We start from the raw sequence: 57,671 nt of genomic DNA on the forward strand, positions 1-57,671 counted from the left end.
CAATGAAGTCCAACAATATTTTCGAGATAAACAAGTCAAACAAGAATTCACAAAACCTGCAACACCCCAACAAGATGCGCACATCGAAGCCTACCATTCCATCATGGAAAGCTCTGTATGTCAGAGGTTTGAATTTGACGATTTGAAGCAAGCTCGAGAAACATTGGAGGAATTTAGAAGTTTTTATAATTTCGAGAGAATACATGGAGGAATCAACTTTCAAAGCCCTTACAAGTATTTGCTCAAACATAACATTGACATGAAAAATTTAACTCAAAATAAGACAAAAATCTGTGCTTGAAGTCTCTAACTTTCTATCATTTACGTGTCCAATAATTAGCGGTTAGCACAGAATCCCTGCATATACTACTTAATTTTTGAATGATAGCTTCTGCACTCTGTTGAGTCACTCCAACCAAATTTGCTGTTTTATCCTCCAATCCAAAAACCATGTACCCTCCCCCTGGCTGATTTGCAAAGGCAGAAAGATGTTGGCTGAGTTTTTTATTGTTAGGTGATAAATTTTCTTTCCAATCCAATTCGTTTATTTCATGAGGCATAGGATTAAGAGTGTATTCCAATAGTTCAAATGCCTTTGTTATCCAATTTTTTATCATTGTCTTTTTTCTAATTAAGCAAAAACCAGCTGATTATCAATATTTTAACAAAATGTCTCTTATTTCAATTAAGCAAAACACAAGTACTCTTACGTAATGTACGATACATCAATAAAAAGTCAAATATTTCGTTTCATCACCTCCACGCACCTCACTAATTCTTCTTCGCTCGACGAAGCAAACCCCAAACGCGTCCCGTTGAGGGTCGGATGTAGATGTTTGCCGTTAGAAAAAAATAGGTCGTGTTTGAGACAACGTTCGGCCAGCCTTTCTAAATCAACGCTTTTATCAAACAGCGCCCAAATCGCCATGCCACCGTCGGGAAGTTGGAACTTCAGATATTTACTCAGTTCATTTTGAAGCAACTCAGCAAAAACATCCCGTCGCCGTCGGTATTCTTTCAGCGATTTCCGAAGGTGTCGTTCAATTACACCGCTTTGTAGAAGCTCGGCCACGGTATTTTCCAACATCAAATCCCCCTGTCGGTCGATAATGCGCCGCAAGCGTGCCAAATGTGAAATGACGTCTTCGGGTCCCACCAAATACCCCACCCGAAAGGCGGGCGAAATGGCTTTGGTAAACGACCCACAATAAAGCACCATCCCTGACCTGTCGGCACTTGCCAGCGGCAGCAATGGTTTGCTTAAATAGTGAAAATCGTAATCATAATCATCTTCAAAAACAATAAAACCGTATTTTTCGGCTAATTTCAACAAACTAAGTCGGCGGTCGGCGCGCAGGGTGACGGTCGTTGGGTAATCGTGGTGGGAGGTCACATAAACTAGGCGAACCGTTTTTCGTTGACATAATTTTTCAAGTTCTTCGACTACGAGGCCGTATTCATCTACTTCAATTTGCTCAATGTTCGCCCCTGCTTGTACAAAATTGGTCGTGGCCGTTCCCCAGCTCATTTTTCCCGTCACGACCACATCGCCACGCTGTACCAAACCCGTACTCGCAAGGTGAATGCCCATCACCGTTCCACGGGTAATTAGTATATTTTCAGGCGTAATTTTTAGGCCACGGGTTTCATTGAGGTAACTCGACAATTCTTGCCGAAGCCAGCCCGAGCCCTTGGTATCGCCGTAACCCAATTTGACGTACTGGTTTCCCAGCAACAACTGACTGCGATAGACGCGGCTAAGTTCCGAAAGAGGCGCTAACCGAGGATCAGGAAACCCATCGTCTAAATGCAAAGCGTAGCCTGAAGTCAGCACGTCGCGGCGCAAATGCGGCGGTTGAATAAAAGTGAACCCTGCTTTTTTGGCAGGATTCACCTTTTCGAGCGTCTGTTTGCTCAGTTTTTGAGGTTCAACTTCGGGCAAAGTGTCTGCCACATAGGTGCCACTCCCTGTTTTACTTTCTAACCAACCTTGCACCAACAATTCGTCGTAGGCTTGCACAACCGTTTTGCGATGAATATCAAGCAGTTCTGCCAATGAGCGAGTACCTATCAATTTTTGTCCCGCCCGTAACTCCCCCGTCCGAATCAACTGAATCAGCTGATTGGCCAATTGCAAATACGCTGGCTGCTTGGCGTTTTTGTCGATGGATAATTGTAACTGATAAGCAAGCATCGTGGTTAGTCTCGATAATTAAGGGCTGGTTTTCGGTCTCCGACCAAGGCTTTATAGGTAAAATCAGCCCCACGGCGTTTTTCAAATTCGGCTTTGGCTTCCGAGATAATTTTCTCGTTTTGGAACAAATCAATGGCGGTCGTTGCCAATGCTTTGGCCGCAATCACCATTCCTTTTCGCCCAATACTCGTGCCGCCCGCCGCTACCGCTTGCCAACTGTGGGCAGGTGTACCTGGCACCCACGTAGCCGTGCGTAAACCAACGGTTGGAACCGCCCAACTCACGTCACCTACATCTGTCGAAGCGCTACTCAAGCCCTCGTTGGCCAATGGCTCAATCGTTTCTACTGAACTCAACTCACGAATGCCCATCCCCTGCGTTTTGCTGATTTCTTCAGCATATTTCAATTCCTCGGGCGTATATTTCATTCCCCCAATACCCTTTAAATTTTCGTGCATCAATTGCGACAACACATCGTTGGGCAAAATTTCGTGTACACCGCCAATGATTTCCTCCTCTACCGTTGTGCCCGTTGCCAATGCCGCGCCTTGGGCCGCTTTTTGTACGCGCTCCCAAATCGAGGCCACGTATTGGCGACTTGGATGACGAACATAGTAATACACTTCGGCAAAATCTGGAACAACGTTGGGCGCTTTGCCTCCATTCGTAATCACGTAGTGGATTCGGGTAGCGGACGGAATATGCTCACGCATCATATTGACGGCATAGTTCATCACCTCTACGCCATCCAAAGCCGAACGACCACGGTCTGGCGCAGCAGCAGCGTGCGAAGAAATTCCCTTGAAACGAAACTTTGCCGATTTATTGGCCAACGACGACGACGAACTTGCGCTATTGCTATCGCCTGGGTGCCAGTGTAGCACTACATCCACGTCTTTAAACAAACCATCGCGCACCATATATACTTTTCCCGAACCACCTTCTTCGGCGGGTGTGCCGTAAAAACGAATCGTTCCTTTGTGCCCTGATTGAACCAGCCAATTTTTAACGGCAATCACCGACGCCAACGACCCTACGCCAAACAAGTGGTGACCACAGGCATGACCTGCAATGCCTCCAATTGATTTTTTGACGGGAATAGAGTCTTGCGAAAGCCCAGGGAGCGCATCAAATTCACCCAGAATACCAATCACAGGTTTGCCTTCCCCAAAACTAGCCACAAAGGCCGTGGGCATATCTGCCACCGCCGACTGCACCTTAAAGCCTTCTTTGCGAAGCTGATCTTGTAAGATGGCCGAGCTTCTAACTTCTTGGTAGCCGACCTCCGCCAATGTCCAAATTTGCTTAGAAAGTACGCCGTACTGCTTTTCTTTTTGGTTAATTTCTTTGATAACACTTTCGTGAGCTTTGTTGGGAGCTTGGGCAAAAGCCGTAGTCATTCCCGCTAAAAACACCCATAGGTTTTTGGTTTTCATCGTTTGTTTAGGTTAAAAAGTGGACTACTTACTTTATTAAAAGTGGATACGTATAGCAATCCAGTAAAGATATACTTTTGTCAAAAAAAAACCAATCAACCCATGCAGCCAACTCCACGCACCACCCCGAGCCGTTTAGCCAAACGCGCTCAGTACGACGAAGAAACCGTTTATTCGATTTTGGACGAATCGATGTTTTGTACCGTAAGTTTTAACATTGATGGCCAGCCCTTTGCCCTCCCCACGGCATTTGCTCGCTACGAAGACCGTATTTACCTTCACGGATCGGTGGGGAGTCATTTTATTCGTGAACTCGAAAAAGGGAATCCCGTTTGTATTTCGGTCATGTTGACTGATGCTTTGGTGGTGGCCAAATCCGCCTTTCATCATTCGGTCAATTATCGTTCGGTGGTTATTTTTTCCAGCGCCGAAAAAGTAGAAGATTCTACCCTTAAATGGGACGCACTCCGCTGGATTACGGAGAAAATCGTCCCCAATAGCTGGGACTATTTGCGCCCCATGACGGAGAGCGAAGTGCGCAAAACAACAGTTTTGTCATTCCCCATCGTAGAAGCTTCGGCCAAATCGCGTACAGGAATGCCCAAAGACGACGAAGAAGACCAAGAACTGCCAATTTGGTCGGGGCTGATTCCTCTTCGTACCATTCGTGAGACACCTTTGGGGGATGAATTCAGTAAAAATGTATCTTTACCCGAACATTTAACTCACCTACCTTCATGAAACGTTCTGACATCCAACACATGCCTCAGTTTTTTGATCGTTACATTTTACTGGTTGACGACATTGACATCATCGACGGTCTAGAAGCTACGGCTCACCTTTATCACACGCCCGAAATCAAAGAAAAACTGGAAGCACTCGGCGACCAAGTCTATGCACCTGGCAAGTGGAGTGCCAAGGACATCATTCAACATTTGATTGATAACGAGCGCATTATGTCTTATCGAGCCATGCGTTTTGCCCGAAACGACAAAACCAGCCTTCCAGGATACGACGAAGAGTTGTTTGGGGCTAACACCACCGCCAACCAACGCACGTTGGATGAATTATTGGATGAATTTGCCGTAGTTCGTCAATCCACCATAGCGCTTTTTAAAAGTTTTAGCGACGAAATGTTTCATCGTTCGGGAGTTAGTTTTAACCAGCAAATTTCGCCTTTGGCGCTCGGGTTCGTATTGATTGGCCATCCCATTCACCACTTGCGGGTGTTGCAAGAGCGTTATTTTCCTTTGATTTAAGCCTAATTTGATTCACGACTTTTCTGTTTTCAATAAAATTCGGGCAGGTTAAAGGCATAAAAAAAAGTAGCCTCAGAGAGGCTAAATCTTAGTAGAAAAAAGGGGGTAAAGGCCATCCCAAAGCCCCATCGGGGTGACATCTTTCACCGAACGTCGGCCGCCCCGATGGGGCTTTGGGGGTGGATTTGATTCATTTTTCTACTAAGATGCAGCTCCTCTGGAGCAATCAATAGCTGCTCTATATTTTAATGCGTTCAACCTGAAATTCGGGAGACTTTTCCACTTGGACACTTTTTTTTAAAAACTTTGAAAAAAAATAAAAAAAAATTGTGACCTTGTATTCGACCTATAGTCTAAGCTATAGAGTTTTTCATAACGTTGAGTAAAGGTTAAAAATCCGAGTGGGCTTCCCGCTCGGATTTTTTTTTGCCCTACAAACTGGTATTATTGCTTTATCAAAAGCATTTTTCATCCCAAACTGGATTCTCAAGCAAACTACAAGCACTCTTCTACTATGAAAATTTTTCGTCTAGCTCTGCTATTTTCGATTGTTCACTTCACCCTTTTCGCCCAAAAATACACCTTTACCCACGACGATACACTGCGGGGTAGTATTACCAAAGAACGTGCTTGGTGGGATTTGCAATTTTATCACCTCAACACCCGTATCAATCCCGCTGATAGTACCATTGGCGGCCATGTGGTTGTCCGTTATAAAGTATTACAGCCCGCCCAAATGCTTCAAATCGACCTCCAACGCCCTCTGACGATTTCAAAAATCACCCAAGACGGCCAAGAACTTTCATTCAGACGCGACGGTGACGCTTTTTTTGTTTCATTGGTAAAACCCCAAAAAACCGATGCACAAGAAGAAATCACGGTACATTATGGTGGCCGACCTCGCATCGCTAAACGCGCCCCTTGGGATGGTGGTTTTTCTTGGAAACGTGACCAAAACGGCCAGCCTTTCGTCGCGACCTCTTGCCAAGGTTTGGGAGCGAGTGTGTGGTGGCCTTGCAAAGACCACATGTACGATGAGCCCGACAGCATGAAAATCAGTATTACGGTGCCGCCAGGTCTGACGGATGTTTCCAACGGACGTTTAAGTAGTATTTCTAACAACGCCGACGGGTGGCGTACTTTTCATTGGTATGTTCAAAACCCTATCAATAACTACGGCGTAAACGTAAACATCGGCAACTACGTCAGCTGGACTGAAACCTTTGAAGGCGAAAAAGGCAAGCTCGACCTATCGTTTTATGCACTACCCGAAAACGCAGAAAAAGCCAAAGCACAGTTTCAACAAGTCAGACCCATGCTCAAAGCCTTCGAACATTGGTTTGGGCCGTATCCCTTTTACGAAGATGGGTTTAAGTTGGTAGAAGTACCTTATTTGGGCATGGAGCACCAAAGCTCAGTGACGTACGGCAACGGCTACCAAAACGGCTACCTTGGCCGCGATCTTTCGGCTACGGGTTGGGGATTAAAATGGGACTTTATCATCATTCACGAGTCGGGGCACGAGTGGTTTGCCAATAATATCACCTACAAAGACGTTGCCGACATGTGGATTCATGAAAGTTTCACAAATTATTCAGAAAACTTATACACTGAGTATCACCACGGTAAGCAAGCAGGAGCAGAATATGTGATTGGTTGTCGAAAATTAATTCGCAACGACAAACCGATTATCGGCGTATATGGTGTTAACCACAGTGGCTCGGGCGATATGTACTACAAAGGCGGAAATATGCTCCATACCATTCGACAAATTGTGAACGACGACGAGAAGTGGCGCGGCATCTTGCGCGGATTGAATAAGACGTTTTACCACCAGACCGTTACGTCACCACAAATTGAAGATTATATGAGCGCACAAGCGGGCGTAAACCTGTCAAAAGTGTTTGACCAGTACCTCCGCGATGTGCGCATTCCAACGTTAGAGTACAAACTCGAAGGTAAACAGCTTTCGTATCGCTGGAGCAATTGCGTAGCAGGTTTTGAGATGCCAGTAAAATTAAAAATTGGCGACAATTGGAAGACACTACAGCCGACTTCTGATTGGAAAACACTCAAAGTCTCTAAGGCAAGCGCTGTGATGATAGACCCTAATTTTTACGTAGAAATAAGAAAATTAGAATAAATCATTACACCATTCTTACGACGTATGCACATCCATTATGAACAACACTCGGATGGGGAAAAACCACTTTTCTCCATCCTCATTCCTACTTGGAATAATCTTTCACTGGTCAAACTTTGCGTTGAGAGCATCCGCAAAAACTCCACTTACAACCACCAGATTATTCTCCACATCAACGACGGCTCCGATGGCACTGTGGCCTGGGCCAAACAGCAACAGCTTGACTTCACCCATACGGCCGAAAATGTCGGAATTTGCGTTGCTTGCAATGCTGCTTTTACGCTTTCCAAAGCCGATTACATCGTTTATATCAACGACGATATGTACGTGTGCCCCGAATGGGATAAGCGGCTTTTTCGGGCAGTGACGGATTATGGAAGCGATGATTTTTACTTTTCATCGACCATGATTGAACGGGTAGCGGCCAACAGCGGCAATGTATCGTCGCCGCACAACTATGGCGATAGCGTCGAAAATTTCAAGGAAGAACAATTGCTAAAAGAATGGTCGAGTTTGATTATTCCCGACTGGCAGGGTGCCAATTACCCACCTAGCATCATGCACCGACGGATGTGGAATTTGATTGGCGGCTTTAGCGTCGAATTTAGTCCTGGGATGTATTCTGACCCTGATATTTGTAGAAAATTGTGGGCCGTAGGCGTTCGTAACTTTAGAGGAATTGGCGATAGCCTCGTGTATCACTTTATGTCGAAAAGCGTTTCTCGCATCAAAAAAAACGATGGTAGCAAGCAATTTTACCAAAAGTGGCGAATTTCCGCCCGTACCTTTTTTGATTATTATCTTCAATTTCAAAGGTCAACCCAAAACGCTTATTACAAAGGTATTCTAAGCGAACCCGCCGAAAGTACCGCGCTTCGTTTTAAACGTACCCGCGACAAAATAAAGTACTGGTTTTAGTGCAACGGGGTACTCATACCCCGATGGATAACCTGCGTGGATTATGTGCATCGGGGTACTTATACCCCGATGGATAATCGTATGTAAATAGGTCGTCGGGGTATGAGTACCCCGACGCACAGTTGAGTACCCCGACTCACACTATACCCTGACGCACGCACTAAAAACTAGGCGTTTTATCGTTGAGGAGCGTTGTATCCACCACGCTTCCAGTACGGGGCGCGCCCGCTTCGATCCACCGCCGCACAAACTCAATTTGTCCTTTATAAAGCGCCTTGCCATTGAGCGGCATGGGATTTCCGTAGCTCAATCCACTGTGGTGACCACCATCGCCCCAAACCAGTTTATGATAAAAAAGACTTTGCAGCGAAAAATAAGGCGTCACTAGCTTTAATTTATCAGTACGGGCATTGGCGTTCTTAGGGTCTTTGTTTACCAAAAAATCATACGTTTTCCCTTTGGCCAATACCAAACCGTGCTGTGCAAACGTGCTTTCTTGCTCCGACGCATGACAGCCCGCAGTGGCGCAAGTGGGCGTCAAAATACGGTCTTGAAGCAAATCAAACGACGCTGCTTGAGGTACGGAAACGGGCGTTTCTTTGGGCGTGCAGCCCTCCAGCGCGATTCCTAACGCCAACATACTTCCTGCCCAGTACAACTGTTGTATTAAATTTTTCATGGTTAACTCAAAATTGGCACTGCATCAAAGTTAAACAATTCTCCATTCCCACGCTATTTTACTATTTTTGCAGCCTCAAATTTGATTTATTATCCCATGAGTAAGAAATACACCGTTACGGCGGCCCTCATTTACGCCAACGGCCCTATCCATATTGGTCACTTGGCAGGTTGTTATGTCCCTGCCGATATTTACGTGCGTTACTTACGTGCCAAAGGTGCCAACGTAGCTTTTGTAAGCGGCACCGACGAACACGGCGTACCCATCACCATCCGTGCAAAAAAAGAGGGAATTACGCCCCAAGAAGTAGTCGATAAGTATTATGCCCAAATCAAGCAGTCGTTTGCTGATTTTGGGATTTCGTTCGATGTTTACTCTCGCACGAGCCTGCCTGTTCACCACAGCACGTCGCAAGAGTTTTTTAAGACCATTTACGACAAAGACGGTTTCGTTGAAGAGACCAGCGAGCAGTATTACGACGAAGTAGCGCAGCAGTTTTTGGCCGACCGATACATCGTTGGAACTTGTCCCGTTTGTGCCAATCCCAACGCCTACGGCGACCAATGCGAGCGCTGCGGAACGGCCCTCAGTCCGATGGAGTTAAAAGAACCACATTCGACACTTTCGGGCTCAAAACCTGTCTTAAAATCGACCAAAAACTGGTACTTACCTTTGGACAAAATGCAACCCGACGTGGAAAAATACGTCGGTAGCCATACCGAATGGAAAACCAACGTGTTTGGTCAGTGTCAGTCGTGGTTGAAAGAAGGGCTTCGGCCGCGCGCCATGACCCGCGACTTAGACTGGGGCATCAAAGTACCCATTGCCGATACCGACGGAAAAGTGCTTTACGTGTGGTTTGAAGCGCCAATTGGGTACATTTCAGCCACCAAAGATTGGTTGATTCAGCAGAACGGCACCGACGCTGGCTGGGAGTCGTGGTGGAAAAAGTCGGACAACGAAGATACTAAGCTGATTCACTTTATTGGCAAAGATAACATCGTGTTTCACTGCATCATTTTCCCCGCTACGCTCATGGCGATGGGAGGAGAGTATTTGTTGCCCGACAATGTTCCTGCCAATGAATTTATGAATTTGGAAGGTGATAAAATCTCGACGTCTCGTAACTGGGCAGTTTGGTTGCATGAATATTTAGAAGAACTTCCTGACAAACAAGACGTGCTTCGCTACGTGTTGACGGCCAATGCGCCCGAAACCAAAGACAGCGAGTTTACGTGGAAAGACTTCCAAACCCGCAACAATAGCGAGTTGGTAGCGATTTATGGCAATTTTGTCAACCGTGCCGTTGTCTTAACCCACAAATACTGCAACGGTAGCGTTCCTGCCTTGGGTGAGTTAACGGATTTTGACCGCGATACCCTCGCTTCTTTGGCCGAACTCCCCGTTAAAATTGGGGAAGCACTCGAAAACTATCGTTTCCGCGAAGGCTTGGCGTTGTTGATGGATTTGGCGCGTTTGGGCAACAAATATTTGGCCGAAACCCAGCCTTGGCAGGTCATTAAAACCGATGCCGAACGCGTAAACACCATCATGCACATTGCGCTTCAGATTGCCGCCAACTTGGCCATCGTGAGCGAGCCATTCTTGCCATTTACGGCCCAAAAACTACGTAATCAGCTATCGCTCACCCATCAGCAATGGTCCGATGCAGGCAGAAGCGACCTTCTGTCGGTAGGACAAGCCATTGGGGAAGCTTTCTTATTGTTTGAAAAAATCGAAGACTCGGTCATCGAAAAACAAGTTCAAAAACTGCACGACGCCAAGAAAATGAACGAATTAGCCACTAAAACTGTCCCTGAACTCAAGCCAACGATTCAGTTCGACGATTTTGCCAAATTAGACCTTCGCATTGGTACAATTTTGGAAGCCGAGCGCGTTCCAAAAAGTGATAAATTATTGAAGTTTTTGGTGGACGATGGCTTTGAAAAACGCACGATTTTGAGCGGCATCGCCAAACATTTTTCACCCGAAGAAATGATTGGTCGTCAGGTGACTTTTATCGCCAACCTTGCCCCGCGCAAAATCATGGGACAAGAATCTAACGGGATGATTCTCATGGCCGAAGACCGCGACGGCAGCCTGTCACTGCTCCAACCGCACAAAGAAGTCTGGGCGGGCGCATCGATTTCGTAACTTGCTTGGAACCTGATTATAAAAAGTGAGCGGATGTCCCAAAAGGGCATCCGCTCGACTATAATTCCAAAAGAAAAAGGTTTGGTGAGCATTCACCGCTAGGATTACTACACGCCCAAGCCACTCACGAAGGGTTAGTTTTGTACGCTACAATTTATTGATTTCGCTTTCAGAAAGTCCTGTAAGCTTCATTATGTCTCCTATCGAAAGTCCAATTTTCTTGGCAGATTTAGCAACCTCAATATTTCTTTCTAGTTTTCCTTCTAGTTTTCCCTCGTCAAAAGCAGTGTCTATAACACCTTTTAAGTCTCGGTAAACTTTCAAACTATTTTCATAATTATCCAAATCCTCCTGTCCGTATTTTGCCAATTCCGCTTTTTCAAAAGCTTGGGTAAATACTTCGTCTCTAAATATTGTCGGGATTGTTTGAAAGTCTTCCAGATGTTTGATGAAATACAACCATTTGTCCAAACGGGTTGCCAAGTCTGATTCGTTCAGATTAAAATTTGGCATTTCAAGATAAATGTAAGTCAGTTTCTCATAAAAAACTTTGCCATTTTGGTTTTTAAGTTTGATACTATGAACAAATTCACTCTTTTCGGATTCGCTCTCATAGTCGCCAAACCTAAAATCTAAAATTCCAACGCAATAAACTGCTTTCAAATTATAGTTCCACTCTCCTTTTTCGGCTTGTTCACGAATAGGAAAAGTCGAATAGTAAATAGTCCTTTCTTTGAAATAATTTTGTTTAGCTTTCTGAAGTTCTACAATAAATTTTTCACCATTTTCATTTTCACAATAGATGTCATAAATAGCTTTTCGGTCGGAATCGGTTTGCCCTAATTGCTCAGTATTTTTAAAATTTAAGTCAACAATTTTGTTGGTTTGAGGTAAAAGTGCATTTAAGAAGTCAATAAGCAAAGGCTTACTGGCTTCCTCCCCAAAGATTTTTTTAAATCCAAAGTCTGTAAAGGGGTTTATGTATTTTGCTTTCATCGTTTTGTCTAAATGCGCTAGACAAATTTAAACAAATTTAGGTTTCTCAAGCACAAAACTACTTCACAACCTCCTAAAAATTAGCCAAAAAAATCGAGGCTATCCTTCTGGGACAGCCTCGATTTTTATAAACACCAATCAACGTTACGCCAAAGGAAAACCTTCGAGTTCTTTCAAGCCCGATTTCAATTCGTCGTCGGTCAGGAAGTGGTCAGAGAGTTTGCCATCGAAGTAATCCATGTAAGCCTGCATATCCAAGAAACCGTGACCGCAAAGGTTAAACAAAATTGTTTCTGATTTTCCTTCTTCTTTGCAACGCTGCGCTTCTCTAAATACCTGCGCGATGCCGTGCGTCGCTTCGGGCGCGGGAATAATTCCTTCTGCTTTGGCGAAAGCGACACCCGCTTCAAAACACTCTAATTGCTGAATCGCATTGGCTTCGATGAGGCCGTCTTTCAACAACTGCGAACACAATACCGACGCCCCATGGTAACGCAAACCTCCCGCGTGAATGGCCGCAGGACGGAAATTGTGCCCTAGCGTGTACATCGGCAACAACGGCGTAAACCCAACCGAGTCACCAAAATCATAGCGAAATTCGCCCTTCGTAAGTTTAGGACACGAAGCTGGTTCTACGGCAATGGCGCGTACGTTTTTGCCTTCGGTAATGTTTTTGTGTAAGAATGGGAAAGAAATCCCTGCGAAGTTGGAACCTCCCCCGAGCGGTGCAATGACAATGTCAGGATAATCACCTGCTTTTTCCATCTGTACCAAACACTCCTGACCGATAATCGTCTGGTGCATCAGTACGTGGTTAAGTACACTTCCGAGGGCATATTTGCAGTTTTCGTCTTGAACGGCACACTCAATTGCCTCCGAAATCGCAATTCCTAAGCTCCCTGGCGTATCGGGATATTGTTCCAAAATCTTACGTCCCGACTGCGTCAATTCTGAAGGGGATGGGAAAATTTTAGCGCCAAACGATTCGATAAGGGCTTTACGGTACGGCTTTTGGTTGTAGCTGATACGCACCTGAAACACTTCACACTCAATGTCAAACATTTGGCACGCAATGGCCAAGGCCGTTCCCCATTGTCCCGCTCCCGTTTCGGTAGTGATGCGTTTCACCCCTTCCATTTTATTGTAGTACGCCTGTGCTACCGCAGTGTTGGTTTTATGGCTACCCGATGGGCTTACGCCTTCGTACTTGTAGTAGATTTTGGCGGGGGTATCCAACATCTTTTCTAAACGGTGCGCGCGAAACATCGGGGTTGGACGCCACAGTTTATAAATCTCCCGTACTTCTTCTGGAATTTCGATGTATCTTTCTTGAGATACTTCTTGCTTAATCAGCTCCATCGGGAACAACGGCGCCAAGTCGCCAGGGCCTACGGGCTGCTTGGTAGCAGGGTGCAAAGGCGGCAGCGGCTTGTTGGGCATATCTGCCTGAATGTTATACCAATGTCTTGGAATTTCGTCTTCCGTGAGTAAGATTTTGTGTTGTTTTTCCGACATGATTTAAGGAATTAACGTGATTAGGAATATTTGCCTTTAAACTTAAAAAGGATTTTCCCGACCTGCAATGACCTTTGTCGAAAAGTTTTTTTATAAGCCTCCCGAAAGTTTCCAACTTTCGGGAGGCTTATGTTTTACTTCTTCAAATTCGTCAAATACTCGACCAAATCGCGAATTTCGCGTTTTGACAGAATGCTACCCATCGGCGGCATCCCCGATGGTATGTTTTCGCGCTTGCCGATACGTGCCACAGGAATCACCAACGGCTCGGCGTCAGAGGTATTGATAGTGAGTGTTTCGGCCGTTTCTTTGGCCAACGTTCCGTTTACCACTTGACCGTCTTTCAGCGTGAGCGATACCATGCCAAACCCAGGTGCCAAACGGGCACTTGGTTCTACAAGCGCCTGCAACAATTGCTCGCGGGTAAGTTCATCACCAATGTGCGTCAATGATGGCCCAACGGCTCCTCCTGTACCACCAACGGCGTGACAACGTACGCACTGCGCCGCTGAGTTGTTGTTGAATATGTTGCGACCCGAAAAGCGATTTCCGCCAAAAAGTGCCTCCGCATATTCATCCACAAGCGAAGCACCTGGCTTCACCGTTGCCATTTTTTCTTTCAACTCCGCTACACCCGAGGCTTCTACGGCTTCTTTCAATTCCAATGACAAATTGGGAGACAGTTTTTTATCCTTCAACTGGTCTATCAAGCCACCCAAGATTACCTGCGTTTTGTCGGCGTCCATTTTCCCCAACACTTCAAGCATTTTTTGTTGCTCCCGCGTTGTGCCTTTGGTAAAGATAGAATTGACAATCAATGGCAAACTTGCTTTGGTGACATTATTATTATTCAATAGCCCCAATGCCACCGTACGCACACTTTCTTCTTTGTCGTCCATCCCTTTCTTCACAATGGCATCAATCTGCGCATAACCCAACTGATTGAGGGTAGTCAAAATAGCACTTTTCACCCGAGGACTTTCGCTGGCGTCAAAAATCGAAACCAGTTGTTCGTTGGCTTCGGTGATTTTTACATCTGCAATCAAGCCCACAATGGCCGCCAGAGGTTCGGCATTTTTCTCCTTCAAAAACTCATTGATGTAGGGCAACACTTTGGCTTTTACTGCCGCAGGGTCACGCTCAATCTTGCCACGATAACGGCCATCAACACGGTCGGTATAGGACGGATTTGCCCACGTTCCGAGGGCGGCTAATGCTTCTGCTTTTATGTCTTCTTTGAGGTCGGTGCGGCGGGCAAAATCAAGTAACAATTGTAGTTCTTTGTCGCCGCCCACGCGCAATGCCGCGTTGATGGCACGGCGTACAATCACCTCCGACGTAAAGCGGTTTTCTTTCAAAGTAGCAGCCAAGGCAGGCAAGGCTCCCACAATCGACAGGTCGTCGTTGATAGCGCGGGCTGCTTCGGCTACAATGTATTCGTCTTTGTCATTCAAGAAAACGGCAACATTTTCATTGCGTAAACGTCTCAATACCACCACCGCTGCTGTCCGCAAAGCTTTGCTTGGATTGTTGACCAAGGCTACCATTGGTTCTACTTTTCCAATCCGCGACAAGGCCAAAACGCCCGCGTGACGCAGGTAAAGATCTTCGTCGTTGTTGGCACCAATCATTTCAATCAGCGGCGTTACGGCATCTGCATAAGCAATACGCCCCAATGCTTCGGCAGCGTAAAAACGAACACGTGGGTTGGTGTTTTTCAACAAAGGCACCAGCGCACTTCCTGCATTGGCAATGCGTGCATCTCCGAGCATTTTGGCCGCTTGGGTCATAATCTCAGGATCTTTGTCATTCAACAACGACATTAACGTTCCAGCGTTGGCTTGGTCGATGCGCGTCAACTGTCCAATTCCCCAAATTCCGTGAATACGCGCCAATTGGTTCTGCGTTTGGTCCGCTGCTTTTATCAACTGCGGAAGTCCTTTTTTGCCGCGATTCACCAACTCGAATTGGGCTTTTTGACGAACCCGCATATCGCCGTACGAAAGCAGGGAATACAGTTTTTCTTCGGTTTGCGCAGGGTAACTCAACTGAATCATCCGCTTGGTTTCTTCGCGTACGGCGGCTAAATCATTTTTATCTTTGGTAACGTCCAATTTCCAGACGCGACCGTAATTTTTGGTTCCCCAGCCATTGATCCAGTCAGCCACATAGAGCGCGCCATCAGGGCCAAATTTGATACCCGTTGGCAAAATCCCACTTACTATGTCTTTTTCACCGTCGAGGTCAAACGTCGCTCCTTTTGGTTTAAGCCCAAATGACCAAATGTGTGACCGTGAGGGTGTTCCGACAAATTCTACCAAGAAAAACTTGTTTTTCCACTCCGACCCTAGCGCCGTACCTGGGTTGTATTCCATCCCCGTTGGGCCGTTGTGGTAGTTCATGATTGGAGGCAAAATATAGGCCGCTTGCCCCTCCCAACGTGGTTTAAACAATTTCTCGTTCATCCACACATTGTATTTATTGTTGCGCGGATCGGTATATTTTCCGTATTGCCAGTTCGAGCGCCAGCCTGCATCATGCCCTTGTACCACGTGTACCAAACGCTCACTTTCGCCTGGATGGTCGCCATCGTTGTCGGACGAAATGAGGTTGCCATATTCATCAAAAACAAACTCGTGGGTATTACGAAGTCCCGAGGCAAAAATCTCAAAATCAGAGCCATCTGGATTAGAACGAGCAATAATTCCTGAATTAGGGTTTTCCCATTTTTTGCCGTCGGGCGCGGTAATGTTGGCTCCAATGTCTCCAATATTCCAATAAATACGTCCGTCAGGGCCTTCGGTTACGCCCGACATACCGTGTCCGCTAAACCCAATGTGTACGCCGTAACCGTGGCTGATGGATGTTTTTTTATCCATGATACCGTCGCCGTTGGTGTCTTTCAAACGCCAAAGGTCAGGAGCAATTGCCACAAAAATTTCGCCCGCCCGCACGAGCATTCCACCCGCTACGTCGGTTACTTCATCGAAAAAGTCTTCTAGCACCCGCAGCGAAACGTCGGCGATACCGTCGTTGTTGGTATCTTCTAACCGCCAAATTTCGTCTTTTTCGACGGCCAAGTCTTTCCAGTCATGCACACCATCTTCGTTGAGGTCGCGCAACCACTCGTTGGCTTTACTTTTCTCAGCGGAAAATGTTTTGCGCAAAAACGCCCGACGGTCTTCCACCGTTTGTAGTCCAATCGACTCTGTCATCCAATCGCGGTGCCCGCGAATATCAAATTCTGAGTTTTTTTGGCGATGGGTACGGTTGATATAGACCCGCCCTTGGTCGTCGATGGCCATAGCCACGGGGTCGGGAGCAAGTGAATCCGACGCCCAAAGGGTCATTTGTAGCCCTTCGGCAAGCTTTACGGGCGTCTTTTCACGGATTTCCTTAGCCCTAGCAATGGCCTTGGTAGGATCTTCTTTGATGACAACGGGCTGGCTAGTACGTGGTGTTTTCATACACGACACCACCAAACAAGCCGTCCCGATTGCCGCCGAAAGTTGCAATTTTGACTGTCTTTTAAAACGCATGGGTTAATCAAACTTTTGTGAGAGAGATACTTAAAACTAAATAAAACGACCAAGTTCTGCTTTTTACTTATTTTATCCTTGTTTTTTAGAAACGAATCTATTTTCCAGGTTGAAAGCATTAAAATATAGAGTGGCGGTTCATTGCTCCAGAGGCTACTTTTTTTAATGTGTTTAACCTGTCTATCCTCCCCTTTATCTTTCAACCCAAAAAGTCATTTTCTACCATAAAATCTTAGACAAAGTAGTGTTGAAGAGGTACAAAAACCTCCTTTTTTATGTCAAATTAAAAAAGAAACTATGGGAGAATTAAAATGAAAAAAGGATTAAAATCGCTTCACAAGGGTTGCTTACATGACTACCCAATCAAGTCGGTGTATATATTTGCAGCAACAGCATTACTCCTAAAGGGGTGAAAACGAACACTTTCACACATCAGCAACCCACATCGTTTGTATGAAAATCTTATTAGTTGAAGACGAGGATAGACTCGCCTCTTTTATTCGTAAAGGGATTTCGGCCGAAGGCTATGAAGTAGAAGTTGCCTACGACGGGCGCATGGGCCTGTCGCTATTTCGCAAAAACAGTTATGACATCATTTTATTGGATGTCAACCTTCCCCACATCAATGGCTTTGAATTATGTCAATTAATTCGGGCTGACAATGAAACTGTTCCCGTACTAATGCTTACCGCCCTCGATAGCCTCGCCGACAAGGCCGATGGCTTCAACGCGGGCGCTGATGATTATCTAGCCAAACCTTTTGAATTTCAAGAACTTCTGCTGCGCCTTCGGGCTTTGACGCGACGAAACGGCACTAAGCCAAAACAAGTGTTGCAATTGGCGGATTTAGAACTAAACCTCGACCACAAAACCGTGACTCGTGCTGGCCAACGCATCGACCTAACGACCCGCGAATACTCTTTGATGGAATATTTGATGCTCAACAAAGGGAAAATTATTTCGCGGGTGGACATTAGCGAACGCGTTTGGAGTTTGGATTTTGACAGCAGCACCAACGTCATCGACGTCTATATCAGCTATTTGCGCAAAAAAATAGACAAAGGCTTTTCTACCAAATTGTTACACACCATCGTTGGGATGGGCTATGTGCTGCGCGAAGGATAATCGTTTTCCCAATATGCTCATTCGTAATCGACTTACCATTATTTTTACCCTGCTTGCCACGGCCATTCAGGTGACGTTGTCATTGTTGGTTTGGTATTTTTATTCGCTATACCGCCAAGAAGAATTTTATAGCCGATTGGAGGGGAAAGCGCGAGTCGCAGGAAGGGTATTGATTTCGAGACGGCATTTACACGATGATTTTTTCAAAAACATGGTACGTACCGATTTACTCACCATTGTGGAGGAACAAATCAGTATTTTTGACCAACAACATAAGTTGGTTTTTACCAACCGTACCCTCAAAGAATCGGATTATTACAAAGAAAAAATCCCGCATCTCCCCTCTTCTGACGCTATTTTTGAGTTTCGTACGGGGCACCTTGAATCCATTTTAATTCCTTTCAATGACCAAGGGCAGCGCTTTTTCATTTTCGCCTCGGGCTACGACCGCATAGGTTTTGCCAAACTTGGCACGTTACAACAAATCCTACTGTTAGCCAACATGTTGGGCTTTGCGTTAATTGTACTGGCGGGTTGGTATTTTTCGGGAAGGGTGTTGAAACCCATTTCGCAAATTGTGGACGAAGTCGAGCAAATTACGGCCAAAGACTTGCACAAACGCGTCAATGAAGGCAACCGCCGCGACGAGATTGCCCAACTCGCCATGACCTTCAATCAAATGCTCTTTCGGCTCGAAGATGCGTTTGTCTCCCAACGGAGTTTTGTGGCCCACGCCTCTCACGAGCTTCGTACTCCGCTCACCAATACCTTGGGTACTTTGGAAACTTCGCTCCGCTACGACCAAAACCCCAACGACTGGCGCGACAGCATGGAAGTAGCCGTGGAAGAATTAAAAAAGGTCATTTCGCTCACCAATAGCTTGCTAGGATTGGCGCGCGTCACCGATGGTGCTCTTACCCTCCAAAGTGTACAAGTGGACGATTGTTTACTTACGGCTTTGGGACAAATTCATGCCAAATATCCGCACCGAAGTTTGCCCATTCAGTTTGCAACCAACGACGACCACTCGCTGACCGTCAAAGGCAACGCAACGCTGCTGACCACGGCCTTTTTGAACATTATTGACAACGCTTGTAAGTACTCCTCCGAAGCGGTTTCGGTACAGCTCCAAACCACTGCCGACAAAATTATTGTCGTTGTCTCTGACCACGGACGGGGCATTTCGGAGGCTGATGTGGCCCACATTTTTGACCCGCTCTACCGTGGCAAAAACGTAGATGGCGTTCCTGGGTTTGGCATTGGCTTGGCCATGACGCAAAAAATCATTGAGCTGCACCAAGGTTTTCTTCATTTGAATTCTAAAATCAACGAAGGCACCACCGTGTCGGTTTCTTTCTCTAATGTTTTCTAATTTCCTTCTCACATCGTTTTAATGTATTGGTGGTTGCTTTGTTTCGTCAAACTACAAAGACGATGCGACGCCATTATTTTCCATCCATTTTGCTTTACGGTCTGGGGCTCACATTGGCGCTCTCTCTGGCCTTCAATGGCTTTCTGCTTTATCAACAAACCCGCCCACGACGACTCTATGAATTTGAGTTATCCAATGCTGCTACCAACATGGACGCCATGAGTTGTCAGCAGCAACTTTCGGAATGTATTCGTAACAATCAACAAAAAGATAGCCTATTACAAAAATATGAATAAGACCCTCATGCTCGCAAGTTTCTGTGCTTTGTTGTGGTGTACAAGTTGCTCAGAAAAAGAAGAAGAGAAGGAAGAAATTACCAAGTTTTTGGTAACTACCCCTCTCAAAAAAGACACTACCATTACGAAAGACTACGTCTGCCAGATTCACGCTTTTCGTCATATTGAGCTGCGCGCCCAGCAGCGAGGCTACCTCCAAAACATCTACGTGGACGAAGGGCAGTTTATCAAAGAAGGCCAAATGATGTTTCAAATCATGCCCAAACTGTACGAAGCCGAGGTACAAAAAGCCGAAGCCGAAGCTAAGTTTGTCAGCATCGAATACCGAAACACCAAACGCCTCGCCGATAGCAACATCGTAGCCCCCAACGAATTAGCAATGGTCAATGCCAAATGGGACAAAGCCAAAGCCGAACTTGCCTTGGCCCAAGTACACTTAGGGTTTACCAAAATCAAAGCGCCATTTTCGGGCATCATGGACCATTTTCAAGTACGTCCAGGAAGTTTGGTGGACGAAGGTGATTTGCTCACTACGCTCTCAGACAACAGCAAAATGTGGGTATATTTCAACGTACCCGAAGCCGAATACCTCGATTTTAAAAGCAAGGCACAAGACGGCAAAAAGATGTCGGTTAACTTGGTAATGGCTAACAATCAGCTTTTTGGCCATTCGGGCATTGTTGAAACGATTGAAGCCGACTTCAACAACGAAACGGGTAACATTGCCTTTCGGGCTACTTTCCCTAACCCTAAAGGGCTGCTTCGTCACGGTGAAACGGGCAATATTCAGATGGTCGTACCGCTTCGCAACGCCATCATCATTCCTCAAAAAGCCACATTCGAGATTCTTGAGAAAAAGTACGTTTATGTGGTAGGTAAAGACAACGTCGTGCGATCACGTGAGATTAATATTGCGGCCGAAATGCCCGATTTGTACGTGGTAAAAGATGGTTTGGCCGCCGACGAACGCATTCTACTCGAAGGTATCCGTAAAGTACACGACAACGAGAAAATTCACTTTGACTACCAAGATCCGCACAAAGTGTTGGCCAATCTTAAAGTATATACTGAGTAATAGCTGTTCTCCCCAAAACATCGCACGAATATGTTTAGTAAATTCATACATCGGCCAGTACTTGCTATCGTCATCTCGCTGGTCATCATTTTTATGGGGATATTGGCTATCACTAGCTTACCCATTTCACAGTTTCCCGAAATTTCGCCCCCAATGGTTATCGTAAGGGCTTCGTACCCTGGAGCCAGTGCCAAGGTACTTACTGAATCGGTGCTGATTCCGATGGAACAGGCCATCAACGGGGTGCCAGGCATGAAATACATGACTTCTGACGCCACCAGTGCGGGGGAAGCCAACATTCAGATTGTCTTTAACCTCGGTACTGACCCCGACCAAGCCGTCGTCAACGTCAATACGCGTATTGCGCAGGTTCTCAACCGTTTGCCCATCTTAGTACAGCGCGAAGGGGTCATCGTAAACCGTATCGTTCCTAACATGTTGATGTACGTCAACTTGTACAGCAAAGACCCCAAAGCCAACATGAAGTTCCTCTTCAACTTTGCGGGGGTAAACATGCTACCTGAACTTCAGCGGATTACGGGGATTGGGCAGGCCAGCATCTTGGGTAGCCGCCAGTATGCCATGCGGATTTGGCTCAAACCCGACCGTATGCGGGCCTACAACATCTCCGCCGACGAAGTCATGGAAGCGTTGAACGACCAAAGTGTGATTGGGTCGCCTGGACGGATTGGCCGAAGCGACGGAAAACGCGCCGAAGCCTTGGAATATGTACTGACTTACCAAGGGCGTTTCAACGACGTTGAACAGTATAAAAATGTAATTGTAAAGGCCAACTCTAACGGTGAGTTGCTCAAACTGAAAGACATTGCTGAGGTTGAGCTCGGAAGCGAATATTATGACATTTATTCCAACCTCAACGGCTATCCCTCGGCGGCGATTATGCTCAAGCAGACGTACGGAAGTAACGCCAGCGATGTTATCAAGAGCGTAAAAGCCAAACTGGACGAAATGAAGAAAACGTCGTTTCCTCCAGGGATGGACTATGAAATTAGCTACGACGTTTCGCACTTCTTGGATGCCTCCATCGAAAACGTAATTCACACCCTGCGCGATGCCTTTATTTTGGTGGCCTTGGTGGTGTTTATCTTCTTGGGCGACTGGCGCTCTACGCTTATCCCTACGCTGGCGGTGCCTGTTTCGCTGATTGGGGCGTTCATTTTCATGCAGTTGTTTGGGCTAACCATCAACATGATTACGCTCTTTGCGTTGGTACTTGCGATTGGTATCGTGGTGGATGACGCCATTGTGGTCGTCGAGGCCGTCCATGCCAAAATGGAAGAAGAGCCTCACCTCACGCCTTACAAAGCCGTCAAGAAAGTACTTCGCGAAATCAGCGGTGCCGTTATTGCCATTACGTTGTTGATGACCGCCGTGTTTGTGCCTGTGGCCTTTATGACAGGCCCCGTGGGGATTTTCTACCGCCAGTTTTCCATCACAATGGCTACGTCTATTGTCATTTCGGGGCTGGTCGCACTTACCCTAACTCCCGTACTTTGTGCGATGATTTTGAAAAATCACCACGGCCACAAACGCAAGAAAACCATCATCGACCGCTTCATTGATGCCTTCAACCGAGGTTTTGAAAAACTAACGGGTCGGTACGTGGGGCTTTTGCGCCTTATCGTCAACCGCCGCGTGGTGACTTGGGGAATCTTGTTGGCTTTTGGCGTCGGAATTTTCGGAATTACGGCCAAACTCCCTTCGGGCTTTATTCCAAGTGAAGACCAAGGGATGATTTACGCCATCGTACAAACGCCTCCAGGCTCGACCTTGGAACGTACCAACGACATTACCCGCAAGCTCCAAGCAATTGCCGAAAAAGTAGAGGGTATTCAGTCGGTTTCAGCCCTTGCGGGGTACGAAGTACTTACCGAAGGGCGGGGTTCAAACGCAGGTACGTGTTTGATTAACCTTAAACCTTGGGACGAACGTAAACACACCGTCAACGAGATTATTTATGAATTAGAAGAAAGAGCCAAAGTTATCCCAGGGGCAACCATCGAATTTTTTGACCCACCAGCCGTACCAGGGTACGGAGCTGCGGGTGGTTTCGCGCTGCAATTGTTGGACAAAACCAACACGGGTGATTACAAACAACTCGAAAAAGTCAGCTCTGATTTTATGAATGAACTCAAAAAACGGAAAGAACTGACGGGTTTATTTACCTTTTACAGTGCCAATTACCCCCAATACGAACTCGAAATCGACAATAAATTGGCCATGCAAAAGGGTGTTTCAATCGGCAACGCCATGAATACACTCTCAATTTTGATTGGTAGTACGTACGAACTCGGTTTTATTAAGTTCCAGCGATTCTTTAAGGTGTTTGTGCAAGCATCGCCCGAATACCGCCGACTTCCTGATGACGTCATGAACTTGTACGTCAAGAACAAGTACGACGAAATGGTGCCTTTCTCGGCCTTTATGCGCATCAAAAAATCGCAGGGCGCCAACGAAATCAACCGCTATAACATGTACACCACCGCGGCTTTCCGTGGGGCACCTGCCAAAGGGTACAGTAGTGGGGAAGCCATCAAGGTGATCCAAGAAGTAGCCAAGAAAACGCTCCCAAGAGGCTACGACATCGACTGGGGCGGGTTATCGAAAGACGAAGTAATGCGCGGCAACGAAGCCCTTTACATCTTCCTCATTGTATTGGCCTTTGTGTATTTTGTGCTTGCTGCCCAGTACGAGAGCTTTATTCTACCGTTGGCGGTGGTGTTCTCGCTGCCTGCGGGGGTCTTTGGTTCGTTCTTACTCATCAAAGTGATGGGCTTGGCCAACGACATTTATGCCCAAGTCGGGTTAGTCATGTTGGTCGGGTTGCTGGGGAAAAACGCCGTTTTGATTGTGGAATTTGCCGTTCAGAAACACAAAGAAGGCTTCACCGTTTTAAACGCGGCCATCGAAGGGGCCAAGGTACGTTTCCGCCCTATCCTCATGACATCTTTTGCCTTCATTGCGGGGTTGATTCCGCTCGTACTTGCCACAGGCGCAGGAGCCATTGGCAACCGTACGATTGGTTCGTCGGCTTTAGGAGGAATGCTTTTCGGGACTGTATTCGGAGTCATTATCGTCCCAGGGCTGTACTTTATTTTCGGAAAAATCGCCGAAGGTCGTCAGTTGATTAAAGGTGAAAAAGAGAATCCGTTAACCGAAGAAATTGAGCACTAATGTTTAAGAAAATCATCACACTCGGTATAGGAGTCGTGGGGTTAACGCTAGCCATTTCGGGCTGTAAAACCCCTGCGTTGGTCACCAAAACCGAAAGAAATACGTTACCTGCGAGTTTTAATAACTCGCAGGACTCGACCAACAGCGCCACGATTCGATGGAAGGAGTTTTTCACAGACCCCTACCTAACAGCCTTGATTGACAGCGCCTTGCAAAACAATCAGGAGCTAAACATTACGATGCAAGAAATCGAAATCTCGCGCAACGAAATCATGGCTCGCCAAGGGGAATACAAACCTTTTGTGGGTGTCCGTGGAAGTGCTGGCGTGGACAAAGTGGGGCGTTATACCAACATCGGCGCCAGCGAAGCGACCACCGATATCAAACCTGGCCGAGAAACCCCCGAACCGCTCCCCAATTTTTTGGGCGGCCTGTTTGCTACGTGGGAAATCGACATTTGGCATAAACTCCGCAATGCCAAAGATGCCGCCGTGCATCGGTATTTGGCGAGTGGTGAAGGTAGAAATTTCATGGTGACCAACTTAATTGCCGAAATTGCTACTTCGTACTATGAGTTATTGGCCCTTGACAATCAATTGGCGATTATTCACCAAAACATTGATATTCAGAATAATGCTCTTCGGATTGTTCGCCTTCAAAAGGAAGCTACCAAAGTGACCGAATTGGCCGTACGGCGGTTTGAAGCTCAGGTATTGAACACCCAAAGTTTGCAGTATAACATTCAGCAACGGATCATTGAGATCGAAAACCGCATCAATTTTTTGGTGGGACGCTATCCCCAAACCGTGGCTCGTAGTTCGCAAGATTTTGGTAATTTAGTCCCAGCCAACATTCATACGGGCTTACCTTCACAGTTGCTGGCCAATCGCCCCGACATCCGTCAGGCAGAGCAGGAGTTGGCCGCCAACAAACTAGACGTACAAGTTGCCAAAGCCCGTTTTTACCCTTCTCTTGGCATTTCGGCAGGTTTGGGCTATCAGGCTTTCAATCCTTTGTATTTGTTAAAAACCCCTCAATCGCTCATTCTTTCGTTGGCGGGAGATTTGACGGCACCGTTGGTCAACAAAAACGCCATCAAGGCTTCTTATTTCAATGCCAATGCCAAGCAGATTCAGGCGGTGTACAATTACGAACGAACGTTGTTGAATGCCTACATCGAGGTGGCAAACCAAATGGCCAAAATCGGTAATTTGGAAAAAACGTACGACACCAAATCGAAGGAAGTTCAAGCCCTTACGCAGTCGATTACGATTTCTAATAACCTGTTTAGTTCGGCCCGTGCCGACTACATGGAGGTGTTGTTGACCCAACGCGACGCCATCGAAGCGCGGTTCGACCTTGTCGAAACCAAAATGCAACAGATGAATGCCGTTGTCAATATTTACCGCGCCCTGGGTGGGGGTTGGAATTAATTTATTTTCCGTGGTCAGTATGAAAAGGTTTTTTTTGCCATCTATAATCAAAAGACCAATGAAACACCTTTTCACAACCCTCTTAATCGGTTGGGCAGCCATCGCCAGCGCCCAACCGACCCAACGAAATCTCCTCGGCAACGCCTATTCGCTTGATGCCGTTCGGCAGGTGCTCATTCCCCAAGCGCAGTTTAAACCTTACCCCAAAACCGCCGTCGAATGGCAGTCCCAACTGCCCGATAGCGTGATGACACGGGTCATAAAAGCAGGAGAAGCCGTGTTGAACTACAAATTTGAAGCCATTGCAGGCAGCGTTTCGATGGATTTTGTACGCTCAGGCGACCGCGAACGCCACGGTAAACTTTCGTACGGAAAGCGAAACGCACTCATTGATCTTATTTTGGCCGAAAGCGTGGAGGACAAAGGCCGTTTTACGGAAGCCATTTTCAACGGAGTTTGGTCGATTTGTGAGGAAAGTTTTTGGGGCGTTCCTGCCCACATTAGCGGTACAGGTCTGCCCAACGTCGAAGACCCCGTCGTGGATTTGTTTGCCGCCGAAACCGCTGCCGTACTTTCTTTTGCCGACTATTTTGTGGGCGAAAAATTAGATAAAATCAACAAACTCATCCGCAAGCGAATTTACTTTGAAACCAATCGTCGGTTGTTTGTTCCAATGATTCAAAACCCCGACCGCTACGGTTGGATGAGTAAAAAAAATGCGGTCAACAACTGGAATCCGTGGATTATGTCCAACTGGATGACGGCGACGCTTTTGCTGGAAAAAGACGAAAAACGTCGCGCAGAGCAACTACACGCCGCTATGCTCGGTTTGGATTTGTACCTCAACGGACTGGGAGAAGATGGTGGCTGCGACGAAGGGCCGAGCTACTGGTTTGCGGCAGGGGCGTGCGTATTTGATTGTTTGGAATTGCTAGAAGCTGCTACTCAAAACAAAGTAAGTGCTTACCAGCAGCCGCTCATTCAAAAAATGGCTTCGTATGTTTTTAAAACCCACATTGCGGACGATTACTTTGTCAATTTTGCCGATGCCGACCCCAAACTCAAGCCCGACGGTATTATGCTGTATCGTTTTGGCAAAAAAATCAACGATGCCCAACTCATGCAATTTGGGTTATGGGCAACCGAAAAATATCCCTTGGCGGTGTCCAACAACGGCTTCCACCGCATGCGTCGCATTCAGAACTTACTCACCATCCAAGAATTACCTTCCACCAAAGCCACGTACCAACCCGTAAAAGACGCTTGGCTCGGCGATATTCAAGTACTAACGGCTCGGAGTAGCAATGGTTTGTACTTGGCTACCCACGGCGGGCACAACGCCGAAAGCCACAATCACAACGACGTAGGCGATTTTCTACTTTATGCCAACGGTGAGCCTGTTATCATCGACGCAGGTCGCGGCAACTACACCGCCCGTACTTTTTCATCTAAGCGGTACGAGCTTTGGTTTACCCAATCTCAATACCATAATTTGCCAATTGTCAACGGATTAGGACAACTTGCGGGACGAACCTACGAGGCGCATAACGTCAAAAGTATCATCAATGAAAAAGAAGCAATGTTGTCGATGGACATTGCGCCTAGCTACGCCAAAGAAGCGGGAATTCAAGCATGGAATCGTTCGGTGAAGCTCAATCGCGTAAAAAATAGTGTCGAAATAAACGATGATTTTACGTTGACTCAAAAACCCACTTCGCTCCAGCAAATTTTTATGACTGTTTGCGATACGGATTTAACCACTCTTGGCAAAATCAAATTGACTACTCCCAAAGGCCAAACCTTTGTTATTCAATACGATAGCAAACTCTGGAATGTATCAACTGACCTTCCTTCTACCGACGGGATGGAATACGTTAGTTTCAAAACCAAATGGGACAATCGCCCCGTGCGGCGGCTTATTCTTTCGCACAAAGCATTGCCACAGAAAGGGAAATCGACATTTTTAATTATGCCGAATTAGGCACATTGTTTGTTACGTTTCTTTAAGTTTTACCCGCGGATTAACGCAGATTAAGAGCCGCAGATATTCGCTGATGAAAATAGCTTCATTAAGTCAGTTATCAGCGAATATCTGCGTTTGTATTATTCTGCGCGCTTCTGCGGGTAAAAAATGAAATTATGTATTAAGCTAGTATTTTCCCTTTTTTCATCTTCGATGTAGCTAAATAGGCGCTAAAGTCAAAACTTAGCGTTAACTTTACTTACACATTCTACACCAAAAGGCCAAAACAGCTGTTTTTGACGCCTTATTGCTCATTTTTTTCCCTCAAGTGGCTAATCATGGCATGGTTCGTGTAAATGAAATTAAGTTAGTTACATTGACGATTGGTATGGAGATGCTGACTTTTAGGTTTACTTTACTCCTTTTTATAGTTGAATTTGTACTTGGCACACGGTCTCAAGCGTGCGTGGTAGATTCTTCTAATACGGGGTCGTCAGCGCCTTCAACCAAGAAAATTGCGATAGCTCCCCCCAAAAAAAACGTTCCTCAAAACCCCAAGCGGTTTCCTCAACTCAACAACGGTGGCATTCAGTACGCTTACAATCAGCGGTACCAAAGTGCGCAGTCGATGTTTCTGCAAGCCCAAGAATACGATGCCAACAACGATACCCTACTGTATAATCTCTCGCTTGTCACGGGTGTATTGAAAGAATACGATACCGCCCTACAACTCCTGACTCAGACAGGAGCTGGGCAGCGTTATTTGCACAATAAGGGCGTTTGGGAAGCTCAAAAGGGCGATATTCAGCAGGGCTTGGCCACGTGGGAACACGCCCCTCCTAGCGATACACTCATTTTTAACATCGCTTTGGCCCATTACAAATTAGGTGATTTGCAGCAGTCGCAAGATTGGGGCAAACGAATTGGGTTTGCCAAAGCGGCCGAGTTTCACGAATTGGCCGCCAATGTTCATTTTAAATTGGGAGATTTTAAGCAAGCCGAACGCCTCTACGAAAAAGCCGACAAACTCGCAACGCGCGTGGGCAAGCACCCAAGCGGGCCACGCTTTTTGGTACAACGCGGAAACAGCTCGCTGGCCTTGGCCGAATATACAGCGGCGGAGGCGCTTTACCGCGAATACCTTGCCACCAAAGACCCTTATTATCGCTTTGCGGCGAGGCTGGGTTTGGGGCACGCACTTTATCGGCAACGCAAGTACCAAGAGGCCGTTTTGGAGTACGACGCGGCTTGTCGGCTCAACGATTTTTCGGCCGAAGCGTGGCTAAGTTTGGGCAATGCGTACGTCGGTACCAGCGGTCAGCGCCAAGCCCAAAAAGCGTACGAGCGGGCGTTGGATTTAGATTCTACCCAAAAACACGCGTGGCTTGGCTTGGGCATTATTTATTATAGGCTTCAAAACTACGGGGAAGCGGTATGCTGCTTTGACCAAGCGGGTGAAATTTTGAATGCCAAAAACCCGCATCATGCCGATTTTTTTGCCGCACGGGCTTTTTGTAGGCTTTATTCTCACCAAACCGCGCTGGCAAAAGATGACGTTCAAACAGCGGTGCAGCTTTCGGGAAAAGGTTTATTACCGTGCTTGGCCATGAGCGAGTATTGCCGCATCGAAGGGTATTTTTTAACCTCCCTAAAATGGTTGGAAAGGGCCATTCGGGCCAACCCCGAAATCAGCGTTCGGATGCTTGTCAATCGAGGAAATATTTATATCAAATGCAACGAGTACCAGCAAGCTCTCGACGACTTCACCCAAGCCCACGCCCTCGACCCGAGCAATATCAACGCGAGCAATGGCTTAGGCGTTTCGTACCTCAACATCGACGACATCGACCGCGCGAAGGTACTCTACGATAGCCTTTTGCGTAAAAAGCAATTGCCGATGCTGTACAACAACCGTGGGATTGTTCAGTCGTATATGTCATTGCGTGAACGCCACAACCGCGACCAAGCCGAAGAAGCCAAGTTTTCCGACTTATCGCTCAAAGATTTTGAAAAAGGCTTAGAAGTTGATTCTACCAAAAAGGCGTACAATGTCAACATTGGGAATGTCTTCAAAAACCGCCACGAAGAAACGGCAGCCATTGAGCATTATCAATTGTATTTAAGCAAAAACGCCATCAATAACATGGGCGTTTTGTTTGCCAAAGACACCCGCAAAGACTTTTCGAAGCACTACATCGACATTGCGATTACCTACGACTCGTCAAACACGATTTATTTGTACAATCGCGCCAAACTTCACCACGATCATTTTAAAGACCAGTTTTTTCGCCGAGCCGATTTACAACAGGCGTTTAAACTGAAACCTACCCAAGACATCAGCCTCAAGTACAGCCCCGATGGGTTTATTACAATTTTCTTGTTTGACTACGAATTTGAGACGTACCATTTTCCTGGCGACCCGCTGTTCGACATTCATCCTCAGCCGATTAATGACTTTGCATTTTTGCCGTCGTTGGATTTTATTCCGATGAAAGAAGGAGGAGAAATTAGGACACGAAACGGAAAAGGAGGGTATTTGGTCACAAAAAATCAACTTCAGTTTCGTCCCGCTTCGCGCAAACAACGTGGGCAAACAAAGTGCCCTAAGATACGGTAATACCTTCCCGAAAGTTTAGAACTTTCGGGAAGGTGAACTCACACTTATATACGATAATAATCTTCCCAGCCCTTGCGCGGCGGGATACCCGTGAGCATGGCGTTGGCAAAAGGATGGTTGGTGATGGTTTTTGTCGTACGGTCAAACAACAATTTGGTGTTCAAACGTTGCGCCATCACGCCCAATGCAAATACCTGACACAACGGGCCTGCAATGTCAAACGGTGAACGCGTTTTTTCTTCTCCTTGGCACGCCAACAAGAAGTTTTTGAAGTGGTTGGACGGGCTAGCAGGCACCACTGGTAGTTTCGACTGCATCTCCAATGCTTTTTCCTTTGGAATAATACTCAACGTACTTCCGTGCGAACCGCCCTTGAAAATGAGGTCTTTCGAGTAAATAATCTTGCCAGGATTCAGCGTCGCTGCCTTGATTTTCTGGCCTGCTACCACGGGGATATTGGGGTCAAGTTCTGACAAACCGTATCCATCTGGCAGCGGTGGCTGGTTGTTTACTCCGTCGTACCACGTAATGTCCACGGCTGGCATTCCTTTTCTCTCTGGGAAACGGAACAAAAGCGTCGATGACATCGGGAAGAAGAAGTCATTGTGTCCATCCAACTTCACCGCAGTCACTTCGTTTGGCAACCCGAGGTCGAGGAATTGGTGGGCCGTATCCAAGATGTGCGCGCCCCAGTCGCCCAAAGCACCCATGCCGAAATCGTACCAGCAGCGCCAGTTGCCGTAGTGGTATTTTTCGTTGAAATCGTGGTACATGGTATTCAAGTGCCACGTCTCCCAATCCAACGTTGATGGAATGGGTTGGGCCTCTGGGTATTTTGAAATCTTGGGATCCCAACCGTGCCATCTGCGGGCCGAGTTCATGTGGGCCGTAATTTTGGTTACGTCTTTGATAATACCCGCATCTTTCCACGCTTTAAATTGGAAGTAGTTAGCCTCTGAGTGCCCTTGGTTTCCCATTTGGGTCACCACTTTTGGGTTTTTCTTCGCTAATTTCATCAACAACTCCGACTCGTGAAACGTACGAGCCATTGGTTTTTCGACATACACGTGCTTACCCAACGACATCGCATGGACGGCCACTACGTAGTGAGCAAAATCTGGGATACCGATAGAAACCGCCTCAATCTGATTTCCCATGCTGTCAAACATCTTACGGAAATCTTGGAACTGTTTGGCATTGGGGAACATCGCCGCAATTTCTTGCGTGTGCTTCGCTCCCATGTCAATGTCACAAAGCGCCACAATCTCGGCCAAGCCCGTTTTGTTGAGTTCTTTGATAATTTCACTTCCACGGAAACCAATCCCAATACACGCCAATTTGACTTTTTCGCCTTTTCGTGCTGGATTTGTCATAATGCTTGGACTCAACTGCCCCAAAGCTAGGCCCGAACCCGCAACCCCCGCTTTTTTTATAAAATCCCTTCTAGTTGTCATTTGGTAACGATTATGTTAAAACTTTAAAAATCTTGCTTTACTGTTTATCTTCGAGAGCGGTCGGGTTGTGAGCAACCCGACGCACCATATTACCCCCAACACCATATAACGATTATTTTTTTTCTAAAATCTTGATGTTTTTAAACCACACTTCGTCTCCGTGGTCTTGGAGTAAAATGGGCGCTTCGGTCGCATTGCCAAAATCGGCGTACTTTTTGTATTTACTGTAGTTGACCAACGCCCGCCACATCTGGTTGTTGCGGTCGTATTCTACTATTTTCACACCATTGAGCCAGTGTTCTACGCGGTTGTTATTTACCACAATCATGGCCGTATTGAAGTCGTCCTTTTTAAGTGGTTTTTTGGGATCAGCCGTAATCAAATCATAAAGCGACCCTAGCGTTCGGTTTCCTTCAACGCCCGCTTTCGCGTCGGGATGTTTGTCGTCGTCCAACACTTGATACTCACAGCCAATTCCCGACGAATTTACGAAGTACTTGATGCCGCTGTTGGCACCTTCGGTCAGTTTGAAGTCTATTTTTAGGACAAAGTTTTTGTACTTAGTCGTTGTAATAATATCTCCCCCGCGAGCACTTTTCAAGACTTTCAACACGCCGCCTTCCGTTGACCAACCTGTGGCGGGAAAACCGTCGGCTTTTGTGCTTTTCCAGCCAGCGTTGGTTTTTCCGTCCCAAAGGAGTTTCCATCCTTCGGTTTTTTCCTTTTTCGTCAGGGTATTGTCTTCAGATTGGGCGTACGAGAGTGAAGTACAGAACAATAAAGAAGCCAACAAACATTTTACTTTCATGCTTTCTTAGATTAATATTTACCATAAGAAGGCATTTTTGGCCAAATGATACTGCAATCAGAGCGGAATTTTAAGTTCCACGCGCGTGCCTCGGGGGTTTCCTTGCTCGTCCATCAAGTCGATGGTAATGGCACTAACGGCCTGGGTACGGTTGGCATTGAGGAGGCGAATGCGGCTATCGGTAAAGGAAGTGCCGCGCGAAATATGCGAGCGACGACGGTGGGAGTTGATGTACGCAGCAGCCTCGCGGCCAATACCGTTGTCTTCAATGACGCACAACAAATCTTCAAACTGTCTCAGAATAACCACTTTAAGCTGCCCTCCACCTTCTTCTTTCGGACGAAGCCCGTGTAAGATGGCGTTTTCGATGTAGGGTTGGAGCAACATCGGCGGAATCTCCGTCCGCTCGGCATCAATGGTTTCATCAATGTCGATGTGGTACTCAAATTTATTCTCAAATCGAAGTCGCTCTAAATCAATATAATACGATAATGCCCGCGTTTCGTCGGCCAGCGATACGCGATCGTTCACCGAGTTTTCCAGCATCTGACGAATCAGTTTTGAGAATTTTGCTAAATAATTCAGCGACTCTTTGGTCTCTTGTTTGAGGATAAAATGTTGAATCGATCCCAGCGCATTGAACAAAAAATGCGGATCCATTTGGGCTTTCAATGCCTGCAAACGCAGGTCGTGGTTGATATGCTCAATGTCCAAACGTTGACGCTCAATTTCCTCGTTTTGTTGGCGAAGCAACGCATTGGTATCATCCAAAACTGCTCGCTGACGATCGGTTTCATCCAAAGCCTTTGTCAACTTTTGCTGATTACCACGGTTGACCAGTTGAAGGTAAATAAAGGCCACCGTCAGCAGAATCATACCCCGAATGATGCTCATGTGCGCTACCTGCGGGTTGTCGTAGTGGGCGTCATTGGCAATCCAGGCCGACCGAGGGATTAAGTCTGTCACGTAGTCAAACGACAGCACCGTCAGAAATATCCATCCAAGCCCAAGCAACATTTGCAGCCACTCGGTGATTTGAAAAAGCAAAATAGGCAGGATAATCATGGCCATAAACGAAATTTTGGCCGCCGAAGCAGGCCCTTCGGTTAGCAATCCAGCACCTATCAAATTGAACACAGGCGGCGTGAGCACAAACCACCACCGCGCCGTCGAGTACCACCCCAAGCGGTTGATAAAAATGGGTATCAAATAGCTCAGAATCGCTAAAAAATGCAGAATGAAGACATCAAGTACTTGAACGTAGTTGAACAATGGCGCGATGAGCATCAAACTAACTGTTACCGCCAGGCGGTTGGTCAGTTTCACTTTGTTTCTACGTTCTTCGGAAAGCGTGTCGGTAATGCCTTGTCTCGACACCCAACTCCATAAGGGTCGAACCCAACGGACCAAGGTCTGTGAGAAGGCATTTTTCTTGGCATTTAACGATTCCGAAAGCGCTTTCAACATACGTTATGATTTTAAAACACGATAACGGATTTCGTAACGGTTAGGGACAGACGTCGAAACCGTAATCGTACCTGCTTGGGCTGCGTTGTAAAGCTCCATCCGTTGCCACATCAGGTTCAATGAGGCATTGTCCGTCTCTGATTTATTATTGATTCCCAATAAAGGCTCTCCCGTTGGCGCATTTACTTCAATGCTCCCCACAATGTACCCATTCTTATAATCAAACCCAACTTGCAGAAAACCATCGGTGTCTTTTCTAACCAAAATACCTCGGTGCAAGGCAGTTTCAATCAACGGGTATATCAACAACGTCGGAATCTGCCAATCTTTGACGGCTTGGTCATACTGCACTTCAAAGCCAAATTTGTCAGCATAACGGATTTTTTCCAATTGCAAACACTGCGTTAACAACTGGCATTCGTCCTCTACCGTACAAAAAGTTGTTTCGGACTGTTGCAACAAACTATTCATACATTCCGACAGCGCCGTCAGGTACGCAAGCGTACTTTTTCGTTCGTTGAGACTTACAAAATACCGAAATGTGTGCAGTGCATTGAAAACAAAATAAGGGGTTGTTTGCGACTGCAACACCCGTAGCTGCAAATCCCGATTGATGCGTTCTATCTCACTTTTTTGGGCCAAAATCAATTCATTTTGCGTTCTCAACACTTCCGAATATTGCTTTTTGCTGCGATAACGAAGGTAAAAAACCAACATCAATACCAACGCAAACACACCCGTCAGCAGAAGAATATTCCGAACGTCACGCTGAAACTCCGACTCTTGAGCGGCTTCGATGACGCGTGCCGCAAACAAGTCTTTCTCAATTTGTAATAACTCCAAGTCGTTTTGATTTCGCATCGAATCGTTCATCACGTTCAGAAATACCAATTTCCACATGTGCGCGCCCAAATACTTACGGGCGATTTGCTCAAAATCACGCTGAAAATCAGCACTTTCAAAATACGCATCGACGGGTACTTTCCAATCGCTTTTCTGAGGATAAATCCCCGCAAAACCTGGGCGTTTGATGGCCCAAACGGGCTGGCGTTTGACTTTGAGGCCACGCTGAAGCGCCACAATATATATCGACAATGGCAGATACCCAAACGCTTTCTCATCTTGGGAAATCGCCTCGGCAATCTCATAATCATTGTTTTTAAACGTTGTCGCCACCTGAGGAATCCGCGACCGAAGTTTGGCAAGGTCTTCGGCCATGGTGGTATTGTCCATCGCAAAGCTGTGCATCTTTTTGGCACCGTCTAAAAACGCTTCGGGCGATTTGTACAATGCTTGGTTGGCGTGTGTCACTAGCACGTTGAGGTCGGGCATGTAGGGCGGGGTAAATTGAAGAAACTTGGCCCGCTCGGCGGTGATTGACACGTACCCCCACGCAAAAACCCCTGCTTGTTTGCTGTTTTTGATGGCCGCTATCATCTGCTGAAAATCGGGGTTTTCCACCCAGTTGACAGCCAACTTTACCCCGTATTTTTTTTCGGTAAAACGCACAAATGCTTCCATCACTTCGTACTCCACGCCCATCAGCCGCCCATCTGAAGCCTTGAACACAAACGGGTCGATGCCGTTCCAAAGCGACGTGACTGTTCCTTGTTTATTGCGCAGTACTTCTTTCCACGAATCACCCTGATACGAGGCTGCTGCCTGCGCAAAAACACTTAGTTTCCACAACACAGCCAGCCCTATCAGTAGCACTTTTTTCATTGATTTCTGTTCGCGATTTTGGAGTTTTATCTTAACCTCCAAAAATACCAAAACCCAGCGAAACCATTGGCATATATATACGTAAAATGCCCCGAAACGGGGCATCCACTTATTTAGCGTAACAAATACGTATTTTTCCAAAAAAATAGTCCCCTAAAAATACTTGATGAATAGCTCAATGAGCTTTTTGACTTTGTTGGTATAAGGCGGGTAGATAAACTTCATCGTTCCAAATTGTCGTTTAGTAACTCCCCTCAGATTGCTCATTTCTTGAAATCCGAAAAAACCATTCGACTTTCCAATTCCGCTGTTGTTTACGCCCCCAAAAGGCACTTCGGCGTTGCTAAACTGCAACATCATGTCGTTGATGACCGTATCACCCGCCGTGGTATTGTTCAGAAAATAATCAATACTCCGTTGGCTATTACTGTGAATGTACAAAGCCAGCGGTTTTTCTTTACTGTTAACGTACCCAATCACCTCCTCTTTGTCGCGGTAGGTCAACACAGGTAGCACAGGCCCAAAAATTTCCTCTTGCATCACTTTCATGCTATCGTTGACATGGGTAAGGAGCGTTGGTTCAATGAAATTTTGGTCAGCAATGGTAGCCCCACCCACTTCAATTTTAGCACCCCTTTCTACGGCGTCGTTCAGGTACCCTTTGATGCGCTGAAAATGACGTTGGTTCACAATGCGGGCATAACTATCTGACGTTTCTACTTTTGTGCCATCTGAGGCGTACATTTTTTTGACAACCTCGCGGTAGGCATTGACAAACGCGTCTTTTTTCGACTCGTGAATCATGACATAATCAGCCGCAATACACGTTTGTCCGTTGTTCAAACATTTACTCCAAGCTGTCATCTCAGCTGCTTTTTGAATATCTGCCGTTTCGTCAATGATATTAGGCGACTTCCCTCCTAGCTCCAGCGTTACCGATGCCAAATGCTCCGCCGCCGCCCGCATCACCACTTTGCCGATGGAAGGCGCTCCCGTAAAAAAGATATGGTTAAACGGCAGTTTCAATAGCTCCGTAGCCACTGTGGCATCGCCTTCTACCACCGCCACTTCGTTTTCATCAAACAATTCACCAATCATTTTTTTGATAAATCCCGAGGTATTAGGCGTCATTTCTGAAGGTTTGATGATGGCGACATTTCCCGCCGCAATCGCCGAAACCAAGGGCTTAATGGCCAACGAAAGCGGGTAGTTCCAAGGCGAAATAATCAGGACATTTCCCTTGGGTTCGTGTTTGATGTAGCTTACGGTACCTATCATCCCCATGGGCGTCGAAAGCCGTTGCGGAGCTATCCAACGTTTCAGGTTTTTGCAAGCAAATTTTATCTCCGAAGTAATGCTATAAACTTCCCCTAAAAGCACTTCAGAAGCTGGTTTTCGGAAGTCATCGTACATGACTTTTTCCACTTCTGCTTGGTGTTCCATCAAATACGCCTGAATCTTTTGGAGTTTTACTTTCCGCTCATTGGCGTCAGTAAGGGCAATGTAGGCTGCTTTGCGCCGCTGTTTTTCAAAAATACGCTTACAGTCCGCATGGACCGTTGGTTCTTGTACTATCATAGGTTTTGGTCAAAAAGGTTAGGTTAAGTCAGCGTTGGGTAAGTACAAAAATACAATTTTTCAGCAGGATAGTTACATATTTTTAGTAAAACAGAAATTTATCTACTTTTACTAAAATTTTTATCAAAATCGCCATGAGCATTGTCAGCGACAACATGAAATACTTGCGGAAATTGCACGGAATGACGCAAGACCAATTTGCCCGCCGAATTGGCATAAAACGGGCTTCTGTGGGCGCTTACGAGGAACAACGCGCCAATCCCAACATCGACGTTTTGAAGGTAATGTCGAAGTTGTTCAATGTTTCTGTTGACGATTTGCTAAAAAAAGACCTTCGGAAAATCCGCGAAACACCGAGTCTTATTCCCATCGACAAACCGACGGTTTCATCGTTGGTATCAGAGCCTCAAGAAAAAGAACCACAGACACTTTCGAGCATTTTTGACCAGTTTTATGTGCCGCCTACATCCACACAGCCACGCCCACAGCCTGTGCCTGTGAGCTCGCCCGTTGCCGTAGCGCCACCTGTCATTGAGCCTCCCAAACCACCGAGCCCGCCCAGTTATTCGGCGCCCGTTACACCGCCGCCTGTGGTACCGACTTATGCCCCAGCGACGACGTTTAACAACAATTATGACGGGGGTTCGGCTACCATTGTCCAAACACCGAGTGCGTACGACAAGCCAAATCCACAGGCGATTCCTTACGTTCGGCAATCGCAAATGAAGGAGTACATTGACAAGTTTTCGCAGAACGATTACGTCAAACGTCTTCCTTCCTTTGAATTTCCACTTTTGCCCAACGGCAGTTACCGCGCCTTTGAAGCAGGCGACGATTTTTCGTACGTCAATTCTTTTTTGGTGGGTCAACAAATCAGCAATTGGTACGACATCGCCGATGGGAAAATGTACGTTTTGGTAGCGCGCAATTTGGGGGTGGTTTGCCGAAGAGTTTATAACCAAGTAAAAATCAAAGGAACACTTTTGTTGAGTTCAGATAAAGTAAACATTCCTACCTTTGAGGTGCCCATCAAGGATGTACTGGAAGTGTGGGAAATCAAGGCATTTTTTAGCACAGTTTTGCCCGAGCCTACCGTTTCGCTTGACCATCTTCGGTATTTAGTGAATCAAATGCACGAAGAACTGAACCAAATTAAGAAATAGATGGGTTGTTAATACATGTCTAAAGTTATTCTCATTACTGGAGCTTCGACGGGGATAGGTCGCACTACCGCCGAGTACTTAACAAAACTAGGGCATCGCGTATATGGCACCAGTCGCAAACCCTTCAACGAGGTCGTTTCTTTTCAAACGGTTGTGATGGACGTCACCGACGATACTTCGGTGCAAAACGCCATTGCCCACGTTCTTCAACGGGAACAGCAAATCGACATTCTCATCAACAATGCAGGTTTGGGAATTATTGGTGCCCTTGAAGAGGTTCCCGAGGAGATGATTCAACGGGTTTTTGACACCAACGTATGGGGACTTTTGCGGGTATGTCGCGCCGTGTTGCCTGCCATGCGCCAACGCCGCAGTGGGCTTATCATCAACGTGGGCTCGATTGCAGGCCGCATGGGTTTACCTTTTCGGGGCATTTACAGCGCCAGCAAAGCCTCGGTAGAAATCCTGACCGAAACCCTCAGCATTGAACTCAAACCTTTTGGAATTGAGGCATGTAGCGTATTACCTGGCGATGTCCGCACCAACATCAACGCCAACCGTTTGGTGGCGCACAGCTCTTCCAATTCGCCTTACCGCGCTTACGTGGACGACATGAATGCCAAGGTAAATGCCGAAGTAAGCGAAGCCGCCGAACCAATGTACATTGCCAAAACGATTGAAAAAGTAATCAACGCGAAGTCGCCCAATATTTATTACGTAGCAGGGCCGTTTCTCCAGCGTGCTTCACTGTTACTCAAGCGCTTCTTACCTAGTCGAGTTTTTGAATATTTACTTCGGGAAAATTATGGGATGAAGTGACGATAGGCATTTTTGAGGGTTTTTGAAAGGGGACTAATAACGACTAAATTGCCCCCTATTCGACATTCTGCACTAGAAATTCGACACTTCCTCTACCTTTTTTTCATATAAAACTTCACCTCGTGTTGGCGAAGAAACTCTTTGATAATGTCGGCGCTGATGCAAACACCTACGTGTAAAAACGGATGATTAGAAATCTTGGCGCGGTGGGTTCCCCCTACCCAAACGTCGTGATTGACCATGTCAAACCCCATGTGCAAGTGCCGAGTCGATTGTTGCATTCCGTAAACTGTGCCTTCGGTATCAAACAACGGGCCACCACTTTGTCCTACCAATCCTGGGGTACTCATTTCAATAGCAAAGGGAGTTCCTGACTCATCGGCAATATATCGAGTGACAATTCCATCAATGGGAAACGAAGGTGTTACTTGGTTGTTGGTTCGAACCCACTCAATGTCGTCCAAATCTGAATTGTAGCGAAAGTTGGTATATTCGGCAAACGGATACCCCAAACGGCACAATGACTTTCCAGGTTTGGCACTAGCTCCATCGGCGACAAATTCGGCAGGACGTTGAAAAAACTTTTGTCCCGTTCCTTCAAAACGCAAAAGTGCTAAATCGTATTTTGGGTGGTACGTGACGTGGATTTGGGATAGACTTTCAAAGCAATTGATAAAATCGAATTTTTGCCCAATAACCGTCCCCAACTTCATATTAAATTGTTCTTCCAATCGTTGCCGCAAATAGTCGTGCTGAGGCTCGCGTAAAATTTTACGGTACTCAGCCATAAAACGTGCGTAGTGCTGCTGGATAGCTCCCACGTTGACAATCAAATCGGCTACGTGCTTGCAAGTGATGGCATCGCCGTTTTCATTGATAAAAAACAAGGTCGCAGCGCCAGGTCTGATTTCGGCTTGGTTGTATAAACGAGTGATAATATGAATAGGTCGAGTAAACTCACTAACGCGTTCGATGGCTTTTACAAACATTTTGTCTCTTAGGTATAAAGTTATTGCAATACTATAGTACAATTCTCGTACCACAAAAAAGCCCTCAGCGGAATTTCTGAGGGCTTGGGGAATTAAAAAAGAGAAAGAAAATCGTTAGACCAACGGCGCACCCGCTAAAATTTGCGGACTTGCGTAATCGCTGTATTTAGCAAAGTTGCTGCGGAACAAATCGGCCAGGTGCAAAGCTGCGTAGTCATAAGCTTCGGCATCGTTCCAAGTCGCACGTGGGTTAAGCAATTCGCTAGGCACATTTGGGCACGTTTCTGGCATTTCAAAGCCAAAAATCGGGTGTTTCACGTAGTTTACCTCTTCCAAATCGCCTTTTAATACCGCCGTTATCATCGCCCGCGTATAGGCCAGTTTCATGCGCTCACCCTCGCCATAGCCACCACCCGTCCAGCCCGTGTTGATAAGCCAAACGTTTACTTGGTGTTGGTTAATTTTTTTACCCAACAAATCAGCATATCGCGTTGGGTGAAGTGGTAAAAATGCCGCGCCAAAACAAGCCGAAAAAGTAGCTTGCGGTTCTTTGATGCCCATTTCGGTGCCTGCTATTTTGGCAGTATATCCCGAAATAAAATGATACATGGCCTGACCTGTCGTCAGTTTTGAAATCGGTGGCAGTACGCCAAACGAATCTGTGGCCAAGAAAAAGATGTTCTTAGGCGCGTCTCCCCGCGACGGCTGCATGATGTTCGGAATGTAGTCAATGGGGTAGGCAGTGCGGGTATTTTGAGTCACCGAGCTATTGGTATAATCAACGGTGCGCGTTCCTTCGTAAAAGCGGGTATTTTCGACAATCGTCCCAAAACGAATCGCGTTAAGAATCTCAGGTTCGCGCTCGTGGGTTAAGTTAATGACTTTGGCATAACACCCTCCTTCAAAATTAAACACTGTGTCGCCCGTCCAGCCGTGTTCGTCGTCCCCAATTAGCGAGCGGTTGGGGTCAGCCGATAAGGTGGTTTTTCCCGTCCCCGACAAGCCAAAGAAAACGGCCGTATCGCCTTCTTTGCCGACATTGGCCGAGCAGTGCATCGACAATGTGCCGCGTTCGTGGGGCAATTTGTAGTTTAGTACCGAAAACACCCCTTTTTTCATTTCGCCTGCGTAGCCCGTTCCCCCAATCAAAATCACATTTTTGGTCAGGTTTAGAATGGCAAAATTTTCGCTGCGGGTTCCGTCAACGAACGGATCAGCTTTAAATTCGGGGATATTGATAATGGTAAACTCTGACTCAAACTGGCTCAATTCTGTTTCAGAAGGGCGCAAAAACATGTTATGACAAAACAAATTGTGCCACGCCCAAGTGTTGACCACGGTCAGATTGAGGCGATAATCGGGGTGGTCGCACACGTAGCCTTGACGAACATACACCGTTTTATCTTCCAAAAAGTCCAGCATTTTTTTGTGCAAAGCATCAAATTTTAGGGTGTCAAACGGGGTATTGATTTCGCTCCACCAAACCGAGTGCAATGTTTTCTCGTCGTTGACAATGTAGCGGTCTTGCGGTGAGCGTCCCGTAAATTCGCCCGTATCGGCCATCAATGCCCCTGTGTCAGTCAGGTGACCTTCGCCGTTGAGGAGCGCGTGTTCGACCAACGTCGCTGGCGGTAAATTGAAATGAAATTTGTTGACCCGTTGTAGTCCTAACGAGTCGCGAACCTCTTCGGTATCGACGAGGACGCGTTCCAAAATTGCAGTCATGCTAGTATGTTGTGTTGATGAAGTGGAAGGGGTTAAACTAACCACTACAAAAGTACACAGCAAGCGTAATTATAAAAATAACCGCTGGTGTTTTTTATAATTTTTGACAATTATTTCATCAGCGATTTAAAATTTTCTTCAGCTCCTTCACATTACCAATAATAATTAGACGATCTCCTGGCCGCAGTTCGGTTTCGGCATCAATATCTAGGTTGAGCTTTTTAATTTTTCGGGTATTTCCCCAGAGGCTTTTTTCATTTTTAACCTGCACATACGCTACTACTTTTAGCTCTTTGGCCTGCGCCAGCTCCGTTTCAGATAATTTTTGGTAGTAAAACTTTTGGGGAATCGACAATTCCATCATCGACGAATTATCACAAATCTGCACAGAATTATCAACCAAAGGCAGGGTTAGCTTATTGGCGACTCGTTCGGCGGCATCTTCTTCGGGAAAAAGAATTTCGTCCACGCCCAAGGCTTCAATCACCGTTCGATGCACATCGTTGAAAGCTCGACTTATGAGTTTTTTTACATTTTGTTGTTTCAGCAACGCCGTAATCAGTACCGAAGCCGCAAAGTCTTCACCAATGGCCACCACTACCACATCCATTTCTTTCAGGGGGACAGTGTGGAGGTTGGTCGCGTCTGTACAGTCCATACAAACGGTATGCGTAATTCTATTTTTGAGGGATTCGACTTTATTGAGGCTAATATCGGCCCCAATCACCTCATGCCCCATGTCGGTAAGCCGAATGCTGAGGGTAGAGCCAAAATTTCCAAGACCTACTACAAAAAACTTCATGATTTTCTAGTTTATGAAAACGTTTTCGTTGGGGTACTGATAGTTCAGCGCTTTAACCCGTCGCACAAAAGCCACAAACAAAGTAAAAGTACCAATCCGTCCAACAAACATAAGAACAACTAATACCAGCTTGGTGACATCTCCCAAAAATGGCGTAAGGTTTAGAGTCATTCCTGCCGTTCCAAAAGCAGAAAAGCACTCGAACGCCAAACCAATCAAAGGTTTTTCAGGCTCTAAAATGGTGATAATGAGAATGGCAGGACCAATAATCAACAAAGACAACGTAATAACCGCAAACGCCCTTCTGACAGATTCAGAAGGAATTCGGCGCTTCATTACCTCTACCCTGTCCTTGCCTTGCGCCAAACTCAGAACGTTGAGCAACGCCACCGCAAAGGTGGTAACTTTTATCCCTCCTCCCGTTGAGCCTGGTGCCGCCCCAATCCACATCAACAACAAGAAAATCAGGACAGTTGCAGGGTATATTTGCCCAATGTCAAAGGTTGTAAACCCCGCTGACCTTGGCGCGGTTGAGGCAAAAAATGCCATTGTAATTTTTCCAAATGTACTGGTTTCATTGGCCAACGCACCGTTGGATTCGCTCCACCAAAATGCAAGCGTACCGACCAGAAGCAGCAAGGCGGTCATCACCATCACCAAACGGGTATTGATACTGACCGACCGAGACATGTGCTGCACTTTGAGACCGTAGCGTATCCACAAATAAAGCTGTCGGCCGTAGTGTTTGAGGTATAGGTAAAAGTCATTGATAATACTGAAACCAATTCCCCCCATGATGACAAGCACAATAAGCACCCAATGCAAACTGGTATTTTGACGCAGATACTCATTGTAAAGGCCATTAGGAACGGAAGAAAAACCCGCATTGCAGAAAGCAGAAATGCTGTGAAAAACGGCAAACCGAAGCCGCTGACCATTGGTGGCAAAAAGATCTGTGGTATCAAGTGTCAAATAAATAAACAACGCCCCTACCAGTTCGATAAACAGGGTAATAAAGATGATTTTGAACAAAGATCTAAAGACATCGCCTATTCGGTCGGAAGTGGCAATATCTTTTAGAAACAACTGATTTTCAATCGAAAAACCACCTTGGTATAAATACCCAAAAAAACTGGTAAATGACAACATCCCCAGCCCACCCAATTGAATCAATATTAGCAAGATAATCTTACCCAAACGGGTAAATTCTACGGCCACATCCACCGTCGATAAGCCTGTCACACATACCGCACTTACCGACGTAAACAACGCATCGACAAAGCTAAGGCCATGAACCGTAGCCCGAGGCAACATCAGTAACCCCGCCCCTATCAACGCCAGCAATAAAAAGCTAAGAATGAATGAAAGTGCAGGATTGAAGCGTTGGGAGTAAAGCGAAAGCACTTTACGCGAAATATCAAAAAGTAACAAAAAGCCGCAAATGGCCAAACTGCCCACGTTCATCCACGAATGTGGTGCAAACGCATGTTTGAGGTGATTAAATTTATAGCCACAAACAAATAACAGCACGATAATCAAGAGCAGCCGCAACGCATTACTCAGGTTACTTTTACTTGGAAACAGCAACGTACGCAGGGCAAAAGCCACGGTAAAAGTGCTCAAAAAAAGCAAATAGACACTCGAAAAAAAAACGGGCTTAGAGACGTGCCGAAACCCCAAGTCATAGGCCATTACAACGGCTGTTACAAGCCCTACATACAGAGAAAATTGCTCAAAAAAATTGTGTAATGAATGGAGCAATTTTATCTTGAAGCGCTGATAACGGTGATAAAGACGACGTAAAGCCATTGAATCCCAAATAGGTTGTAATACGATTTTAAAGAAACGAATTAGTTACATTTTGGTGAGAATATCAAACTTTCAGCAGTTTTTCGGCCTTTTCTATACCTTTGCCAAAAAATACGCACTTCACACATGAAACGCCTGCTGTTCCTATTCTTTCTAGCTTTTTTATTGGTTCAAACCAGTTTCGCCCAACAAACTACCCCACCTTTTCTCCAAAACCCAAATCAACGTTGGGTTGACTCTGTATTTAATAGCCTTACCGCCGACGAGCGCATTGCCCAACTCATCATGGTCGCAGCGCACGGATACCCCAACAACCCAAGTCGTGTGATCATTGATACGACTTTTACCAACCCGCGTGTGGTAGCAAAGTATATTAGAGATTACAAAGTAGGCGGCGTAATTTTTTTCCAAGGCGGCCCAGTTCAGCAAGCACAGTTGACAAACTATTATCAGTCGATTTCCAAAGTACCATTATTGGTCGCCATGGACTCGGAATGGGGGCTCGCCATGCGCCTCGACAGTTCAGTACGTTTTCCATACCAAATGACGATGGGGGCGATTCAGGGCAACGACGAGCTGATTTATAAAATGGGAAAACTCCTTGCCGCCCAAAAACGCCGTTTGGGGGTACACATCAATTTTGCACCTTCGGTCGATGTCAACAACAACGCCAACAACCCTGTCATTAACTTCCGTTCGTTTGGCGAAAACCCCCAGAAAGTTTACGAAAAAAGCTACGCCTACATGAAAGGAATGCAAGATGGAGGCATTTTGAGTTCGCTCAAGCACTTTCCTGGTCACGGCGATACGGGTGTGGACTCGCACTACGACCTGCCCGTTATTCCGCATAACCGCGCCCGCCTCGACTCGGTGGAGCTATATCCATTCCGTAAATTGATTGAACAAGGTGCCGACGGAATCATGATGGCACACTTGGCCATTCCAGTGTTGGATACGGCCAAAAACGTACCTTCTACGCTTTCAAAACCCATCGTAACGGGGCTGCTCCGCGACCAGCTCAAATTCAACGGCCTGATTTACTCGGACGCCATGAACATGAAAGGGCTTACGAAATATTTCCCCAACGGTTTGGGCGATGCCAAAGGATTAGAAGCGGGCATGGACGTGTTAGAGTTTAGTCCCAATGTACCTGCGGCCATTGCCGAAATCAAAAAAGCCGTGGCCGAAGGACGCATCTCGCAAGCGGAAATTGACGCACGGGTCAAAAAAGTATTGGCGGCAAAAGCGTGGGTAGGGCTCGACAAATTTGCGCCCATTAAAACCCAAAACCTGATTGAAGACATCAACGATAAACAATCAGAACTTATCAATCGTCAGTTGACCGAAAATGCGCTGACCGTCCTCAAAAACAACGACAACATCCTCCCCATCAAGGATTTAGACAAAGTAAGCATTGCCTCTATTTCATTGACCGACGCTCCTGCCATTACCACCGTCACCAAAGATGGGGTCATTGCCCTTGGCACCCGCAACGAAACTGCTTTTACGGGAGAACTGACCACATTCCAAAAAACACTATCACTTTACACCAATATCGACCATTACGTTATTCACCCAAAAACACCTGACAGCCTTCAAGGTAGCATTCGAGCAGCCCTCAAAAGCTACGACATTGTACTGGTAGGAGCGCATTTGAATAACATTCGCCCAGGTACCAACTACGGCATTACGCCCACCACCGCAGCTTGGGTAAAAGAACTTGCCGCCAACGGAAATTCGGTCATTACGGTATTTGGAAACGCCTACGCACTCAACAAACTACAGGACATTGGCAAGGCCAAAGGTTTAATCATGGCCTATCAGTTAACGCCATTTACGGAAGAATTGTCGGCCCAATTGATATTCGGCGCCATTCCTGCCAAAGGCAAACTTCCCGTATCGGTCAATCCCCAATTCCCATACGGAGCAGGCATCGAAACTCCCGCCCTCGGTCGATTAAAATACACCATTCCCGAAGAAGTGGGCTTGGATAGCAAGTGGCTTTCTTTCAAAATTGACTCCATTGCCAACAATGCCATCGCGTTGAAGGCGGCACCAAGTATGGTGGTACAATTGGCCAAAGACGGTAAAGTATTTTATCGAAAAAGTTATGGCTCCTTAATCCCCAATGAGGGAGCTACCAATTTGTCCACATCGGGGATTGGGGGGCTCTATGATTTTGCTTCTGTTACCAAAATTGCCGCTTCTACGCTTGCCTTGGCCAAATTGCACAGCGAAGGTAAGTTCAACTTAGACGGGACGATGAAAGATTATTTGCCGTTCTTGAAAAAATCGAACAAAGCCAATTTGGTTTGGCGCCAAGTGCTTACCCACCAAGCAGGTCTGAAAGCATTTATTAACTTCTGGCGCGATTGCCGCAAGCCAAATGGCCAATGGAAGCCTCGTACGTTCCGCTGGGGTAAAGAAGCTCACGGCGCTTATACGGTGCAGATTACGGATAGCCTTTGGTTGCACAAAAAATACCATCATAAACTGTTTGCTTCGCTCAAAAACTCAGCCCTCAACGAAAAAAAGGAGTACGTGTATTCCGACTTGTCGTTTATGCTTTATCCGCAAGTAGTAAAGAACCTCACGAGCGTCGAATTTGAAGATTATTTGAAGTCGAACGTTTATCGAAAAATCGGGGCCAATAGCCTTACTTTCAACCCGCTTCGCTTCAACAAACTAAGTCAAATCGCTCCTACGGAACGGGATACTTTTTTCCGCCAAACGCTGGTTCACGGGCGCGTACACGACGAAGCAGCGGCCATGCTCAATGGCGTAAGTGGTCACGCAGGCTTGTTTGGCAATGCCAATGATTTGATGAAAGTAACGCAATTGTTCCTCCAAAAAGGCAGCTACGGCGGCGAATTGTTCATTTCGGAAAAGACAATGAATGAATTTACGCGCTATCAATTCCCAGAGTCACGCCGAGGAATTGGTTTTGACAAACCTAGCCGCGTTTACAACGGCAATGCGCCCAAAAGCGCCAGTCCACAAAGCTACGGACACACGGGTTTTACGGGCATTATGATTTGGAACGACCCTGCGTACAACCTCAATTACGTATTTTTGTCAAACCGCGTTTATCCCACCCGCGACAACAATAAGCTTTCATCTCTCAATGTCCGCACGGCCATTATGCAAGTGGTGTATGATGGATTGGGAATTAAGTAAAGTTGGTATATTTATCAGGTTAAAGGCACTGTTAAGCATTTAATCAAAAGTTTTTGAGGAATTCAAAATAGCCTCGGTAGAGGCGAAACCTTTGTAAAAACAAAGATTATCTGCCAAAAAAAGCCCCATCGGGGTGACACACACTCCGTGGAAGATGTCACCCCGATGGGGCTTTTTTTCAGATTTGCTTAATTCTTCCTACTAAGATGTAACTCCTCTGGAGCAATAATTTGCTCCTCTAAGCACTGTTGCCTCATTTCCCCGCCAAATACGTCTGAATATTTTCTGCGACTTTATCCATCAATCGAATTCGCGCTTCAATACTCGACCAAGCTACGTGAGGAGCGAGCAGCAGTTTTTCGGGGTTTTTAAGTTGTAAATAAGGATGGCTCGCGGGAATAGGCTCCTGCGTAAATACATCAATAGCTGCACCCGCAATCAAATCGTCATCGAGTGCCCGTACCAAATCTGCTTCATTTACAATACCTCCCCGACTTGTATTGAGCAACAAAGCCGTAGGTTTCATTTGGGCTATACGCTCGTAAGTGAGTAAATTATCGGTATGTTCGTTGAGCGGTGCGTGGATTGAAATGACATCACAAGTTGCCAAAAACTCGTCCAACGGAAGTGAAGCATAAGGGACGTCATACGTTTGTCCCGAAGCCGAATAATACACCACTTCACAACCAAAAGCGGAGGCAATCTGCGCCACTTGACGGCCAATTTCGCCCAGCCCCAAAATTCCAAAACGTTTTCCTCGAAGCTCCCAATAAGGACGACCAAGGTGCGTAAACATTCGTTCTTTCGAATATTCTCCCGATTTAACGTACACATCGTAATAGGCTGTCGAGTTGAGCAATGCCAACAACAACGCCATGGTTTCTTGGGCTACGCTATCGGTTGAGTATCCTTTTACGTTCTTTACTTGTATCCCCAACTCCTTGGCTGCGGCCAAATCGACGTTGTTCATTCCCGTAGCTGCCACACAAATGAGCTTCAACGACGGCGAGTTCTCCATCGTTTGACGAACCACTTTGACTTTGTTGGTAATCACAACTTCAGCCCCCTCTATCCGCGAGGCGACTTCATCGAGTTGGGTATCGGGGTAAAAAACAACTTCGCCTAGCTCAGACAATTTAACAAGGTTAGGAATATCTCCTAGTGTGCGGGCATCTAAAAAAACGATTTTCACAGGGTGTAGTTATGGTTAGCGTTTTGCTTTAAAAACATTGCGTATCTATTAAAGCATTTACCGAAGCTTACATAACCTCAATTCAACAAAAAATCCCTGTTGGTAAACAGGGATTTTAAGCAATGTTATTCACCGAATTGATCAACGCTTGGTGAAAGATATCACCCCGATGGGGCTTCGTTTCTGAACTGATTCATTGTTTCTACTAAGATGTAGCTCATCTGGAGCAATAAATAAGGACTGCTTATTATTTTACCTAGCAACAAAAAAATCCCTGCTAGAAGGCAGGGATTTTCGGGAATTAGTTTATTATCTAAACCTTGACTACTGAGCCAATTTCTCAGCAATCAGTCCTTCGAGGTATTCTTTGATCGCTCCAATTTTGATTTGGCTGATGACATCTTCACAGAAAGCATACATCAACAACGTCTGTGCTTCCGCTTTTGGAATCCCGCGTGAGCGCATGTAAAACAAAGCTTCGTCGTTAAGTTTCCCCGTTGTCGTTCCGTGCGAACACTTTACGTCATCGTTAAAAATTTCCAACTGTGGCTTGGTATTCATGATAGCCTCATCCGAAAGCACTACGTTACGGCACGATTGGTACGCGTTGGTTTTACTTGCTCCATCGCGTACAAAAATCTTCCCGTTGAACACACCCGTTGATTTATCTTTCAAAATCCCTTTGTACAACTCATTACTGTACGAATTTGGCTGTGCATGGTCCACCAACGTATGGTTATCTACGTGTTGTTTTCCGTTCGGGAAATACAAACCGTACATAAACGCCTCACAATTTTGACCATCCAACACAATGTTGAGGTTGTTTCTGACAAACCCTCCATTGATAGTTACCGTTACGGCATAGAAATGGCTATTTTGCTTTTGGCATACTTGCGTAGTACCCACGTGATACGACTTTTCGGTATCGTTCTGTACTTTGTAGTATTGAACGTTGGCATTTTCTTCCACCACAATTTCGGTCACGGTGTTTGTAAATGCGCCATTATCTCCCAGCGTACGGAACGCTTCGGCGATTTTCACTTCGGCATTTTTACCAACCACCACCAAGTTACGGGGTTGTGAAGCCACGTTGATACTGCGGGCATCGGTGATAAAACGCAAGATAATGGGCTGTTCTACTACTTTCCCCGCAGGCACGTTGATGACAACGCCGTCGTGGGCAAAGGCGGTATTGAGGGCCGTAAAAGCTTCATTTTGGTAATTGGCGTATTGGGCAAAATACGTTTCCAACAAAGTCGGATTTTCTTTTACCGCTTGGCCAAAGTTCAAAATTTGCAGTTGGCTCTCAGGCGAAACAATGTTCGACAGTTCCGCATTATAAATGCCGTTGATAAAGTACAAAACGTTTCCTTCCAAATTAGGAATTGAAAGGGTAGCAAGTTCATTTTCCCCGAACTCCGTTTTGACGTTAAAGTCAAACGCCTGCTTTACTAAATTGCTGACGTTGCTATATTTCCACTCCTCGTGCTTGATAGTTGGGAAGCCCAACGTCTCAAAATTTTGCATAGCCGCACGACGCGTCTGATGCACCGCCGATTTGGTTTCGCCGTTAAGGCGTCCTTCGGTCGCTTGAAAATTGGCAACGAGTTGTTCTTTTAAATCTATGTTTTTTGACAAATCCATGTTTGAATTTTTACAACTCAATAATGAAACTTACAGCTGATGATAATTATCTCATCGTTGGTAACTTGATATACTAAACGATGTTCATCATCTATCCTTCTCGACCAACACCCTTTAAGATTGTGTTTAAGAGGTTCTGGTTTACCAGTTCCTTCGAAAGGATTTCTTTGAATTTCTTCCAGTAATTTAATGATACGATCCTGTATTTTTTTGTTTATACTCCTCCAATCATTAAACTGGCCGAAAGCCGTAGGAGTAAATGCAATATTTCTCATTTACTCAATTCACCTAATTCTATGACAATTTTTTCTCCTTTTCTCGCTTCTTCCAATGACTTTTCAAGAGCATTGCGATTGGCTGGAGTTGAAAGCAGATAATCTGTTTCGTCCATTTCACTATCAATAGTCAAACGAATCTTACGATTTTTATACATCGACTTCAGCCCTTTAAAAAACTGATAATCAAGCTCTTCTGCTCTCAATTCTATGGTAGTAGTCATAAGAATTATTTTTAAATTTTAAGGCTACATCGTTGCCGCTACTTCTGCCTTAATCCAGTCGTATCCTTTTTCTTCTAACTCAAGCGCCAATTCTTTTGGTCCTGATTTTACGATACGGCCTTTGTACAACACGTGTACATAATCAGGCACAATGTAGTCGAGCAAACGCTGGTAGTGCGTCACTACGATTACTGCGTTTTCTGGCGAGCGCAACTTGTTTACACCTTCGGCCACGATACGAAGCGCGTCGATGTCCAATCCTGAATCGGTCTCATCCAAAATCGCTAATTTTGGCTCCAACATCGCCATTTGGAAAATCTCATTGCGTTTTTTCTCACCACCTGAGAAACCTTCGTTCAACGAACGTTTCAACAATGAGTCGTCGATGTTTACTAATTTGGCTTTTTCACGCATCAATTTCAAGAACTGCGCTGCATCCAATGACTCTTCTCCGCGCGATTTGCGGATTTCGTTGAGGGCCGTTTTCAGGAAGTTGATAGTCGTTACCCCTGGAATTTCTACAGGATATTGGAAGGCCAAGAAAATACCCGCGGCCGCTCTTTCTTCGGGCGACATTTCGAGCAAATCTTCTCCGTCAAAATCAACGCTACCGCCTGTTACTTCATATTCTTCCCGCCCCGCCAAAACCGAAGCTAAGGTACTTTTACCAGAGCCGTTTGGCCCCATTATCGCATGGACTTCGCCAGCTTTGATTTCCAAATTGATTCCTTTCAAAATCGCCTTGTCGTCAACCGACGCTTGTAAATCCGTGATTGTAAGCATAATAAGTGTTTGTTATCTAGGTAAGGACGAGAATGATTCTCGTAATACATCCGAAAAAGTCTGCAAAATTACAACAAAGAGTCCATAAACCCTTGTGTTTGAGTAACAATTCTAATGAAGGAAAAGTTGGACTAACCCATAAAAAGTTTCAAACGTTAAAAGGGGGAAGATTTAGTTTAAATATTAACACTCGTATCTCGAAAGGATAGCGCTTCCTAAGTGCTATTTAACTGCGTTTTAATCTAACTTTTAAACTCCTTTAATAACACCCTCCGACATTTGTATCGTCAACTTATTAACAGCCTAACCGCTCTATTTTTCATTTACATTTTATCTAGCTATGCGTATTGTTCCATTGCTTTTTGCCATCACGATGGTGACTTTAAGCGCACGCCCCGTTCACGCCCAATCCGACTCGTTGCGGCTTTCTTTGCCCCAAGCGGAGCAACAGTTTATCCAAAAAAACTTTGTTTTGTTGGCTCAAAAATACAACGTCAACGTAGCCGAAGCTGCCAAAGAACAAGCCAAACTCTGGTACAATCCCAACTTATTTGTAGAAACTAACCTCTACAACGGGTACAGCAACAAACTGCTTCCTTATGGTCATAATGCTGATTTGTACAACCCAACGGGCGGTGTCGTCAATGTTCAGGTGCAGCAAATTGTCAGTTTGGTAAAACTCAGAAGTAAACTCGTTCAGTTGGCCGAAACCAACGTGGCGCTACAGCAATCTGCTTTTCAAGACCTTATGCGAAACGTTCGTTTTCAGTTGGCACAGGCATTCGGGAATTTGGCTACCAACCAACAAAAACTAACCATGCTCCAATTGCAAGGCAAGCAACTAGCATCGTTGTTGGAAGCGTTTCGGGCGCAACTAAAACTCGGTGTCATTGCTCCTTACGAAGTAACACGTCTTGAATTGGAACAGAAAAATTGGGAAAGCGACCTCACTGACTTAAACGCCCAAATCAGCCAAGACGAAGCGACGTTGCGCACTTTGCTATCCATCAACGGTACAACGTATATTACTCCCGTCAATGAAGTTTCTACCCCTAAAACTGCGGGGTCGTTGAACGATTTGGTCAGCCAAGCCCTTACTTTACGCCCCGATTTGCGTTTGGCCGACCAACAAATTAGCTATAATCAACAAAACCTTACCTACCAAAAGGCACTTGCCACTCCTAACCTTACGTTGGGTGCTGATTATCAACGGGTAGGTGCTGCTTTTCCGCACTACTTGGGAGTACAAGCTTTGATAGACTTACCCATTCGGAACAAAAACCAAGGAAATATTCAGGCTGCCCGCTGGGGAATTGACCAAGCAAAAGAAGGACGCAATGCGGTGGGGATTCAAGTGGAACAAGAAGTCGTAAATGCTTACCAACAATATACGCAAGCAACTCAGTTACAGGCCAAAATAACGCCCGAGTATCTCCAAAGTATCCAAGATATTTCTAAAAATGCCACCGAAGATTATACCCGTCGGGTGATTGATTTGGTGAGTTTTATTGATAAAATCAGGGCTTATAAAGATGCCCAAATGACGCTCATCGACAGCGCCAATCGCCTGTATCAAGCCCAACAACAACTTAACTACGTCACCAACGCGAAGGTGTTTTAACTCTCAATTCTGCCATCCAATGAAAACCAAGTTACTATTGTGGGTACTCTGCCTACCCGCTATCGTTCTCGTCTCGTGCCAAAGCGAACAAAAAAACGAAGAGCCCAAGACCAAAGATATGGGTTCGGCGTTTCGCACCGATACCGTTCAACTCCGTAACTACGAACAGGAGTTGCAGTTTACGGGTCAAGTATCGTTTGACCAAAAACAAGTGGACCGCGTCTATCCGATGGTTAGCGGTAATGTACTGGATGTCAATGCCGAACTAGGAGCTTTTGTCAAAAAAGGACAAGTGTTGGCCAAACTCCAAAGCGCCGATGTTAGCCAATTTGTAAAGGATTACAACACGGCCAAATCGAACTATGACATCGCCAAACGCAACGCTGACAACGTAGAGCAGTTGTATAAAACCAAATTTTCGTCTGAAAACGATTTGGTGAACGCCCGCAAACAGCTTGAAATCGCGTCGTCAGAACTCGAACGTTCTAGCCAAGTGCTAAAAATGTACGGCGGAACTTCGGCCAATAGCCAGCCTATTTTTACCGTTTCGGCACCCGTAAGTGGCTACATCGTAGAGCGGAACATTAACCCCAATATGCAAATCCGCCCCGACAACGGAAACAGCTTGTTTACGATTTCAAACCTTTCAGACGTATGGGTGCTTATCAATATTTATGAGTCTGACATTCAAGCCGTTAAAATAGGACAAGAAGTCAACATCAACACCCTTGCCTATCCCGACCGCGTGTTCCAAGGCCGCATCGACAACATCAGTCAGGTCATCGACAACGATAGCAAAGTATTGCAAGCGCGCGTAGTGCTTCAGAACCCAGGGGGCTTGCTCAAGCCCGATATGTTTTGTACGGTAAAACTTCACATCGAAAAGCCCGAAAAATTGTTGGCGGTCAACCCTAAATCGGTCATTTTTAGCGAAGATCGCTACTTCGTCATTCTCGATAAAGGCAAAGGAAATTACCAATCGGTTCCCGTAGAAGTCATTAAAAGTACTTCCAAATACAGCTATATCAAAGCCAATCTCCGCGACGGCGACCAAGTCGTGACTGAAGGTGCGCTCTTGTTATTCAATGAATTAACCGACTAAGTCATGAATAAATTCATCAAAAATATCATTGGCTTTTCACTCAAAAACAAGGGAATCGTCTTTTTTGTCACCTTGTTGGTAGTGATCGCAGGGGCCGTAAGTTTTTACAATACCCCCGTTGAAGCCTATCCCGACGTTACCAATACCGAAGTGGTCATTATCTCTCAATGGCCTGGTCGGAGTGCCGAAGAAGTAGAACGTTTCATTTCGATTCCGATTGAAACCGAAATGAACTCCATCAGCCGCCGTACCGCGATTCGTAGCGTCAATTTGTTTGGGTTGTCGTTTATCAAAATCATCTTTGAAGACGGTGTTGACAACTTCAACGCCCGCATGGAAGCGAGTCAGAAATTGTCTAACGTTGACCTTCCAGAAGGTGTAAATGCCGAAATTCAGCCTCCAGCAGGCCCTACGGGCGAGATTTACCGCTACACGCTTACGTCGCCGACCAAATCGGTGACTGAGCTTAAAACCATCCAAGATTGGGTGATTCAGAAAAACATCAAAGCCGTTCAAGGCGTAGCTGACGTAGTGAGTTTTGGTGGACGGGTTCGCACTTTTGAAGTAAGTGTTAACCCCAATTTGCTCACCAAATACAACCTCACCGCACTCGACGTCTATGGTGCGCTCCAACGCGCCAACGTAAACGTAGGAGGTGACATCGTACGAGAAGGTCAGCAAGCCTTTGTAGTGCGTGGGATTGGAATCGTAAAAGACGTACCTGACATCGAAAAAATCATCGTCAAAAACATCAACGGTGTTCCCGTTCGGATTTCAAACATCAGTACCGTTCGTCCCTCTAACCTTCCTCAGCTAGGCATCGTTGGCCGCGATTTTCACGACGACGTCGTCGAGGGAATTGTGTTGATGCGGAAAGGTGAAAACCCAGGCGAGGTGTTACCCAAATTGAAAGAAAAAGTAGCTTACCTCAACTCAACGGTATTGCCGCAAGACGTTAAAATCAAGGTTTTTTACGACCGTACCGAACTCAACAACCACACCATGCACACCGTAGGCGAAAACGTAGCCTTGGGGATTACGCTGGTGACGGTCATCTTGTTGATATTCTTGGCCGATTGGCGTACAACGGTTACGGTAGCCCTCATCATTCCGTTGGCGTTGTTGTTCGCCTTTATTTTGATGCGGGTCAAAGGTATGACGGCCAACCTACTTTCCATTGGCGCGATTGACTTCGGGATTATCATCGACGGAGCCGTGGTGATGGTCGAAGGACTGTTTGTAATGCTGGCGCATTGGGCGGAAAAAGAGGGAATGGAGCGCTTTAACAAACGCGCCAAACTCAGCCGAATCCTCAAAACAGCGGTAGAAATGGGAAAATCTATTTTTACGTCTAAGCTCATCATTATCACCGCTTTGCTGCCTATTTTTTCGTTCCAAAAAGTAGAAGGGAAGCTGTTCAGTCCCTTGGCATTTACGATTGGCTTTGCCTTGTTGGGAGCGTTGTTATTGGCTCTTACGTTTGTGCCTGTATTGAGTAGTATTTTGTTGAATAAAAACGTTCGTGAACGCCACAACCCTGTGATTAAAGGACTCAACAAAGCGTATGCGCCTCTACTTGATGCCGTTATGAGTCACCCCAAACGTGCTATGGTGGCAGGAGTAACGGCACTTGGTTTGGCTCTTGGCGCGTTTCATTTTGTAGGTTCGGAGTTTTTACCCCAGCTCAACGAAGGCTCCATTTACGTTCGTGCGAGTATGCCCCTTAGTATCAGCCTCGAAGATAGCTACCACTATACGCGTAAGTTTCGTCAGGTGTTTGAGCAATTCCCAGAAGTACGGGGAGTAATCAGTCAGACAGGTCGCCCCAACGACGGTACTGACCCCACGGGCTTTTTCAACCAAGAGTTTTTTGTGGATTTGTACCCTGCTGACGAATGGAAACGCGATATCACCAAAGACCAATTGGTGGCCGAGATGCAGGCGAAATTGGCAGGCTTCAAAGGAGTGGACTTCGGATTTTCACAACCTATTTCGGACAACGTCGCCGAGGCAGTTTCGGGGGTAAAAGGCTCTATTGCCGTAAAAGTGCAGGGGGATGACCTTAATATATTAGACAAGAAAATTACGCAAGTTTTCAATGTCCTCAAAAAAGTACAGGGAGTAGAAGATCTGGGCGTGTTTCGTAACTTGGGACAACCCGAACTTCGCATTACGCTCAATCCTGATAAAATGGCCCAGTATGGCATTGATGCTGCCGACGCCAATGCCGTCATTGAAATGGCCATTGGCGGGAAGGCCGTGAGTCAAGTCTATGAAGGTGAAAAGAAATTTGACTTGCGTCTCCGCTACGACCAGCCGTTCCGCTCGTCGATTGAGCAAATTGGTCAGCTCCAAGTACCTACCCTCAACGGTGGCAAAATACCTTTGAAACAAATTGCAAGCATTGAAAACGTGTCGGGGCCCGCGTTTATCTACCGCGAAGACAACGCCCGTTTTATCGCCGTGAAGTTTTCGGTACGTGGTCGCGACTTAGGTAGCACCATTGCCGAAGCCCAAAAGAAAGTAAACGCCGCTGTAAAATTGCCAAAAGGCTACGAAATGAAGTGGAATGGGGAGTTTGAAAACCAACAACGCGCCCAAAACCGCTTGGCCTTGGTGGTACCCATCAGCTTAATCCTGATTTTCTTTATCTTGTTTGTTTCCTTTGGTAACGCCCTCGACTCTATTTTGGTGCTGCTCAACGTGCCTTTTGCCCTCATTGGGGGAATTGCCGCACTGTTGCTGACGGGAGTCAACTTTAGTATCTCGGCGGGGGTAGGCTTTATCGCCCTGTTTGGGATTGCGACCCAAAACGGGGTTATTCTTATCAACAATTACCACAAAAATCTGAAAGCAGGAATGCCACTAATTGAGGCGATTAAAGATGGTTCGAAAGCCATGCTCCGCCCCATTGTAATGACGGCTTTAATGGCGTCGCTTGGTTTGTTACCTGCCGCTATATCGACGGGGATTGGCTCTGAGACGCAAAAGCCATTGGCAATTGTGGTCATCGGAGGGCTTATCACGGCTACCTTATTATCACTGCTCATCCTTCCTACGGTCTATGAATGGATTTACAGCAGCCGCGAAAAGCGTAAACAATTATTGAAATAATAGTAAGTTTCGTATTCTTACACCTATAAGGTTTTTGAAACCTTATAGGTGTGTTTGCTTATTTATTAGCTAAACTTCTTCTTCAAATACTCAATTGAGTGCTTGTAAGCATCAGCCGTAGCCGTTGCATCGTGCTTAGGATTGCTTGGGTTGGCAAAACCGTGTACTGCATCGTACATTTTCACGGTTACTTGTTTGCCCGCAGCTTTCATATTTTGCTCAAACTGCTCTACCATTTCAGGCGAAGGAGCCTTATCTTGTTTTCCAAAAACACCCAATACGTCCACATTCAAC

The 57,671-nt window shown here is 46.1% G+C and carries 42 protein-coding genes (1 of these 42 running past the window's edge); 20 read left to right on the forward strand and 22 right to left on the reverse strand.

Going from position 1 to position 57,671, the window contains the following annotated elements; translation table 11 throughout:
- Nucleotides 1-301 (forward strand): integrase core domain-containing protein (locus K339_RS35585; protein WP_037302435.1); only part of this gene is annotated, 301 nt, incomplete at its 5' end.
- A gap of 16 nt (nucleotides 302-317) precedes the next feature.
- On the opposite strand, the gene K339_RS0131875 is transcribed toward K339_RS35585, so the two are convergent.
- The 3 genes from K339_RS0131875 to K339_RS0131885 form a co-directional block, all read right to left on the reverse strand.
- Complete coding sequence (locus K339_RS0131875) at nucleotides 318-617, reverse strand: AlbA family DNA-binding domain-containing protein (protein WP_028527211.1); 300 nt, start codon at nucleotides 615-617, stop codon at nucleotides 318-320.
- Between the two features lie 119 nt (nucleotides 618-736).
- Nucleotides 737-2,194, reverse strand: coding sequence for an aminotransferase-like domain-containing protein (locus tag K339_RS0131880; protein WP_028527212.1), 1,458 nt, complete (start codon nucleotides 2,192-2,194; stop codon nucleotides 737-739).
- Between the two features lie 5 nt (nucleotides 2,195-2,199).
- Nucleotides 2,200-3,630 (reverse strand): amidohydrolase, encoded by a 1,431-nt coding sequence (locus K339_RS0131885; protein ID WP_028527213.1) that lies wholly within the window; start codon nucleotides 3,628-3,630, stop codon nucleotides 2,200-2,202.
- Nucleotides 3,631-3,732: 102 nt separating this feature from the next.
- Between K339_RS0131885 and K339_RS0131890 the strand changes: the two genes are divergently transcribed.
- The 4 genes from K339_RS0131890 (at nucleotide 3,733) to K339_RS0131905 (ending at nucleotide 7,950) form a co-directional block, all read left to right on the forward strand.
- Complete coding sequence (locus K339_RS0131890; protein ID WP_028527214.1) at nucleotides 3,733-4,371, forward strand: pyridoxamine 5'-phosphate oxidase family protein; 639 nt, start codon at nucleotides 3,733-3,735, stop codon at nucleotides 4,369-4,371.
- Nucleotides 4,368-4,889 carry a DinB family protein gene (locus tag K339_RS0131895; protein WP_028527215.1) on the forward strand — a complete coding sequence of 174 codons (522 nt, stop codon included), beginning with the start codon at nucleotides 4,368-4,370 and terminating at the stop codon, nucleotides 4,887-4,889. The genes K339_RS0131890 and K339_RS0131895 overlap by 4 nt, the downstream gene beginning before the upstream one ends.
- 514 nt (nucleotides 4,890-5,403) lie before the next feature.
- Complete coding sequence (locus tag K339_RS0131900) at nucleotides 5,404-7,032, forward strand: M1 family metallopeptidase (protein WP_028527216.1); 1,629 nt, start codon at nucleotides 5,404-5,406, stop codon at nucleotides 7,030-7,032.
- Nucleotides 7,033-7,056: 24 nt separating this feature from the next.
- Nucleotides 7,057-7,950, forward strand: a complete 894-nt coding sequence (locus K339_RS0131905) for a glycosyltransferase family 2 protein (RefSeq protein WP_051398406.1) — start codon at nucleotides 7,057-7,059, stop codon at nucleotides 7,948-7,950.
- Nucleotides 7,951-8,110: 160 nt separating this feature from the next.
- On the opposite strand, the gene K339_RS0131910 is transcribed toward K339_RS0131905, so the two are convergent.
- Nucleotides 8,111-8,629, reverse strand: coding sequence for a hypothetical protein (locus K339_RS0131910; RefSeq protein ID WP_028527218.1), 519 nt, complete (start codon nucleotides 8,627-8,629; stop codon nucleotides 8,111-8,113).
- 96 nt (nucleotides 8,630-8,725) lie between these two features.
- Between K339_RS0131910 and metG the strand changes: the two genes are divergently transcribed.
- Nucleotides 8,726-10,783: a methionine--tRNA ligase gene (gene metG / locus K339_RS0131915; protein ID WP_037302437.1), complete on the forward strand. Its 2,058-nt coding sequence runs from the start codon at nucleotides 8,726-8,728 to the stop codon at nucleotides 10,781-10,783.
- Between the two features lie 147 nt (nucleotides 10,784-10,930).
- Here the strand turns inward: metG and K339_RS0131920 are convergent, their stop codons facing one another.
- The 3 genes from K339_RS0131920 to K339_RS0131930 all read right to left on the reverse strand — a co-directional run bounded on the left by K339_RS0131920 (nucleotide 10,931) and on the right by K339_RS0131930 (nucleotide 16,833).
- Nucleotides 10,931-11,779, reverse strand: a complete 849-nt coding sequence (locus K339_RS0131920) for an Rpn family recombination-promoting nuclease/putative transposase (protein ID WP_028527220.1) — start codon at nucleotides 11,777-11,779, stop codon at nucleotides 10,931-10,933.
- A 144-nt stretch (nucleotides 11,780-11,923) separates the two neighbouring features.
- Entirely contained in the window at nucleotides 11,924-13,294 is a 1,371-nt protein-coding gene (locus K339_RS0131925; RefSeq protein WP_028527221.1) for a TrpB-like pyridoxal phosphate-dependent enzyme, read from the reverse strand.
- A 134-nt stretch (nucleotides 13,295-13,428) separates the two neighbouring features.
- Nucleotides 13,429-16,833, reverse strand: a complete 3,405-nt coding sequence (locus tag K339_RS0131930; RefSeq protein WP_028527222.1) for a DUF7133 domain-containing protein — start codon at nucleotides 16,831-16,833, stop codon at nucleotides 13,429-13,431.
- Nucleotides 16,834-17,286: 453 nt separating this feature from the next.
- Here K339_RS0131930 and K339_RS0131935 point away from each other — a divergent pair, with 453 nt between their 5' ends.
- From K339_RS0131935 to K339_RS0131970, 8 genes are all read left to right on the forward strand, one after another.
- Entirely contained in the window at nucleotides 17,287-17,958 is a 672-nt protein-coding gene (locus K339_RS0131935) for a response regulator transcription factor (RefSeq protein WP_028527223.1), read from the forward strand.
- A 13-nt stretch (nucleotides 17,959-17,971) separates the two neighbouring features.
- Nucleotides 17,972-19,330, forward strand: a complete 1,359-nt coding sequence (locus K339_RS0131940; protein ID WP_028527224.1) for a sensor histidine kinase — start codon at nucleotides 17,972-17,974, stop codon at nucleotides 19,328-19,330.
- A 62-nt stretch (nucleotides 19,331-19,392) separates the two neighbouring features.
- Nucleotides 19,393-19,626: a hypothetical protein gene (locus K339_RS35590; RefSeq protein WP_037302443.1), complete on the forward strand. Its 234-nt coding sequence runs from the start codon at nucleotides 19,393-19,395 to the stop codon at nucleotides 19,624-19,626.
- Nucleotides 19,619-20,701 (forward strand): efflux RND transporter periplasmic adaptor subunit, encoded by a 1,083-nt coding sequence (locus tag K339_RS0131950; protein WP_028527225.1) that lies wholly within the window; start codon nucleotides 19,619-19,621, stop codon nucleotides 20,699-20,701. The genes K339_RS35590 and K339_RS0131950 overlap by 8 nt, the downstream gene beginning before the upstream one ends.
- Before the next feature lie 30 nt (nucleotides 20,702-20,731).
- Entirely contained in the window at nucleotides 20,732-23,896 is a 3,165-nt protein-coding gene (locus tag K339_RS0131955; protein ID WP_028527226.1) for an efflux RND transporter permease subunit, read from the forward strand.
- Nucleotides 23,896-25,329 (forward strand): TolC family protein, encoded by a 1,434-nt coding sequence (locus tag K339_RS0131960; RefSeq protein ID WP_028527227.1) that lies wholly within the window; start codon nucleotides 23,896-23,898, stop codon nucleotides 25,327-25,329. Before K339_RS0131955 ends, K339_RS0131960 begins: the two co-directional genes overlap by 1 nt.
- Before the next feature lie 58 nt (nucleotides 25,330-25,387).
- Nucleotides 25,388-27,310 (forward strand): heparinase II/III domain-containing protein, encoded by a 1,923-nt coding sequence (locus K339_RS0131965; protein ID WP_028527228.1) that lies wholly within the window; start codon nucleotides 25,388-25,390, stop codon nucleotides 27,308-27,310.
- A 325-nt stretch (nucleotides 27,311-27,635) separates the two neighbouring features.
- Nucleotides 27,636-29,909 (forward strand): tetratricopeptide repeat protein, encoded by a 2,274-nt coding sequence (locus K339_RS0131970; RefSeq protein WP_028527229.1) that lies wholly within the window; start codon nucleotides 27,636-27,638, stop codon nucleotides 29,907-29,909.
- 44 nt (nucleotides 29,910-29,953) lie between these two features.
- Here the strand turns inward: K339_RS0131970 and K339_RS0131975 are convergent, their stop codons facing one another.
- The 5 genes from K339_RS0131975 to K339_RS0131995 all read right to left on the reverse strand — a co-directional run bounded on the left by K339_RS0131975 (nucleotide 29,954) and on the right by K339_RS0131995 (nucleotide 36,938).
- Nucleotides 29,954-31,363, reverse strand: coding sequence for a Gfo/Idh/MocA family oxidoreductase (locus tag K339_RS0131975; protein WP_028527230.1), 1,410 nt, complete (start codon nucleotides 31,361-31,363; stop codon nucleotides 29,954-29,956).
- A gap of 112 nt (nucleotides 31,364-31,475) precedes the next feature.
- Complete coding sequence (locus K339_RS0131980) at nucleotides 31,476-32,171, reverse strand: 3-keto-disaccharide hydrolase (RefSeq protein ID WP_028527231.1); 696 nt, start codon at nucleotides 32,169-32,171, stop codon at nucleotides 31,476-31,478.
- A gap of 57 nt (nucleotides 32,172-32,228) precedes the next feature.
- Nucleotides 32,229-33,638 (reverse strand): sensor histidine kinase, encoded by a 1,410-nt coding sequence (locus K339_RS36465; RefSeq protein WP_028527232.1) that lies wholly within the window; start codon nucleotides 33,636-33,638, stop codon nucleotides 32,229-32,231.
- Between the two features lie 3 nt (nucleotides 33,639-33,641).
- Nucleotides 33,642-35,360 (reverse strand): histidine kinase, encoded by a 1,719-nt coding sequence (locus K339_RS0131990; RefSeq protein WP_169731927.1) that lies wholly within the window; start codon nucleotides 35,358-35,360, stop codon nucleotides 33,642-33,644.
- 153 nt (nucleotides 35,361-35,513) lie between these two features.
- A complete protein-coding gene (locus K339_RS0131995) occupies nucleotides 35,514-36,938 on the reverse strand; it encodes an aldehyde dehydrogenase family protein (RefSeq protein ID WP_028527234.1) in 1,425 nt (474 codons plus the stop codon).
- A 134-nt stretch (nucleotides 36,939-37,072) separates the two neighbouring features.
- Here K339_RS0131995 and K339_RS0132000 point away from each other — a divergent pair, with 134 nt between their 5' ends.
- Both K339_RS0132000 and K339_RS0132005 read left to right on the forward strand, forming a co-directional pair.
- The gene (locus K339_RS0132000; RefSeq protein ID WP_028527235.1) at nucleotides 37,073-38,101 is read left to right on the forward strand and encodes a helix-turn-helix domain-containing protein; all 1,029 of its coding nucleotides are present in this window, start codon (nucleotides 37,073-37,075) and stop codon (nucleotides 38,099-38,101) included.
- A gap of 15 nt (nucleotides 38,102-38,116) precedes the next feature.
- Nucleotides 38,117-38,920 (forward strand): SDR family oxidoreductase, encoded by an 804-nt coding sequence (locus K339_RS0132005; protein WP_028527236.1) that lies wholly within the window; start codon nucleotides 38,117-38,119, stop codon nucleotides 38,918-38,920.
- Nucleotides 38,921-39,012: 92 nt separating this feature from the next.
- On the opposite strand, the gene K339_RS0132010 is transcribed toward K339_RS0132005, so the two are convergent.
- The 4 genes from K339_RS0132010 to K339_RS0132025 form a co-directional block, all read right to left on the reverse strand.
- Nucleotides 39,013-39,909, reverse strand: a complete 897-nt coding sequence (locus K339_RS0132010) for a S1 family peptidase (protein WP_028527237.1) — start codon at nucleotides 39,907-39,909, stop codon at nucleotides 39,013-39,015.
- Between the two features lie 114 nt (nucleotides 39,910-40,023).
- The gene (gene pckA / locus K339_RS35600) at nucleotides 40,024-41,634 is read right to left on the reverse strand and encodes a phosphoenolpyruvate carboxykinase (ATP) (protein ID WP_037302438.1); all 1,611 of its coding nucleotides are present in this window, start codon (nucleotides 41,632-41,634) and stop codon (nucleotides 40,024-40,026) included.
- Nucleotides 41,635-41,752: 118 nt separating this feature from the next.
- The gene (locus K339_RS0132020; protein WP_028527238.1) at nucleotides 41,753-42,436 is read right to left on the reverse strand and encodes a potassium channel family protein; all 684 of its coding nucleotides are present in this window, start codon (nucleotides 42,434-42,436) and stop codon (nucleotides 41,753-41,755) included.
- Between the two features lie 6 nt (nucleotides 42,437-42,442).
- Nucleotides 42,443-44,245 carry a TrkH family potassium uptake protein gene (locus tag K339_RS0132025; RefSeq protein ID WP_051398407.1) on the reverse strand — a complete coding sequence of 601 codons (1,803 nt, stop codon included), beginning with the start codon at nucleotides 44,243-44,245 and terminating at the stop codon, nucleotides 42,443-42,445.
- A 126-nt stretch (nucleotides 44,246-44,371) separates the two neighbouring features.
- Here K339_RS0132025 and K339_RS0132030 point away from each other — a divergent pair, with 126 nt between their 5' ends.
- On the forward strand, nucleotides 44,372-47,422 hold the full coding sequence (locus K339_RS0132030; protein ID WP_028527240.1) for a glycoside hydrolase family 3 N-terminal domain-containing protein: 3,051 nt from the start codon (nucleotides 44,372-44,374) through the stop codon (nucleotides 47,420-47,422).
- 253 nt (nucleotides 47,423-47,675) lie between these two features.
- Here the strand turns inward: K339_RS0132030 and K339_RS0132035 are convergent, their stop codons facing one another.
- From K339_RS0132035 to sufC, 5 genes are all read right to left on the reverse strand, one after another.
- The gene (locus tag K339_RS0132035; RefSeq protein ID WP_028527241.1) at nucleotides 47,676-48,614 is read right to left on the reverse strand and encodes a D-2-hydroxyacid dehydrogenase; all 939 of its coding nucleotides are present in this window, start codon (nucleotides 48,612-48,614) and stop codon (nucleotides 47,676-47,678) included.
- Between the two features lie 324 nt (nucleotides 48,615-48,938).
- A complete protein-coding gene (sufD, locus tag K339_RS0132040) occupies nucleotides 48,939-50,258 on the reverse strand; it encodes a Fe-S cluster assembly protein SufD (protein ID WP_028527242.1) in 1,320 nt (439 codons plus the stop codon).
- A gap of 17 nt (nucleotides 50,259-50,275) precedes the next feature.
- Nucleotides 50,276-50,533 (reverse strand): Txe/YoeB family addiction module toxin, encoded by a 258-nt coding sequence (locus K339_RS0132045; RefSeq protein ID WP_028527243.1) that lies wholly within the window; start codon nucleotides 50,531-50,533, stop codon nucleotides 50,276-50,278.
- A complete protein-coding gene (locus K339_RS35605) occupies nucleotides 50,530-50,757 on the reverse strand; it encodes a type II toxin-antitoxin system Phd/YefM family antitoxin (RefSeq protein WP_037302440.1) in 228 nt (75 codons plus the stop codon). The genes K339_RS0132045 and K339_RS35605 overlap by 4 nt, the downstream gene beginning before the upstream one ends.
- Nucleotides 50,758-50,781: 24 nt before the next feature.
- Nucleotides 50,782-51,540, reverse strand: a complete 759-nt coding sequence (gene sufC / locus K339_RS0132055; protein WP_028527244.1) for a Fe-S cluster assembly ATPase SufC — start codon at nucleotides 51,538-51,540, stop codon at nucleotides 50,782-50,784.
- Nucleotides 51,541-51,880: 340 nt separating this feature from the next.
- Between sufC and K339_RS0132060 the strand changes: the two genes are divergently transcribed.
- Genes K339_RS0132060 through K339_RS0132070 form a run of 3 tightly spaced genes read left to right on the forward strand, consistent with a single transcriptional unit; the run spans nucleotide 51,881 to nucleotide 57,377 of the window.
- Nucleotides 51,881-53,161 (forward strand): TolC family protein, encoded by a 1,281-nt coding sequence (locus K339_RS0132060; protein ID WP_051398408.1) that lies wholly within the window; start codon nucleotides 51,881-51,883, stop codon nucleotides 53,159-53,161.
- A 19-nt stretch (nucleotides 53,162-53,180) separates the two neighbouring features.
- Nucleotides 53,181-54,263 carry an efflux RND transporter periplasmic adaptor subunit gene (locus tag K339_RS0132065; RefSeq protein ID WP_028527246.1) on the forward strand — a complete coding sequence of 361 codons (1,083 nt, stop codon included), beginning with the start codon at nucleotides 53,181-53,183 and terminating at the stop codon, nucleotides 54,261-54,263.
- Between the two features lie 3 nt (nucleotides 54,264-54,266).
- Nucleotides 54,267-57,377, forward strand: a complete 3,111-nt coding sequence (locus K339_RS0132070; RefSeq protein WP_028527247.1) for an efflux RND transporter permease subunit — start codon at nucleotides 54,267-54,269, stop codon at nucleotides 57,375-57,377.
- Between the two features lie 65 nt (nucleotides 57,378-57,442).
- On the opposite strand, the gene K339_RS0132075 is transcribed toward K339_RS0132070, so the two are convergent.
- A protein-coding gene (locus K339_RS0132075; protein ID WP_028527248.1) for a dienelactone hydrolase family protein crosses the window boundary here: on the reverse strand, nucleotides 57,443-57,671 show its final stretch. 611 nt of this gene lie beyond the right edge of the window; 229 of the gene's 840 nt are visible here — the last part of the coding sequence; its start codon lies off the right edge, out of view; the stop codon is at nucleotides 57,443-57,445.

The organism is Runella limosa DSM 17973, from assembly GCF_000482465.1.
In the GTDB taxonomy this organism is placed as follows: Bacteria; Bacteroidota; Bacteroidia; order Cytophagales; family Spirosomataceae; genus Runella; species Runella limosa.

Bases quoted from the DNA above. Each gene is read 5' to 3' on its own strand.
- K339_RS35605 (WP_037302440.1), bottom strand. From the start codon at position 50,757: ATGACTACTACCATAGAATTGAGAGCAGAAGAGCTTGATTATCAGTTT.
- sufC (WP_028527244.1), bottom strand. From the start codon at position 51,540: ATGCTTACAATCACGGATTTACAAGCGTCGGTTGACGACAAGGCGATT.
- K339_RS0131980 (WP_028527231.1), bottom strand. From the start codon at position 32,171: ATGAAAGTAAAATGTTTGTTGGCTTCTTTATTGTTCTGTACTTCACTC.
- K339_RS0131890 (WP_028527214.1), top strand. From the start codon at position 3,733: ATGCAGCCAACTCCACGCACCACCCCGAGCCGTTTAGCCAAACGCGCT.
- K339_RS0131990 (WP_169731927.1), bottom strand. From the start codon at position 35,360: ATGAAAAAAGTGCTACTGATAGGGCTGGCTGTGTTGTGGAAACTAAGT.
- K339_RS36465 (WP_028527232.1), bottom strand. From the start codon at position 33,638: ATGTTGAAAGCGCTTTCGGAATCGTTAAATGCCAAGAAAAATGCCTTC.
- K339_RS0131905 (WP_051398406.1), top strand. From the start codon at position 7,057: ATGCACATCCATTATGAACAACACTCGGATGGGGAAAAACCACTTTTC.
- K339_RS0131920 (WP_028527220.1), bottom strand. From the start codon at position 11,779: ATGAAAGCAAAATACATAAACCCCTTTACAGACTTTGGATTTAAAAAA.
- K339_RS35590 (WP_037302443.1), top strand. From the start codon at position 19,393: ATGCGACGCCATTATTTTCCATCCATTTTGCTTTACGGTCTGGGGCTC.
- K339_RS0132020 (WP_028527238.1), bottom strand. From the start codon at position 42,436: ATGAAGTTTTTTGTAGTAGGTCTTGGAAATTTTGGCTCTACCCTCAGC.
- K339_RS0131930 (WP_028527222.1), bottom strand. From the start codon at position 16,833: ATGCGTTTTAAAAGACAGTCAAAATTGCAACTTTCGGCGGCAATCGGG.
- K339_RS0131960 (WP_028527227.1), top strand. From the start codon at position 23,896: ATGTTTAAGAAAATCATCACACTCGGTATAGGAGTCGTGGGGTTAACG.
- K339_RS0132005 (WP_028527236.1), top strand. From the start codon at position 38,117: ATGTCTAAAGTTATTCTCATTACTGGAGCTTCGACGGGGATAGGTCGC.
- K339_RS0132065 (WP_028527246.1), top strand. From the start codon at position 53,181: ATGAAAACCAAGTTACTATTGTGGGTACTCTGCCTACCCGCTATCGTT.
- K339_RS0131965 (WP_028527228.1), top strand. From the start codon at position 25,388: ATGAAACACCTTTTCACAACCCTCTTAATCGGTTGGGCAGCCATCGCC.
- K339_RS0132010 (WP_028527237.1), bottom strand. From the start codon at position 39,909: ATGTTTGTAAAAGCCATCGAACGCGTTAGTGAGTTTACTCGACCTATT.
- K339_RS0132045 (WP_028527243.1), bottom strand. From the start codon at position 50,533: ATGAGAAATATTGCATTTACTCCTACGGCTTTCGGCCAGTTTAATGAT.
- K339_RS0132025 (WP_051398407.1), bottom strand. From the start codon at position 44,245: ATGGCTTTACGTCGTCTTTATCACCGTTATCAGCGCTTCAAGATAAAA.
- K339_RS0131895 (WP_028527215.1), top strand. From the start codon at position 4,368: ATGAAACGTTCTGACATCCAACACATGCCTCAGTTTTTTGATCGTTAC.
- K339_RS0131970 (WP_028527229.1), top strand. From the start codon at position 27,636: ATGGTTCGTGTAAATGAAATTAAGTTAGTTACATTGACGATTGGTATG.
- K339_RS0132030 (WP_028527240.1), top strand. From the start codon at position 44,372: ATGAAACGCCTGCTGTTCCTATTCTTTCTAGCTTTTTTATTGGTTCAA.
- K339_RS0131955 (WP_028527226.1), top strand. From the start codon at position 20,732: ATGTTTAGTAAATTCATACATCGGCCAGTACTTGCTATCGTCATCTCG.
- K339_RS0132070 (WP_028527247.1), top strand. From the start codon at position 54,267: ATGAATAAATTCATCAAAAATATCATTGGCTTTTCACTCAAAAACAAG.
- K339_RS0131935 (WP_028527223.1), top strand. From the start codon at position 17,287: ATGAAAATCTTATTAGTTGAAGACGAGGATAGACTCGCCTCTTTTATT.
- K339_RS0131950 (WP_028527225.1), top strand. From the start codon at position 19,619: ATGAATAAGACCCTCATGCTCGCAAGTTTCTGTGCTTTGTTGTGGTGT.
- K339_RS0131975 (WP_028527230.1), bottom strand. From the start codon at position 31,363: ATGACAACTAGAAGGGATTTTATAAAAAAAGCGGGGGTTGCGGGTTCG.
- K339_RS0132060 (WP_051398408.1), top strand. From the start codon at position 51,881: ATGCGTATTGTTCCATTGCTTTTTGCCATCACGATGGTGACTTTAAGC.
- K339_RS0131875 (WP_028527211.1), bottom strand. From the start codon at position 617: ATGATAAAAAATTGGATAACAAAGGCATTTGAACTATTGGAATACACT.
- K339_RS0131995 (WP_028527234.1), bottom strand. From the start codon at position 36,938: ATGATAGTACAAGAACCAACGGTCCATGCGGACTGTAAGCGTATTTTT.
- K339_RS0131910 (WP_028527218.1), bottom strand. From the start codon at position 8,629: ATGAAAAATTTAATACAACAGTTGTACTGGGCAGGAAGTATGTTGGCG.
- K339_RS0131880 (WP_028527212.1), bottom strand. From the start codon at position 2,194: ATGCTTGCTTATCAGTTACAATTATCCATCGACAAAAACGCCAAGCAG.
- K339_RS0131885 (WP_028527213.1), bottom strand. From the start codon at position 3,630: ATGAAAACCAAAAACCTATGGGTGTTTTTAGCGGGAATGACTACGGCT.
- K339_RS0132000 (WP_028527235.1), top strand. From the start codon at position 37,073: ATGAGCATTGTCAGCGACAACATGAAATACTTGCGGAAATTGCACGGA.
- K339_RS0131900 (WP_028527216.1), top strand. From the start codon at position 5,404: ATGAAAATTTTTCGTCTAGCTCTGCTATTTTCGATTGTTCACTTCACC.
- pckA (WP_037302438.1), bottom strand. From the start codon at position 41,634: ATGACTGCAATTTTGGAACGCGTCCTCGTCGATACCGAAGAGGTTCGC.
- K339_RS0131925 (WP_028527221.1), bottom strand. From the start codon at position 13,294: ATGTCGGAAAAACAACACAAAATCTTACTCACGGAAGACGAAATTCCA.
- sufD (WP_028527242.1), bottom strand. From the start codon at position 50,258: ATGGATTTGTCAAAAAACATAGATTTAAAAGAACAACTCGTTGCCAAT.
- K339_RS0131940 (WP_028527224.1), top strand. From the start codon at position 17,972: ATGCTCATTCGTAATCGACTTACCATTATTTTTACCCTGCTTGCCACG.
- metG (WP_037302437.1), top strand. From the start codon at position 8,726: ATGAGTAAGAAATACACCGTTACGGCGGCCCTCATTTACGCCAACGGC.